49 protein-coding genes (2 of these 49 cut by a window edge) are annotated in these 57671 nt (G+C 53.3%); 22 read left to right on the top strand and 27 right to left on the bottom strand.

Going from position 1 to position 57671, the window contains the following annotated elements:
• From BLP45_RS02855 to BLP45_RS02830, 6 genes are all read right to left on the bottom strand, one after another.
• Window positions 1-1201 carry the 5' portion of an alginate export family protein gene (locus tag BLP45_RS02855; protein ID WP_090369610.1) on the bottom strand. Its footprint begins 215 nt before the window's first position, so the window shows 1201 of its 1416 coding nt (coding positions 1-1201); its start codon is at window positions 1199-1201; its stop codon lies beyond the left edge, outside the window.
• Window positions 1202-3073, bottom strand: coding sequence for an amidohydrolase (locus tag BLP45_RS02850; RefSeq protein ID WP_090369608.1), 1872 nt, complete (start codon window positions 3071-3073; stop codon window positions 1202-1204).
• A gap of 94 nt (window positions 3074-3167) precedes the next feature.
• Window positions 3168-3797 carry an isochorismate family cysteine hydrolase YcaC gene (ycaC, locus tag BLP45_RS02845; RefSeq protein WP_090369606.1) on the bottom strand — a complete coding sequence of 210 codons (630 nt, stop codon included), beginning with the start codon at window positions 3795-3797 and terminating at the stop codon, window positions 3168-3170.
• A gap of 85 nt (window positions 3798-3882) precedes the next feature.
• Window positions 3883-4515: an isochorismatase family protein gene (locus BLP45_RS02840; protein WP_090369604.1), complete on the bottom strand. Its 633-nt coding sequence runs from the start codon at window positions 4513-4515 to the stop codon at window positions 3883-3885.
• 85 nt (window positions 4516-4600) lie between these two features.
• On the bottom strand, window positions 4601-5503 hold the full coding sequence (locus BLP45_RS02835; protein WP_090369603.1) for a pirin family protein: 903 nt from the start codon (window positions 5501-5503) through the stop codon (window positions 4601-4603).
• Between the two features lie 61 nt (window positions 5504-5564).
• On the bottom strand, window positions 5565-6140 hold the full coding sequence (locus BLP45_RS02830) for a TMEM175 family protein (RefSeq protein WP_090369601.1): 576 nt from the start codon (window positions 6138-6140) through the stop codon (window positions 5565-5567).
• Window positions 6141-6405: 265 nt separating this feature from the next.
• Between BLP45_RS02830 and BLP45_RS02825 the strand changes: the two genes are divergently transcribed.
• From BLP45_RS02825 to BLP45_RS02815, 3 genes are all read left to right on the top strand, one after another.
• Window positions 6406-7335, top strand: a complete 930-nt coding sequence (locus BLP45_RS02825) for a LysR family transcriptional regulator (protein WP_090369599.1) — start codon at window positions 6406-6408, stop codon at window positions 7333-7335.
• Window positions 7336-7488: 153 nt separating this feature from the next.
• Window positions 7489-8058 (top strand): NADPH-dependent FMN reductase, encoded by a 570-nt coding sequence (locus BLP45_RS02820; protein ID WP_090369597.1) that lies wholly within the window; start codon window positions 7489-7491, stop codon window positions 8056-8058.
• Between the two features lie 490 nt (window positions 8059-8548).
• Complete coding sequence (locus BLP45_RS02815) at window positions 8549-10441, top strand: pyruvate kinase (RefSeq protein WP_090369596.1); 1893 nt, start codon at window positions 8549-8551, stop codon at window positions 10439-10441.
• A 51-nt stretch (window positions 10442-10492) separates the two neighbouring features.
• Here BLP45_RS02815 and BLP45_RS02810 read toward each other — a convergent pair whose 3' ends face one another.
• From BLP45_RS02810 to BLP45_RS02800, 3 genes are all read right to left on the bottom strand, one after another.
• A complete protein-coding gene (locus tag BLP45_RS02810) occupies window positions 10493-11635 on the bottom strand; it encodes a PepSY-associated TM helix domain-containing protein (protein WP_090370019.1) in 1143 nt (380 codons plus the stop codon).
• An 85-nt stretch (window positions 11636-11720) separates the two neighbouring features.
• Entirely contained in the window at window positions 11721-13904 is a 2184-nt protein-coding gene (locus tag BLP45_RS02805; protein WP_090370017.1) for a TonB-dependent siderophore receptor, read from the bottom strand.
• A 366-nt stretch (window positions 13905-14270) separates the two neighbouring features.
• On the bottom strand, window positions 14271-15677 hold the full coding sequence (locus BLP45_RS02800; protein WP_090369594.1) for an alkaline phosphatase PhoX: 1407 nt from the start codon (window positions 15675-15677) through the stop codon (window positions 14271-14273).
• 579 nt (window positions 15678-16256) lie between these two features.
• Between BLP45_RS02800 and BLP45_RS02790 the strand changes: the two genes are divergently transcribed.
• Window positions 16257-16649: a hypothetical protein gene (locus BLP45_RS02790; RefSeq protein WP_090369591.1), complete on the top strand. Its 393-nt coding sequence runs from the start codon at window positions 16257-16259 to the stop codon at window positions 16647-16649.
• Between the two features lie 174 nt (window positions 16650-16823).
• On the opposite strand, the gene alkB is transcribed toward BLP45_RS02790, so the two are convergent.
• From alkB to BLP45_RS02770, 4 genes are all read right to left on the bottom strand, one after another.
• On the bottom strand, window positions 16824-17471 hold the full coding sequence (gene alkB, locus BLP45_RS02785; protein ID WP_256327671.1) for a DNA oxidative demethylase AlkB: 648 nt from the start codon (window positions 17469-17471) through the stop codon (window positions 16824-16826).
• Between the two features lie 22 nt (window positions 17472-17493).
• A complete protein-coding gene (locus tag BLP45_RS02780; RefSeq protein ID WP_090370014.1) occupies window positions 17494-18249 on the bottom strand; it encodes a 2OG-Fe(II) oxygenase in 756 nt (251 codons plus the stop codon).
• Complete coding sequence (gene ada, locus BLP45_RS02775; RefSeq protein WP_256327670.1) at window positions 18227-19339, bottom strand: bifunctional DNA-binding transcriptional regulator/O6-methylguanine-DNA methyltransferase Ada; 1113 nt, start codon at window positions 19337-19339, stop codon at window positions 18227-18229. The genes BLP45_RS02780 and ada overlap by 23 nt, the downstream gene beginning before the upstream one ends.
• A gap of 142 nt (window positions 19340-19481) precedes the next feature.
• A complete protein-coding gene (locus tag BLP45_RS02770; RefSeq protein WP_090369588.1) occupies window positions 19482-20492 on the bottom strand; it encodes an NADPH-dependent aldehyde reductase Ahr in 1011 nt (336 codons plus the stop codon).
• A gap of 732 nt (window positions 20493-21224) precedes the next feature.
• Between BLP45_RS02770 and BLP45_RS02765 the strand changes: the two genes are divergently transcribed.
• The 7 genes from BLP45_RS02765 (at window position 21225) to BLP45_RS02735 (ending at window position 30939) form a co-directional block, all read left to right on the top strand.
• Window positions 21225-21878, top strand: coding sequence for a DNA-3-methyladenine glycosylase family protein (locus BLP45_RS02765; RefSeq protein WP_090370012.1), 654 nt, complete (start codon window positions 21225-21227; stop codon window positions 21876-21878).
• A gap of 25 nt (window positions 21879-21903) precedes the next feature.
• Complete coding sequence (locus tag BLP45_RS02760) at window positions 21904-23370, top strand: amino acid permease (protein ID WP_256327646.1); 1467 nt, start codon at window positions 21904-21906, stop codon at window positions 23368-23370.
• A gap of 292 nt (window positions 23371-23662) precedes the next feature.
• On the top strand, window positions 23663-25750 hold the full coding sequence (locus BLP45_RS02755; protein ID WP_090369583.1) for a putative bifunctional diguanylate cyclase/phosphodiesterase: 2088 nt from the start codon (window positions 23663-23665) through the stop codon (window positions 25748-25750).
• A 347-nt stretch (window positions 25751-26097) separates the two neighbouring features.
• Entirely contained in the window at window positions 26098-26622 is a 525-nt protein-coding gene (locus BLP45_RS02750) for a DUF4142 domain-containing protein (RefSeq protein ID WP_090369581.1), read from the top strand.
• Window positions 26623-26795: 173 nt separating this feature from the next.
• Window positions 26796-27026 (top strand): hypothetical protein, encoded by a 231-nt coding sequence (locus BLP45_RS02745; RefSeq protein WP_090369579.1) that lies wholly within the window; start codon window positions 26796-26798, stop codon window positions 27024-27026.
• A 592-nt stretch (window positions 27027-27618) separates the two neighbouring features.
• Window positions 27619-30243, top strand: a complete 2625-nt coding sequence (locus tag BLP45_RS02740) for a putative bifunctional diguanylate cyclase/phosphodiesterase (protein WP_176754639.1) — start codon at window positions 27619-27621, stop codon at window positions 30241-30243.
• A gap of 198 nt (window positions 30244-30441) precedes the next feature.
• On the top strand, window positions 30442-30939 hold the full coding sequence (locus tag BLP45_RS02735) for a hypothetical protein (RefSeq protein ID WP_090369576.1): 498 nt from the start codon (window positions 30442-30444) through the stop codon (window positions 30937-30939).
• Between the two features lie 36 nt (window positions 30940-30975).
• On the opposite strand, the gene BLP45_RS02730 is transcribed toward BLP45_RS02735, so the two are convergent.
• From BLP45_RS02730 to BLP45_RS02715, 4 genes are all read right to left on the bottom strand, one after another.
• Window positions 30976-31272, bottom strand: a complete 297-nt coding sequence (locus BLP45_RS02730; protein ID WP_090369574.1) for a hypothetical protein — start codon at window positions 31270-31272, stop codon at window positions 30976-30978.
• 201 nt (window positions 31273-31473) lie between these two features.
• Window positions 31474-32424, bottom strand: coding sequence for a metal ABC transporter permease (locus tag BLP45_RS02725; protein ID WP_090369572.1), 951 nt, complete (start codon window positions 32422-32424; stop codon window positions 31474-31476).
• Window positions 32425-33213 (bottom strand): metal ABC transporter ATP-binding protein, encoded by a 789-nt coding sequence (locus BLP45_RS02720; RefSeq protein WP_256327645.1) that lies wholly within the window; start codon window positions 33211-33213, stop codon window positions 32425-32427.
• A gap of 18 nt (window positions 33214-33231) precedes the next feature.
• On the bottom strand, window positions 33232-34197 hold the full coding sequence (locus BLP45_RS02715; protein ID WP_090369569.1) for a metal ABC transporter substrate-binding protein: 966 nt from the start codon (window positions 34195-34197) through the stop codon (window positions 33232-33234).
• 923 nt (window positions 34198-35120) lie between these two features.
• On the opposite strand from BLP45_RS02715, the gene BLP45_RS02710 reads away from it, so the two are divergent.
• The 8 genes from BLP45_RS02710 to BLP45_RS02675 all read left to right on the top strand — a co-directional run bounded on the left by BLP45_RS02710 (window position 35121) and on the right by BLP45_RS02675 (window position 44979).
• Window positions 35121-36734, top strand: a complete 1614-nt coding sequence (locus BLP45_RS02710; protein ID WP_176754638.1) for an ABC transporter substrate-binding protein — start codon at window positions 35121-35123, stop codon at window positions 36732-36734.
• A 1-nt stretch (window position 36735) separates the two neighbouring features.
• Window positions 36736-37704, top strand: coding sequence for an ABC transporter permease (locus BLP45_RS02705; protein ID WP_090369565.1), 969 nt, complete (start codon window positions 36736-36738; stop codon window positions 37702-37704).
• The gene (locus BLP45_RS02700; protein ID WP_090369563.1) at window positions 37691-38590 is read left to right on the top strand and encodes an ABC transporter permease; all 900 of its coding nucleotides are present in this window, start codon (window positions 37691-37693) and stop codon (window positions 38588-38590) included. Before BLP45_RS02705 ends, BLP45_RS02700 begins: the two co-directional genes overlap by 14 nt.
• Window positions 38591-38592: 2 nt before the next feature.
• Complete coding sequence (locus BLP45_RS02695; protein WP_090369561.1) at window positions 38593-39606, top strand: ABC transporter ATP-binding protein; 1014 nt, start codon at window positions 38593-38595, stop codon at window positions 39604-39606.
• Entirely contained in the window at window positions 39603-40583 is a 981-nt protein-coding gene (locus BLP45_RS02690; protein ID WP_090369559.1) for an oligopeptide/dipeptide ABC transporter ATP-binding protein, read from the top strand. Before BLP45_RS02695 ends, BLP45_RS02690 begins: the two co-directional genes overlap by 4 nt.
• Before the next feature lie 414 nt (window positions 40584-40997).
• Window positions 40998-41459 carry a nickel-responsive transcriptional regulator NikR gene (gene nikR / locus BLP45_RS02685; protein ID WP_090369557.1) on the top strand — a complete coding sequence of 154 codons (462 nt, stop codon included), beginning with the start codon at window positions 40998-41000 and terminating at the stop codon, window positions 41457-41459.
• A gap of 29 nt (window positions 41460-41488) precedes the next feature.
• Window positions 41489-42241, top strand: a complete 753-nt coding sequence (locus BLP45_RS02680; protein ID WP_090369555.1) for a carbonic anhydrase — start codon at window positions 41489-41491, stop codon at window positions 42239-42241.
• 527 nt (window positions 42242-42768) lie between these two features.
• Entirely contained in the window at window positions 42769-44979 is a 2211-nt protein-coding gene (locus BLP45_RS02675; protein ID WP_090369553.1) for a TonB-dependent receptor, read from the top strand.
• Between the two features lie 236 nt (window positions 44980-45215).
• Here BLP45_RS02675 and yut read toward each other — a convergent pair whose 3' ends face one another.
• The 9 genes from yut to BLP45_RS02630 form a co-directional block, all read right to left on the bottom strand.
• Window positions 45216-46175 carry an urea transporter gene (gene yut / locus BLP45_RS02670; RefSeq protein ID WP_090369550.1) on the bottom strand — a complete coding sequence of 320 codons (960 nt, stop codon included), beginning with the start codon at window positions 46173-46175 and terminating at the stop codon, window positions 45216-45218.
• Between the two features lie 95 nt (window positions 46176-46270).
• Window positions 46271-46900, bottom strand: a complete 630-nt coding sequence (ureG, locus tag BLP45_RS02665; RefSeq protein WP_090369548.1) for an urease accessory protein UreG — start codon at window positions 46898-46900, stop codon at window positions 46271-46273.
• Window positions 46901-46938: 38 nt separating this feature from the next.
• Window positions 46939-47619, bottom strand: a complete 681-nt coding sequence (locus BLP45_RS02660; protein WP_256327644.1) for an urease accessory protein UreF — start codon at window positions 47617-47619, stop codon at window positions 46939-46941.
• 14 nt (window positions 47620-47633) lie between these two features.
• Window positions 47634-48164, bottom strand: coding sequence for an urease accessory protein UreE (ureE, locus tag BLP45_RS02655; RefSeq protein ID WP_090369546.1), 531 nt, complete (start codon window positions 48162-48164; stop codon window positions 47634-47636).
• A gap of 7 nt (window positions 48165-48171) precedes the next feature.
• Window positions 48172-49878, bottom strand: a complete 1707-nt coding sequence (ureC, locus tag BLP45_RS02650) for an urease subunit alpha (protein WP_090369545.1) — start codon at window positions 49876-49878, stop codon at window positions 48172-48174.
• Window positions 49879-49918: 40 nt separating this feature from the next.
• A complete protein-coding gene (locus tag BLP45_RS02645) occupies window positions 49919-50242 on the bottom strand; it encodes an urease subunit beta (RefSeq protein WP_090369543.1) in 324 nt (107 codons plus the stop codon).
• A 16-nt stretch (window positions 50243-50258) separates the two neighbouring features.
• A complete protein-coding gene (gene ureA, locus BLP45_RS02640) occupies window positions 50259-50561 on the bottom strand; it encodes an urease subunit gamma (protein WP_090369541.1) in 303 nt (100 codons plus the stop codon).
• Window positions 50562-50676: 115 nt separating this feature from the next.
• Complete coding sequence (locus tag BLP45_RS02635; RefSeq protein WP_256327643.1) at window positions 50677-51513, bottom strand: urease accessory protein UreD; 837 nt, start codon at window positions 51511-51513, stop codon at window positions 50677-50679.
• Window positions 51514-51915: 402 nt separating this feature from the next.
• The gene (locus tag BLP45_RS02630) at window positions 51916-53286 is read right to left on the bottom strand and encodes a hypothetical protein (RefSeq protein ID WP_256327642.1); all 1371 of its coding nucleotides are present in this window, start codon (window positions 53284-53286) and stop codon (window positions 51916-51918) included.
• A gap of 412 nt (window positions 53287-53698) precedes the next feature.
• On the opposite strand from BLP45_RS02630, the gene BLP45_RS02625 reads away from it, so the two are divergent.
• Both BLP45_RS02625 and BLP45_RS02620 read left to right on the top strand, forming a co-directional pair.
• Window positions 53699-55672 (top strand): ATP-binding protein, encoded by a 1974-nt coding sequence (locus BLP45_RS02625; protein WP_090369537.1) that lies wholly within the window; start codon window positions 53699-53701, stop codon window positions 55670-55672.
• A gap of 93 nt (window positions 55673-55765) precedes the next feature.
• Complete coding sequence (locus BLP45_RS02620) at window positions 55766-56401, top strand: response regulator (protein ID WP_090369535.1); 636 nt, start codon at window positions 55766-55768, stop codon at window positions 56399-56401.
• A gap of 63 nt (window positions 56402-56464) precedes the next feature.
• Here BLP45_RS02620 and nikR (BLP45_RS02615) read toward each other — a convergent pair whose 3' ends face one another.
• On the bottom strand, window positions 56465-56926 hold the full coding sequence (gene nikR, locus BLP45_RS02615; RefSeq protein ID WP_090369533.1) for a nickel-responsive transcriptional regulator NikR: 462 nt from the start codon (window positions 56924-56926) through the stop codon (window positions 56465-56467).
• A gap of 443 nt (window positions 56927-57369) precedes the next feature.
• Between nikR (BLP45_RS02615) and BLP45_RS02610 the strand changes: the two genes are divergently transcribed.
• On the top strand, window positions 57370-57671 hold the 5' portion of the coding sequence (locus tag BLP45_RS02610; RefSeq protein WP_090369531.1) for a YaeQ family protein. Its footprint extends 250 nt past the window's final position; only the first 302 of its 552 coding nucleotides appear in the window; it begins with the start codon at window positions 57370-57372; its stop codon lies off the right edge, out of view.

The following is a 57671-nucleotide window of genomic DNA, read 5'->3' as shown; positions in this document are numbered from 1 at the left end:
CCGCATCCTCTTTGTGATGTTTCCATAGAAAATCCCAGCCCAGAACAAGTTTCAGCGAGGGTATCGGTTTGACCGTCAAGGCTGGGTTCAGGTCCATGATATTGCCCGGTGCCAGCAGCGCTGCCTCGCTGAGGTAGGTGGGGTTGGGATAGAGTGCGTTAAAGGTACCAAGCCGCCCATCGTTGGGATTTTTATCACCGCTGGCAATATCCGCTTTCAGGTTGAGGCGCGGCGACCAAGGCACGTTGGTGAAAGTAAAACCGGTATCGGAGGAAACCGTCCAGGCGTGAATGGTTTGATCACCAACATGGCCGCTCTGAAATACCGCTTCATAGTTCCAGTCCCAGCCCTTTGCGGAACCAAAAAGCCGTGTACCGAAAGAATGCCTGTGTTCGCGCCCCTGCGCTGCCGCAAAGCTGCCCTGATCCCGTTCGTAGCCAAGCCAGTAGAGATCGACCTTGAGGGGAGCAATACGTTCCGGCGCAAGGGTGGCATACAAGCCATAGAACGCTTGCGACTTATTGGCACTGTCATCGAAGGCGCCCGGCCGGTTGAGAACCGGGCGAAAAGCAAACCCATCAATGCGATGCGATCCGCGACTCCAGCTGGCGCGTACGCCATCGAAAGCGAGGCGAATATTAGGTCCTTCTCGCACCGAGACCAGGCGCGAGGTGCCAAGCGTCATTTCCTGCCGGCCCACACGGAGGGAAAACATGTCTCCGTTCCATGCCAGGAAGCCCTGCTGCAGCTCGGGCCTGCTTTGATCCGTGCTGACCGGTCCGCCAGCGCGTCCGGTTTCGTCATATGCCCCGAGTTGCACGAATGCCTGCACGTGCTTCCCGACACGCAGGTCGCCATGCATGAGACCTCGAAACAGCGTGAAGTTATCACTGCCGGGACTACCGATACCGAAATCAAGGGGCCGGAGATATTCGGTGCGCACGCGCGCGTCAGCGCCGAATATTAGCGTGGCAGCCTCGCCGATGCGCCAGCATTTGGGCGCAATTTTGTTACAGCTTGCTCGCCAATCCTCCTCGAATCGCAAGGGTTTGTACTCGGATGCAGTCACAGGCATGGCCATCGCCAGTACCATAGCGGCTAGACCCGAGCTCCTGGACTTTGCCGCCTGCTGGCGCATGGAAACAAAACTCATCCAGGAAAGCCCGGCCGGTTTGTCGAAAAGATGGGCGGTAGTAAACACTCATACTGCCCAGCACGAGCAGCCGAGTGCACCCCAGAAACCAAGCTGGTCACTCGTGTCCACAGCATCCTGGTATGCCCGCCCATGCGCATGGCCATGCACGGAGCAACTGGTATCACAACCACAGGTTGCCTGAGCACGTTGGTGCATAGTAGGCGCGTCTACCGGGGGTTTGAAGTAGCCGCCGAAATGTTTCACTGGCGACCAGTCCGGCATGGCCGGGAGTAAAGGTGGCGCAAGCTTGCCGAACTCGTCATCGCCGTGGACGATGCGTCCGCCGACAACTGTGAGCACCGAAACAAGATTTCGAATTTCGTCTTCCGGGACCTTGAAGTAGTCGTCGGACAGCACGGCAAGATCGGCATATTGGCCGAGTTTGATCTGGCCTTTTACATCTTCCTCATTCGAGAACCAGGTGTTCGCCTGGGTGTAAAGGCGTAGCGCCGTCGCGCGATCCACGAGATTCGCCGCCGGATACAGCGAGAGACCGCCCAAGGTCTTGCCAGTAGTCAGCCAGTAGAGCGCATTCCATGGATCATAGCTGGCTACGCGAGTGGCATCGGTGCCGGCACCGACATTTACGCCCATTTCCAGCATGCGTTTATAGGGGGGTGTACGCTCCGCGGCTTTGCGACCGTAGCGCTGCACGAAAAACTCGCCCTGATAGGCCATGCGGTGCTGAATGGCGATTCCACCGCCAAGTTTGGCAATACGTTCGAGGTTGACGTCAGTCACGGTTTCGGCGTGATCGAAAAACCAGTGTATGCCGTCGAAGGGAATATCCCGGTTTACCTTCTCGAAGACGTCCAACGCCCGCGAGATGGTTTCGTTGTAGGTCGCGTGCAGGCGGAACGGCCAATGATTGCTTGCGAGGATGCGCACCACGGCTTCCAGATCGTTCTCCATTTTAGGTGCCATATCAGGACGGGGCATGCGGAAGTCCTCGAAGTCCGACGCGGAAAAGACCAGCATCTCACCCGCGCCGTTGTGCCGGTAGTAGTCATCACCGTCACCCGGCTTCCCCATTTTTGTCCATTTGGAGAAATCCGAAACCTCTTCCCCGGCTTTCTGGGTAAACAGGTTATAGGCAATGCGCAAGGTCAACTCGCCAGCCTTATGCAGATCCTCGATAACCTTGTAGTCATCCGGATAGTTCTGAAAGCCGCCGCCGGCATCGATCACGCCGGTTATGCCCAGGCGATTCATTTCCCGCATGAAGTGCCGCGTGGAGTTGAGCTGATACTCGTAAGGCAGCTTGGGGCCTTTGGCCAGTGCCGCATACAGGATCATGGCATTTGGCTCCGCCAGCAGCAGGCCGATCGGCTCTCCACTGGAATCCTTGGCAATCAGACCGCCCGTTGGATTGGGGGTATCGCGATCGTAGCCGCAGGCGCGCAGTGCTGCACGGTTCAATAGTGCGCGGTCATAGAGGTGCAGGATGAAGACCGGCGTATCCGGCGCGACCGCGTTGATTTCGTCGAGTGTCGGCAATCGTTTTTCGGCGAACTGCATTTCAGTAAAGCCGCCGACGATACGCACCCATTGCGGTGCGGGTGTGCGTGCGACCTGTTCCTTCAGACGACGCATCGCATCAGCCAGCGAGGGGAGTCCGTCCCAGCGCAATTCCATGTTGTAATTGAGCCCGCCGCGGATGAAATGCAGGTGCGAATCGATAAGGCCAGGGATGACACGGCGGTGATTCAGATCCACCACCCTTGTATCGCTGTCGGCGAAGCTCATCACCTGGTCGTCATCCCCTACTGCGGTAAAACGTCCGTCAGAGATCGCGACAGCTGCCGCCTGCGGATTCTGGAGATCCAGGGTTGTGAATTGGCCGTTGCGGAGAATCAGTTGGGCTTTAGGGCTATTCATCGTTTTCTCCTTCAGAAGTGATCAGTGCACCGGTTTTCAGAAATATGAGGACGCGGTGACTCGATCACTATCCGTCGCCGCATTCCACGCCACCTTACTTCCTGGTGATGGCAAAGTAACTCGTCATAAGATTCCGGTAGTTCGGAAGGTGATTGGAGAACAAGGCACCCAGGCCTTCGATGTCGTTGCGCCAGTCGCGGTGCAATTCGCAGGCCACGCCGAACCAGCTCATCATCTGCACGCCGGCTGCCTGCATCCGCATCCAGGCAGCGTCGCGGGTCACCGCATTGAAAGTGCCCGAGGCATCGCTGACTACGAATACCTCGTAGCCTGCCTCAATGGCGGACAGCGCCGGAAAGGCCACGCAGACTTCAGTCACCACGCCGGCAATGATGAGCTGCTTGCGGCCGGTCTTTTTCACCGCATTGACGAAATCCTCGTTGTCCCATGCGTTGATGTTGCCGGGGCGCGCGATGTAAGACGCATCCGGGAACGTTTCCTTGAGTTCAGGCACGATCGGCCCGTTCGGGCCATCCTCGAAACTTGTTGTGAGGATGGTCGGCAGCTTGAAATACTTGCCACAGTCCGCCAGGGCGAGCACGTTGTTCTTGAACTCACCGGGAGAGAAGTCCTGCACCAGGGAAATCAAGCCCGCCTGGTGGTCCACCATTAGTAGAGCCGCGTTATCTTTGGAAAGCCGGTTGTATTTAAAAGTGTTGTCCATTTCCTACTCCTTGTGGTTGTCAATCGGATTAGATGTCTAATAAAAAGTAACCGCAACTTACTTTAGGCTGTAAACGAAGCCAGTCTTACTTCTTCGCCTTCTGCACCGCCTGCGCCTTGTCATAGCTCTCGATTAGCAGCCGATAATGGGGCATGGGACCGTCAGCATAGAGATTGGCGAACTCCATCGCCTCCGGTCGATTCCAGGTTTCCTGCAGCTCCGAAATAACCGCAACGGTGTCGATCGGAATCACACCGGCTTGCACGATGCGGGCAATGGTCAGATCGGTAGCCATCGTGCTCCAGTTGCCCGAAGCGTCCACCACGGCGTAGACCTTATAACCGGCGGCCACCGCGCTGATGGAGGGGAAGGCCATGCACACGCTAGTGAGCGTGCCAGCTAAAATTAACGTTTTGCGGCCGGTCGCTTCGACAGCCTTGACGAAATCAGGACTATCCCAGACATTGATCTCACCGCGGCGCGCCACATACTGGGCATGCGGGGCAGCCTGGTGGATTTCAGGAATCAATGGGCCGTTCGGGCCGTCGGGAACCGAAGCGGAGGTAATGACCGGCATCTTGAGCAGGGTGGCGACCTTGGCCAGTGAAATCGCGTTACGGCGCAGATCCGGCACCGGGATGTCCTTGACCAATTGGAACAGACTACTCTGGTGGTCGATGAGAAGCATGAGGGTCTCTTCGGGATTGATGTGGCTCATAATGTCCTCCTTGGGTTTGGGTTCAATAAAAAGGCTTCGCAGTCCAACGGCAGAACTGACGTCGGGGCAATTTATTCGGAAGCGTTCATGCCGGCATATGCCCCATCTTGCCACTCTGATAATCGACCATTGCCTGGCGAATCTCCTCGTCATTGTTCATAACGAAAGGACCCCTGCCAACGATCGGTTCGTCAATCGGTTCGCCGGCGAGCAACAATACTGTTGCGTTCTGCGCGCTTTCGATATGGATATGGTCACCTGCCCGGTCAAACAGGCCAACTTCCGCGGCATCGATCGTTTCCGCACCACCGATGTGTACTGACCCCCTGAGCACCACCAGCAATGTGGTATAGCCCTCGGGCACAGCAAGGTTAACCGGTTGTTCGCTCGCCAGGCGCAGATCCCATACATGGATTGGCGTAAACGTCCGGGCTGGCCCCGCAAGCCCGTCGAACTCGCCCGCAATGACGCGTACGCTTCCCTGGCCATCAGGGAGATTCATAGTAGGAATCTGGCTATTCAGGATATTTTGATAGCGTGGCGGCGACATTTTGTCCTTGGCAGGCAGGTTGACCCACAACTGCACCATTTCAAACATCCCACCGCGCTGTGCAAACTCGCTGCCATGAAATTCTTCATGAACCAGGCCGGATGCCGCAGTCATCCACTGGACATCGCCGGGGCCGATCTTGCCGCCACCGCCGGAGCTGTCACGATGCTCGACCTCGCCGCTATAAACAATGGTCACCGTCTCAAACCCGCGATGCGGATGCTCCCCGACACCGAGGCGTTTTCTTGTCGGGGGAAATTCCGCAGGGCCAGCGTAATCAAGTAGCAGGAAAGGGCTGATTGCCGCCCCCAGATTCGAATAGCCGAGAAGTGTCCGCACCGGAAAACCATCACCCACCCAATGGCGCTCTGTACTCCGTTGGATGCGCTGCAATTTCTTGGCCGTCTTGACCGATATCCCAGGTTTTATTGCTTGCATGAGCTGTCTCCTTTCTAATTTTTAACGGATTAGGCAAAAATGATATTTTCAACAAAAATTTCTAGTGACTAAGCTTTTTTTCGATGCGGCGATCCGGGACCACCCACATTACAGCCACCGCCACATACAGGCTGAAAGCGATCCACCGGCTAACGAACGAGAGTGGAATAGCTGCGGCATAGATAACCAAGGATATTTTTTCCTTGTAATCACGACCGACAGCCTTAGCCAGTTCTGAATCCTTTCCCTGAAGCCTGACGAGTGCAAGCTCCAGGATTGAGTAAGCGATGGCAGCCATCAACAGAACCATGCCGTATACTGCAACCGGCCAAGTGGAAAAGTGATTTTCGCCCATCCAGCCGGTGACAAATGGGAGAAGAGAAAGCCAGAACAGCAGGTGCAGATTGGCCCAAAGGATGGGTCCATTTATCCTTTGTACGGCATGGAGCAGATGGTGGTGATTGTTCCAATAAATGCCAACGTAGACAAAGCTGAGCACATAGCTGATGAATACCGGAATCAAGGAGTACAGTGCGGCAAGATCATCTCCATGCGGCACCTTCATTTCCAGTACCATGATGGTGATGATGATAGCAATGACACCGTCGCTGAATGCTTCCAGCCGATTTTTTCCCATCAGTAATTTACCCTGGAATGTTGCCTGAATGCGAAACCTTCTACAATTCGAGATGAATATTTCTAATATGACGTACTGCATCACTGGAGACAACCCTGGTCGCTCGCTACACGATTGATCGCAAGTTTTTGCTCCTCTAGGCTCCGTTACCCGTTAACTGCGTCATCGCTACATGCCCTAATTCAATATAGTCTATAAATTACTCTTTCCCAGGTTGCTCCGGAACCAGTCTTTTTTCGAAATCAGCGTTCGAAAATATAGAACAATGCATTATCGACTCGATGATATTTTGGCCTTTCTGCAGGCAATGGAAACCGGCAGCATCAGCACGGCAGCCCAGCGCATGGGCTTGGCGAAGTCGGTTGTCAGTAAACGTATCAGTGATCTGGAGGCTGTATTAAAGGTCGAGTTGCTGCATCGCTCGACGCGTGGGGTGGTACCGACAGACAAGGGGACGGCGTTCTATCAACGCGCGCGCTCAATCATGCAGCAGCTTGACCAGGCCGCGGAGGAACTCATCGAGCAGGGCGATGAGTTGTGCGGGTCGCTGCGAATCGCTGCTCCAATGACCTTTGGGACCACTTACCTTGGGCCGATCCTGTTCTCTTTCCTCAGCCACCACCCGCGCTTGGGGCTTGCGCTGGACCTTGATGACCGGATTACCGATCTACCCGGCGAAGGCTACGATCTGGGAGTCCGTATCGGGCGGCTGCGTGATTCATCTCTTGTGGCCCGCAAATTGGCAGTGAGCCGCCGCGTGGTCTGTTGCAGCCCCGCATACGCCCAACGTGCCGGCCTCCCGGCAACGATTGAAGAACTGGCCGACCACGCATGCGTCGGCTATGTCAATGTCTCCCCTGGCCAAATCTGGCAGTTCGAGCCAGCAGAACCCGGCGGTGCGCCCCGGTCGCTGGTGGTGCGTAGCCGCATCATTGCCAACAACGGTGAATCGATGCGCGATGCGGCCATCGCGGGGCTCGGTATCTCCGTCCTCCCGGTCTTCATCGTCGCCAAGGCGCTGGCGAGCGGTCAGCTTATCAACGCTCTGCCTGACGTGTGCCCGGTTGCGGATGCGATCTACGCCGTCTATCCGCGCAACCGTCATCTTCCAAAGAAAGTCCGTGCCGTCATTGACCACTTGATTGCGGTGTTCGAGGGAGAGCCGCCCTGGGAGCGGGAATTGAACCGGGCATAATTTCTCGATTTCTGCTGATGAAGCAACGCGGGGAAGTAATCCATGGGTATCTTGTACTTTACGAAACGTATCAGGTGCGCTCAGCACATTTGCGCTATGCAGCACCGCTGCGAATAACTATTTTCAGATTTCTCAACACAACGGAAAGCCACCATGATAAAAATCATCGGAATTACAGGAAGCCTGCGTAGCGGTTCATTCAATACCGCGCTGTTGCACGTGGCTGCAGGACTGATGCCGAACGGAGCCGTGTTGGAGATTGCGACGCTCAAGGGCATCCCACTCTATGACGGAGACATCGAGACCGACGAAGGCATTCCTCAGGCAGTGATTGCGCTGCAAGAGCAAATTGCCGCTGCTGACGGATTATTGCTGGCTACCCCGGAATACAATAATTCCATACCAGGCGTGTTCAAGAATGCGATCGACTGGCTATCGCGTCCACCGAGAGACATTGTGCGGGTTTTTGGTGGCCGTCCGGTTGCTGTGATGGGAGCGTCACCTGGCGGATTCGGCACAGTCCTATCCCAAAACGCCTGGCTACCCGTGCTGCGCACATTAGGCACGCGCCCGTGGTTCGGTGGAAGGCTACTGGTATCACGGGCGAATCATGTCTTTAACGAATCGGGCGAGATGGTGGATGAGGCGGCACGGAGCCAACTTCGGAATTTTCTCGCCGGGTTTGCCGAGTTCGTCCAAGCCGGGCGGAAGCCGGGGGGTTAAATGATCAAGCTCTGAAAATAACGGCAAATATACGGATAGGGGGAACCGTATTGAGAATTGTGCCGTTGAGAAAGGATTTCTTCCTCGCAACGCAACGTCCCTGCACTATTTGGAAATAACGATTGGAGGAAAAAAAATTGGCTGGCTTGCCCGAAAATGGGCTGGCGGGCTAAAAGGCCGCTGGAGTAGGAGAACCCAGCGGCAACGGATAAATTTTACATTTGGCTTTGCAGCAGTCCTCAATATCGTCTTTTTGCATCACTTCAGGCAGGCTCTCAGTCAGCGCAATATGTTTCGTCGTCGTGGCGGATGTGTTATCGCCGTTAGTAACCGAACTCTCCTGGCGCGTGCAGTAATTTCTGTAATTAATAATGATAACGATTCTTATTATAATTAATAATAATAAAAAAGCAAGACTTTTTTATTATGGTTGTCACATCCGCGTAACAATATGCAGTCAACGTTTCATATATGAACAACCACGGCCATTATGAACTCGTCTCGCAAAAGCATTAAGACCGCTTTACCCAGGTGCAGCAAAAGAAAAGCTTACGCTGCGTTGTTAAAGGAATTGGTCGCGTTGCATCAGGAATTGATGACAATGGAAAGCGAGTCCACCGAAATATTCCACAAGGTGGACGCGCGTCATCGAGCCAGCGCAGCCAATCTGATTCATTATCTCGGCTTGCGGCGGCGTGATGTACGGCCCTTGCAGGAGAAGCTTGCAGCGGCCGGATTATCCTCCATGGGACGTGCCGAGTCGCACGTCCTGAGCAATCTGGACGCCATGATTGCCCTGTTGCGGTGCGCGCTGGAAAAGCAGCCCCGGCAAGCGTCTCCCTCCCTTATCGACTCTTCCGCACCGGGTCCGGTATTATTGGAGACCAACACCAATAACCTTCTCGGAAAAACCCCGCCGCACAGACGCGGCCGTATTCTGGTCACGTTGCAGAGCGAAGCCGCCGACGACTATTCACTGATCAAGGAAATGCTTCTGCAGGGTATGGATTGCGCCCGCATCAATTGCGCGCATGATGATACCGCCGTCTGGATGCGAATGATCAAGCAAGTCAAGCGCGCCCGCCGTGAAACCGGCCGCCCCTGCCGCATTCTGATGGATCTGGGAGGACCCAGGCTACGTACCGGAGAACTCGCGCCTGGTCCTGCGGTGTTCAAATGGCAGCCGAGACGCAACGCCTACGGCAAGGTGACGGATCCCGTCCGCATCTGGGTATATCCGGAGGATGATGCATCGTCCTGCCCGGCACATGCCCACGTCTGTCTTCCGGTTAAAGGAGATTGGCTGGCGCAGGCGACAGCGCAAGACAGGATCGAATTCAACGATGCCAGGGGAGCATTGCGCAGCCTGCAACTGGTTGGCCAGGTCGGGACCGGCTACTGGGCCGAATCCGGTCAAACCGCTTATGTCAAGCCAGGCTTGAAGCTCTACCTGTTGCGAGTACCCGTTTCCGGGCATGCCCGCGGGGCCGGATATGCGGGCGAGGTAGGTGCCCTGCCTCAGCTGCCGGAAACGATCCGGTTGTTTAAGGGGGATAGGCTGATCGTAACGCGCGCGCCGATTCCCGGACATCCCGCCCAGTTCGACGAGGGCGGACGGTTGCTGCGCGCGGCCAGCATTGCCTGTTCATTGCCGGAGGTCTTTGCCGGGGTTCATTCCGGCGAACGCATCCTGATCGATGACGGCCGCATCGGCGGAGTGATCCGGAGCGCCAATACCGGTGAAATCGTGGTGGAGATCACGCAGGCGCGGGATAGCGGGGAAAAATTACTGCCTGACAAGGGCATCAATTTGCCGGATAGCCAACTCGATCTGGACGGGCTGACAGCTCTCGACATCACGCATCTTGAATTCGTCGCCCGTCATGCGGATATGGTTGGGCTTTCCTTTGTGCGGAGGCCCGCTGATATCGAATTGCTGCAACAGCATCTGGCGCGCCTCAAGGCCGATAAGCTGGGTATTGTGATCAAAATCGAGACCCGTGCCGCTTTCGAGCAGTTGCCGGCGCTGATGTTTACCCTGCTACGTTCACCAATAGTTGGGGTCATGATCGCGCGTGGCGATCTGGCCGTGGAATGCGGTTATGAACGATTGGCGGAATTGCAGGAAGAAATTTTGTGGTTGGCCGAAGCAGCGCATCTTCCGGTAATCTGGGCTACCCAGGTGCTGGAGGGGTTGGCCAAGACCGGTAAGCCGAGCCGTGCCGAAGTCACCGATGCCGCCATGGGCGAGCGGGCCGAATGCGTTATGCTCAACAAGGGCCCGCACATTATCCAGGCTATCCGGATGCTGGACAATATTCTGCAACGCATGCAGGGACACCAGCGGAAAAAGCGTTCGTTATTGCGTCGCCTGCATTGGTAAAAAATAGGCGATAAACATATCGTAAGCCGGAATTTTGCCTGCCCTGCAATTCTACTTATCCGGCCGCAGCACGCCTGAGTTTGAGGTCCAATTTTTGGAACCGCTTTGATATGCTTTCGCCCTCCTTCGGTTTCTCCACATGATATAGCCGGTAGCAAATAGAATAAGGGGTGAAAAACCAATGATCGCTTGTAAGATACGGGTTGGCAATCCACCCATTATCCCGATATGTAAAGGATAAAAAGTATTATAAATGCGGGTTCCTGAAGGAGCCATCAAGGCATTCTCGATAAGCAATATGTCGCCTGTATACTGATCGAAATAGATAAAACTTCGCCCGTTGGGATGAGATTCTTCCGGCATTTTCTTGCGCACGACCAACGGCGCCTGCGGCGTTTGCGGAAAACTGATCCATGTGGTGGGACCTGGCAGCATGCGGTCGGCATGATTCAACAGCTCGTCAAGTGAAAGTCCCGTGCTCCCTGCCACCGGTAAACCGGAAAGAGGCGGTGCCGGTCTTGATGGACTGCCTGTCAGAAAGTTGGTAAGCCCTGCCATAGTATTGTTGAAAACCAGAGAAAGCCCGGTGAAAGCAATAATCAGAAGAAAAAATGCGGTATAGATGCCCAATGCACGATGCATATCAAAGATCAATTTCTTCCATGGCGCGTGCCAATCGATTTTGAAGCCTCGAGAAATCTTTCTTATTCCATTGCGCGGCCACCACAGAAAGAGCCCTGTGACAATCATGCAGATCAATAGCAAAGCGCTAGCGCCAAGGATGTTTTTACCGCGCTCGCCGATCAGAAGTTCGGTATGCAGGAGGGCGATCCATCCCATGAAAGTATCCTCCTGGCGAACTGCGCCAAGCAGTTCGCCACTGTAGGGATCCGCATAAACGAATAAGCCATGTGCGTCATTCATTTTCAGCAGATAGGTCTGCTGCGGGGTGCGCGGCATGCGCACAGAAAGAAGCCTGTCCTGGGGATATGTATGCCTGACCGCATTCAATACCGTCTGTACAGGAGTACGTTCACCATGTCCCGCTGTTTCCATTAATTCGGGATGCGCCAGCGTTTCGATCTCTTCCCGGAAAACGATCATGCTGCCGGTCAATCCGCTAAGCACCAGAAACAGCCCGGCCGCCAGACCGATATAAAGGTGAAAATTGAAGATGACTCTTCGTATTTTCATGAAAATACCCTGGAATAGGCGCTGCATAGCCGGGAAACCCTTCCTGGCCGGAAATTCAAACCCAACTGAACGTTCCACGCTGTAATCAGAATTCGACCCGAGCAAAGACTTTCCCCAGGACAGGCGCGCCAACGCCCAGCAGGCCGTTGCCTGCGGTACTCCAGTAGTTGCTGTTGGTCGCGTTGTCCACTACCGCCTGGATCGTGGTGCGTTTGCCGGCAATGCGAGTCGCATGGCGCGCCCCGAAGGACAGTATCACGTAGTCATCGACGAAGGCCTGGTTTGCACTGTTGACCGGACGTCTGCCCACGTAATACACGCCGCTGCTAAGTGCCAGCCCCGGTATGCTTTGCAGGCGATATTCGGCAAACAGGCTGGCGGTGCGTTCCGGCGTGTTATCGGGTATCTTGTCGAAAGTGTCCGCATTACCCTTATTCAGCTGCCTGGCCTCCATGAACAGGGCTGATGCAATAAGCGACAATTGCTTCGTCACCTCGCCGGAAGCTGCCACTTCCACTCCCCGGTATTGCGCCATGCCATTCAGAACGAATCGATTGGCGGAGTCCACTGTCGTGGATGCGCGTTTAATATCAAAGGCGGCTACCTGCAGCAGTATTCCTTGCGCGAGCATCGCTTTGATACCGATTTCCTTCTGTTTTGACAATGCCGGCGCCAATATCTCGCCATTATTGGCACGGTTGGCCGGCGCCTGCCCACTTTCCTCAACCCCTTCGATATAACTGCCATAGATCGATACGTTGGGAATAGGCTTATACATCAGCGACACCGACGGATTGACGTTATCTGCCTTATAGTGCGTGGTAGCCGCGACACTCTCGTAGAAGCTGCCGCGTACTCCCAGCATGGCTTGCCATTTATCGCCGATCAAAATCCGGTCGGATAAATAGATTCCCATGTCCGTTATCTTCGATGGATTTGGACGGAATGGAACCATGGGAGATTGTCGCGCGATGTCAACCGGGTTGTACAAATTCTGCGACGCATCGAACGTGGATGAGGTACGAGGATCCTGGCTGCGAGAATTGCCCGTGAAGCCCAGTGACACCTCGTGGGTGATCCACTTGCCCGGCAAGCGGCCGAACACCTCGGCGCGAATGTTCTCGTTGTCCCACACCTGGCCGCGGTTGAAGAAAGTGCGCAATGTACCTTGACCTGTAGCGAGATCGTAATTCTGGAACTGGGAGAAGTTGCGGTCCCGTCTGGTTTGTGCCTTGCCGACCTCGAATAACAGCGCCCAATTGTCACTGATTGCGTAATCGGCACGTAACAGCAGATTGGTAGCCTCGGCGTCATATTTCTGCCACTCCCCAGCGAGATTGAGGCGATTGTCCGGCACCTGGGGCAGAGTGATAACGCCATTGACTGCTGCCGGTGCCTGAATCGCCGCCTGCTCGGAGACTTCTTTGCGGTAATGCTCTACATCGAACTTCAAGGAAAGCTTGTCTGTGACCCGCCAGTCGAAAGCCCCCGAGGTAAGCGCACGGTAACCGGAGAAATTGTGAATCCCAATATCTTCGTGGCCGGCGAGTAAATTAATGCGCGCGCCGAATTCCTGCTGGCTGCCGAAGCGCCGGCCGAGATCGATATGCACATTCGTGCCGCCGTAGCTGTTAGCCAATAACGAAAGGTTGGTTATGGGATCCTTGCCGGCGCGTTTGGTTACCAGGTTTACGATTCCGGAGGGCGGCACGAAGCCATAGTATAGTGATGAGGCGCCTTTGAGCACTTCGACACGTTCCTTGTTTTCCATTGGAATATCGATCAGGTTGATAATCGGCAACGATCCGTTAAGCCGGTAATTGCTGCGATTCTCCACCAGAATGCCGCGAATCGAAATATTGTCGTAAGTCGAACCGCTCAATTGAGAACGCGTGACGCCGGCTGTATTACGCAGAGCGCCGAACAGGCCGGTTGTAGCCTGGGCGTCGAGAACCTCCCGTGTCACCACATTACTGGTCTGCGGCACGTCGAGCGGCGCCATATCACGGAATGTCCCGACCTGAACGAAATCGGACTTAAAGCTCCCTGTGCGCTCCCCTGTCACGGTCATGGTGGGGAGTTTTTTACCTGCCTCCGTCTGGCCGAGCGTCTGGGCATCTGACTGAGGAATCCAGGACGCCAGCGAGAGTGCGACAAGCACCGAGTGTAAATTCGTTTTCGTGATGCCTTGCCATACCTGCGGGAGCCAGTCAATCTCACGTTCATAGGGACGCTGCCAAGATTCCACCAAATCAAAGTAATGTTGCATCAGAGCCAAGATGTGTGTGCGTATCCAGGTTGTTGGAAATCGCAGGATATGTAGACCCTTGAGGCGGATGCCCGGCAGAGTGCGGATAAATTCGAATGGGGCGGCGAATCTGGCTGGCTTGCCCAGGATGGGCTGGCGTGCTGACGGTCGATATTTTTCTTCGTCCGGGCGCCTTTCACTTATCACTGAACAGGGATTGCACTATTCAGTGATAATGATTCTTATTATATTTAATCGTGGCGGAAAAGCAAGACCCCCTAGGTGCATTCACGTAGCCAAGCAGGTAACAATAATACCGTGATACTGTGCCATAAATGCCTTAAAGCAAGCCACGGAATGACTCGTAATAGACCGGCAGAAGACTTGTTAGGCAGCGGAGACGATTCTGCGTCGAACCACCGCTGCCATCGTGCCCAGACCTGCCAGCATCATGGTATAGGTCTTTGCTTCAGAAGCCACGGAAATCTGGATCGGATGATCCACATAAATCCGTATCATGCGATCCATATCACTTCCGGTGTGCTGGACGTTTACATAGGCGACATTTGGATTGAACTTGTCGAAATATAAACCCGTCGGCTCGGCATCGATCGTAGCCATTGAAGCCCAACGGCCTATCGATTCAGCGACGCCATCGCGGTTCTCATCCTTTGCAAGCCAGATATCAGCCGAGCCGCCAGGCTGATCTTCAACAATATAGATATTCCCGGCTGCATCGATCGCAATATTGTCTGGCGATTTGAACGCTTCGCCAACAGGGTGACCGGTGGCCTCATCAACAGATGCTGGCGATACGAAGAGTTTTGCGGTGTTGTTATCCAGATTGAAGGAATAGACTTCGTTAGTTTCAGTGGTTGCGACATAAAGGATTTGATTACCGTTGGGAAGTGTCTGAATTTCAATATCCTCCGGCCGCTGATATCCCGTTACAGAAGCGTTCTTGGCGGACGCACGGCCGTCAATCGTGCCATCGGCGTTAAGGACCGAGATATTGGCAAGTGCAGCCCCATTAATGTCCGTAATCGGCGCCCAGGTGATCACACCAGTCGCATTGGCGTTACCGCCGCCGTTAACCCGCATCACAAAGGTCTGGCCGGCGGCGAAGTAGCTGTCTCCGTCCGATGCGTTCGGATTGGCAGAGATATATTTGTAAATACTGCCGCCATTGAACTCATCGATAAAATACAGGTTGTTATTTCTGTCAAACGCCAGGCCTTCGTGAGCCACATGCGGAATAATGGCGCGTTGCACAAAATTCGAGGTTGCCGGACCGCTCGTTGTAATTGGATTGGTGAGTTCGAACAGGCGGCCTTTAGTGCTCCCCGCGCCCCAGGATTCTTCCGCGGTCACGTAGCTTCCCCAAGGGGTCCAGCGCGAGGCGTCGCCCGAGACAAAGTCCAGGGCACCCTCAGCGACGATGGTCACCGAGGCGTTAGTCCGCAAGTCGAAGCGCTTCACGCCGGCGGTAGCCGTTTCAAAAGGACTGAACAGATAACGGCCGGCATCGACGCCCGTTTCGTTGGCGGTAATCATATCCCAGTTATCCCCGCGGCGACGCCCCCTGGTTGGGGTATTGGCATCGAGTGTGAATTGCCTGAACAGCGGACTGGACAGCTGGAATGGTCTTGCTTCCGGCAGCGAACCCGCTGCGACGCTATTGGGCAAGGCGTTGTAATTGTCAAAGTCGGTGCTCGCTCCGGTAGCTTGCGTCGCACTCGCCACGACAAGAAGCGAACTGCAAACTAGGGAGTGCAGGTTTATCTGCGTGGACATCCGTTGCTCCTAAAAATAGGTTTAGCAAGAATGGCGTGCGGAATACCGGTAAACCGGGCCTGGTCACAAATGTCTACCATGGCGAATTGCGAATGCTCTCGGGCGGGATTCACCGCGCGTGATCTTGCAGCACGAGTGAAATATAAGGTGCAAATATGACGCGCCCGTTGCGGGCCGTTTAATTATTTGTGACGCGATTTTAATTTCATCAACGCTAAGGGCCTCTGAATAAGACCTCTCTTGGAGCCAACTCGGGGCCCTTGCTCAGCGCTTGCTGAACGCCTGTGCGCGCAAGGATGGAAAGGAACTGCGGGACTGAAAACCTCACCGGCCATCGTGGTAGACTTTCTTTCATAATCTCCCCCTTACTATTCCTTGCTTTTTCAACTCCGTCATCTATAGTTAATTCCGGTTCACCAGCTTTTTCGCTCTTTATGCGTAACATGCCTTTTAATTGACGTCCGCCGTGTGACGATTTTTTCTGCGAAAGAGCATCCAAATAACCAGAGAAAGACAGGAATAACTGTCCGGATGGTCGGGGTACTTAAATATTTTGGGAAATGATAGGGAGGATTAGTTATGGAAGGATTTACACAAGCTAACCTGTTTGAACTTAGCCAAGGCGCCATCCAGGTAACTTATTCCAGCACAAGTATTTTAGGAGGCCCGATTTTCAGCTATCGCGATGGGCAACTCAGCCGTTCCTTCAGAGGTGAAGAAGTTCGCCTTCTGGATACTGAAATCGGTCAGTTGATCACGGTAACGCTGGAAACAATTCCAGACCTTCGGACTGTCACTTTTTCTTTGGTTCTGCCTATTGTTACGGTGATACCTCAGTCTAGCGGCACTTGTATCAAGGTTCCCGGAATCACGACCACTGCCCCAACTACGATTGCAGGGCCGCCGCCAGGCCCGCAGCAACTTTATTCCATTGTCAATCTCAGTGGAACGGCACAGTTTATCGTGTCCTGAGGAGCCTGAAAAACAGGGACTTGCGGCATTGTAACCTGTCATTGCCCCCTGGCGTTGCGACAAGGGTAGTAGGCCGGCGCATTCATGTTCCGGCGCAACGCGCACCTGTCAGCGTGAGGCGCCGCCGTTTCACCAGCTCCGCGATTGACGACATTGGGATAAAATGAGATATGACTACACCGCTTTGCGAAAGGTCAGGTTAATCCGATGCGTACCTGTTAACGGATGATGACCTTCCTTGAGCGGCAAAACGCCATGATAGTGCAGCCTCGACGGCCCGCCCCATACCATGACGTCGCCATGCATCAGTTGCACTCGCACCGGCTTGTCCTCCCGACGCAACGCGCCCCACAGAAAAACAGCCGGAATCCCGAGTGAAACCGAAACGATAGGCGCGCTGAAGCCACGCTCATTTTTATCCTGGTGCAACGACAGCCGTGTGCCTGGATCATACCGGTTAACGAGGCACGCATTGGGCTTGAAATCCTCGAAACCTGCAGTTGCCGCGGCGTCCTGCGCCAATTTCAGGAAAACGTCGGGCATGGAAGGCCAGAGCTTGCCGCTTTTCGGATCTATCGCATCATATCGATACCCTGTGCGATCCGCTACCCAGCCATAAGAACCGCAATTTGTCATTGCCACAGACATGCGGAAACCACCCGGCGTAACCAGGTGGCGGAGCGGAGCGGCGCTTAAAATGGGGCCAAGCGCCGCGAAAATAGCGGTTTCGTCCGGTACGGCAAAACCCCGCAACACGAACGCGCCAGGGGACAACTGCTCCTGCCGTGCCTGGCATTGCGCTGTGTCTTCGAATAGATTCAATGTCATCATTGTCCATCCACTCTCACGTTGCATCATGAAAAATAATACCTGCCGTGTAGCGATGTCCCGAGCGCAGACGGCTTACGCCGTGTCGAAGATTAGCACGATACACTCCCCGCGTGCCTTGCACCGGTCGATGGCGTACCGCAAACGCAACGGCGTCTCCCTGCCTAAGCGGAACGACTTCCGGCCGTGACTGCATGCGTGGCCGTTGCTCGATCAATACGAATTCGCCGCCCGTGAAATCCCGTCCCGGCTTGGAGAGCAGGATTGTGACTTGAATCGGAAATATATGCTCGCCGTACAGATCTTGGTGCAAGCAATTGTAGTCGCCGGATTCATATCGTAATAGCAGAGGAGTCGGGCGAAGCTGGCCGGCTTCATGGCAGCGCGCAATGAAATCGGCGTGCTTCGCAGGATAGCGGACGTCGATATTCATTGCCGCACTCCAGCGATTGGCAATTGGCGCCAAATGCGGATACATCGATGTCCGCAGCCTGGAAATGATGCCGGGAAGCGGGTAGCTGAAATATTTGTACTCGCCACGGCCGAAGCCGTGGCGGCCCATCACGACCCGGCTGCGGAAAATATGGTCCTCGACGTATAGTCCGGCCACTGCGTCGCATTCGTTGGGCGTAATAAGACGCTCGATTACCGCGCTTCCTTGCGCATCCAGATCATTGGATATCCGCTCCCAATCCACTGCTCTTACCCGATGGGCAACGTCCTTGACGGCGACCATCGCTGGAGCTTCTTTAACCAGTGGCCTCATGGGCATGTCTTCCTTCTTCTTTTTGCAGCAGGGCGCGCTTGCGTTCCACGCCCCAACGATACCCGGATAGTGCACCGTCGTTGCGCACCACCCGATGGCAGGGAATAGCAACCGCCAGCGCGTTTGCGGCACATGCCTGTGCCACCGCCCGCACCGCCTTTGGTGAACCGATACGCTTCGCAATGTCAATATAGCTTGCGGTCTGACCCACCGGAATTTCGCGCAAGGCCTGCCATACACGCTGCTGAAACGCGGTGCCGCGTACGTCCAGCGGCAGGTCCAGGCCGATACCCGGCGCTTCGATAAAGCCGACTACCTTGGCAACCAGCAGTTCGAAATCCTCATCGCCACCGATCAGGTTGGCGCGGGGAAAACTATCCTGCAGATCTCGTGCCAGCTGGTCGGGATCGCCGCCCAGAAGAATGGCGCAAATGCCTCGCTGGCTCTGAGCGACAAGGATTGATCCCAGGGAAGATTCGCCAATGGCAAAGCGGATTTCGGTATCGGTACCGCCGGCGCGATAATTGCTCGGCGTCATGCCCAGAACCTTGTTCGACTTTTCGTAGAAACGGCTGTTGGAGTTGTAGCCGGCGTCAAAAATGGCATCGGCCACGGTACCGCCGGCGCCGCTGTAGCCAAGTTCATTACGCACCCGCCTCTCACGCTGTGCTGCCGCATATTGTCGAGGGGTGAGGCCGGTGACTTGCTTGAAGACCCGATGGAAATGATAAGGACTTACACCCACCCGCTTTGCCAGGTCTTCCAGCACTGGAACCGTCTCCGCTTCTTCGATAATACGGCAGGCCTGCGTAACTTTGACTGCGTGTTGTTCAGCCAGAGAGGGTCGGTCCGGCTGGCAGCGTTTGCAGGGTCTGAAGCCAGCCTTTTCGGCTTCTTCGCGTGTCGGGTAAAAATTGATATTCTCCGCTCGTGCCAGGCGCGCTGGGCAAGAGGGGCGACAGTACACACCCGTGGTTCTCACCGAGTAATAAAAGCTTCCGTCAGCTTCCGTGTTACGCATAGCCATCAAGGACCAGCGGGGATCATTGATCGTATTGGCTGCCAATTGTGCTTTTTTTGTTAATGTTTTCACGATGCGCTCCTTTATAGTCAGCATGATGGTGGGATGGCTTCTAATTTACCCACGTCAGCAAACTATCGCACTCCGAGTCTTGCTTTCAAATTCGATTGTTTATTAGGTTATTGTGGCGTCAGCATAAATAATGCTGACGCCTTCTTCATGCCACATCCAGAACAATCCGATAGCGTGCCTTGCCGGCGGCGAGATGCTCAATCGCGTCATTCACCTTGCTCAAGGGAAAGTGCTCGACCTGCGGCGCAATATTATGGCGCGCGGCAAAATCTAGCATGGCCGAGATTGCCTGGGGTCCGCCCGTTGGCGATCCTGAAATGCTTTTCTGTCCCATAATCAGGTCGAAAGCAGAAATTGGCATTGGTTCAAGGACTGCCCCGACAACATGCATACGCCCATTTGGTTTCAGCGTCTTGAGCAGCGCAGTCCAGTCGAGCGGCGTATTGACGGTAACAAGCAGGAAATCAAGCGAATTGGCCGCCGCGAGAATTTCAGCACTGTTGCGGCTTGACACAACACGGTGAGCCCCCAATCTCCGCAACTCCTCGGCCTTCGACATATTGGATGTGAAGGCCGTCACCTCGCAACCCCAGGCATTGGAGAATTTAAGGGCGAGGTGGCCCAAGCCGCCGATGCCCACAACTCCAACGCGTTCTGTCGGCTTCACTCCCAACCTGAACAGGGGGGCAAACACCGTAATGCCGCCACAAAGCAGCGGACCTGCGGAGGAAATATCGAGCGCATCGGGCAAGGGAATCGCCCATGCCCAATGTGCCCTCAGCCTGTCGGCGAAACCGCCGTAATGTCCGATAATAGTCGCTTCTACATCCGGGCAAAGATTGTGATTACCCGTCATGCACTGAGGACAGTGCATGCAGCTATCAACGCTCCAACCAACACCGACGCGCTGGCCGATCTGCAATCCCTTGACGTTATCGCCTGCCGCAACGACCTGCCCTACCGCCTCATGTCCCGGGACGACAGGATATTGGGACAAACCCCAATCATTGTTAAGAATCGAAAGATCGGAATGGCAAAGGCCGCAATACTCGATGGCAATCTCCACCTCCTCCGAACCAAGCGGGCCTGGATCGTAGCTAAACGGCTCCAGCTTCTGTTTTGCGCCGGAAGCGGCCCATCCGTGAATTTTATTCATTTGCTCCTCCCATTCAGTAGGAAAAATTCGTCTTCGCTGTAACCATTACCGATATGAACATACCCTGCCCTTTGACTAGCAAGAAAATATCCGCTTGCATGTATCGCAGTAGCGATTGATATTTATAGCCATCTTACATCCTACTCTTTCCGCATTACGTCAGGTTGTATGCGGCAACAGGCATTCATCAAGAGCTTTGCCGAACAATACGCAATTCCGCTTCTCGCCTGAGTAACTCTCAGGTCGCGCGTTGCAAACATTCGCTTACTTTTTGCGCCGAAGCGGGTTGAGCAAAAGTCTTGCTCTGACACGGCCCCGAGTATGTAGAGCGGCGAGCCGCAGTCCATTTCTCCAATTGACGAAGAATAACCGTGCTTTTATGCCTGCCGCTCCGTACCTTGCTTTTCATATTTGAAAACGTAGATACCGGACGGCTTCAATAGAATTGCCGAGCGGACCAGTGATATCATTCACCGCTGTCCATCCTGGCCTTGCCTCGCTGGTTTCCGCTTCTGCACATTCTCCTGCCGTGCTGCGGTGCAGTTGGGTACGCCCATTGGAATACTAAAAAAATAAATATGCCTCTATACGGTTTTATCAGGATGGGCGGAGTGAAGCGCAACCCATTCTTTGATTATTTCCACACCTCGGCAAACCGCACCGGCATCCGAATCCTGGTTCGATGTGTCGTTTTGCATCGGGCATAGATCCAAGAATAAAGAAAAACGTTTTATGACAGATACAAAAGCGCAGGCTAACATATATCAATCCGCCATGGACCATCTCTCGCTGATCGACGAGGACTGGGCACGGCTGATAGCGCTTGTAGGATCTTGCACGCACCGGCCGGCGCCAGCGCGCGCGCCTTACGAGGCGTTGATCAGAGCTGTTGCCTACCAGCAACTCCACGCACGCGCGGCTGATGCGATTATTGCCAGGTTCCTGCGCATGTATCCCCTGCACCACTTTCCGGATCCGAATCAAATATTGACCACGGCGTTCGATGATTTCCGCGCCTGCGGCTTTTCTGCACGCAAGATCGACACAATCAGAAGCATTGCGGAAGGCGCGTTGAGCGGTCTTGTGCCGCCGCGGGATATCGCGAATAGAATGCCGGACGATGAACTGATTGCCCGGCTTATCGAGCTGCCTGGCGTTGGCCGCTGGACGGTCGAAATGCTGCTCATCTATACGCTCGAACGCATCGACGTTATGCCAGCTGACGATTTTGGCGTACGTGAAGGATACCGCTTCCTGAAATCCTTGAATGCTGTCCCCGGCCGTAAAGAGCTGGAAAATGTGGGCCTGCTTTGCAGCCCTTATCGAACAGTAGCCGCCTGGTATTTATGGAGAGTTCCATCGTTGCCCGGCTACACGAAGAAGTAACAGGTTTTTTTTGTGGCGATCTTTTTTGACTGGAGAAAGCAAGGTGCTGTTTGACCGTGTCAAATCCCTGGATCACATACTTGAGTCAGCCAGGGCGAAAGGGCTCAAGCGTCAACTCGGGGCATTTGACCTGACCATGCTTGGCATCGGAGCCATTATCGGCACCGGGATTTTCGTACTGACATCGGTTGCCGCCGAGAAGGCCGGACCAGGCATGATGTATTCTTTTGTCATTGCCGGTTTTGTTTGCGCCCTGGCGGCGCTGGTGTATTCCGAAATTGCCGCAATCGTCCCGGTGGCGGGATCCGCCTATACCTATTCGTACGCGGTATTTGGTGAACTGATCGCCTGGATGGTGGGCTGGGCGCTTATCCTGGAGTATGCCGTCGCAGCCGCCGCGGTGGCCGTCGGCTGGTCCGGCTACATTAATGGTTTCCTGCATGAGATCGGCTACGGCCTGCCCCTTGCGTTGACTGCGGGTCCACGCGACACAATCGTCCTGCCGGATGGCACAACGTCCGCGGGAGGCTTCAACCTATTGGCGTTCCTGGTTTCGCTCTTCGTCACTTTTCTGCTGATCATAGGCACCTCGAAAAGCGCCAGATTCACCGCACTTCTGGTCATCGTTAAAATCGTCGCGCTTTCGGTATTCATCGTTCTCGTCCTACCCACCGTCAACGCGGTCAATTTTGAACCCATGCTGCCCAATGGCTGGGGTACGCCCACCTCGGGGATTGGGGTATTAGGCGCGGCCGCCTCCATCTTTTTTGCCTATATTGGGTTCGATGCAGTCTCGACGGCTGCCGAAGAAACCAGAAACCCCAACCGGAATGTACCGATTGGCCTGATAGGCTCATTGGGAATCTGCACAATTTTCTACCTGATCGTCGCCTATGCCGCGGTCGGCGCTGTTGGCGCCCAACCCGGAGGGGAGCTATCGCAATCCAAAGAGCCGCTCGCTTTTGTGCTGCGCGCGGTCGGGTACCCTGCTATCGGCAATTGGGTAGCTTCCGCCGCGATCATCGCCCTCCCCTCCGTGGTTTTAATGATGATTTACGGGCAAACCCGCGTCTTGTTCACCATGTCGCGCGATGGCCTCCTGCCGAAATCCCTATCGCACATACATGTCCGTTTTCACACGCCATACGTGGTCACCTTGATCACGGGTCTTGCCGTGGCCTTATTCGCCGCGATGTTCCCGGTCGCGATGCTGGCAGATGTTTCCAACTCCGGCACATTGTTTGCATTCTTCATGGTGGCTCTGAGCGTAATGGTTTTGCGCCGCCGTGAGCCCGCGCGGCATCGCCCTTTCAGGACGCCCATGCTCTGGATGGTGGGCCCGCTGGCAATGGCAGGTTGCGCCCTGCTGTTCATCAGCCTGGGGTGGGACACAATTCGGTTGTTTCTGTACTGGGCGATAATCGGCCTGGTTGTTTATTTTGGTTATGCTCGCAAGCATAGCCTGGTCGGAAAAGAACTCGCGGGTGATTGATTCAGGTACTACAAATCCCCGCAGCCCGCGGTATCTGGCCTTCTGCAATACCTGATAAACCTTCTCCCCGGCTCCGAAGCTATTTGCAATGCTTGATCAATAGTTGGGCGCCAGGACGCGTCCACTACGCGCCGCGCCGGCGACCGGTGCGGCCCTTACTACTCAATGCAGGATAGACCAGGCAGCATATCGAGAAACGAGTACGTAAGCTCCCACTCCCTCCCACTCCTAAAGAAAACACCCGTACTGCCGATAATAATTTATCCCTACTGAAATCTTTATCGGAATTCACATGCACAGCACCTACAACTTATGGCTCGTGTCGCTGTCGCTTGTGGTGGCTACGCTCGCCTCCTATACCGCGCTTGAACTGTCCGCCCATATTTCCGTATTGACCCGGGACAAGCTTCGCCACGCATGGCTCGCAGGGGGCGCAACAGCAATGGGCATCGGCATCTGGTCGATGCATTTCATCGGAATGCTCGCCTTCTCGCTACCGATCCCGCTCGGCTACGATTTGTCCACTACCGGCTACTCACTCGTGATCGCCATACTGCTCTCCTATTTTGTGCTGTATATCGTCACGCGCGCAAAACTGACACTTCCGCATATCATCGCGGGAGGTACCCTGATGGGTTTTGGCATCGCCGGTATGCATTACGTCGGCATGGCAGCCATGCGGATACATCCCGGCATTCACTATGACCCTGCACTGTTCGTCATTTCGATTGTCATCGCCGTCGCCGCGGCGATTGCCGCACTGTGGATTGCGCAAATGCTCTGTGATGAAAAGCAGAAGCGTGTGATCGCCAAGCGCATCGGCGCCGCTTTCGTGATGGGTATCGCGATTACCGGTATGCACTATACCGGGATGGCCGCCGCGCATTTCCCGTTGGGCTCGGTAAGCGGCGCAGCCAACGCCATCAATTCGGATTGGCTCGCGACCGCAATCATCCTGCTCACGTTCGCGATCCTGATCGTTACGCTCATGTTGTCGCGCTCCGATGCGGTATCTCAACTCAACGGCCAGATTTTGCGCTTGGCGGCGTTCGACACGTTAACGGATCTGCCGAACCGCTGGACCCTTATGGAACAGATCGAACGCGCGATTCACGCACCCAGGCACCACCCAAACATATTTGCCGTTCTGTTCATGGATCTCGACGGGTTCAAGGTCATCAATGACTCACTTGGGCATTCGGCCGGTGATGAAGTCCTGAAAGCATTCGCGCTCAGATTGCTGCATTGCGTGCGTAGTGGCGACATGGTAGCGCGGTTGGGTGGCGACGAATTCGTCGTATTGCTCGAAAATCTTGCGTCGGCCAACGACGCCGCGAAAATGGCGGAAAGCGTACTCAATCGCATGCGCCAGGGCGAATGGGCCGATAGCCAACCACTGCAAGTGATGCCGAGCATCGGTATTTCCCTTTTCCCTCAAGACGGCGATACGGTCGAAGTGCTGCTTAAGCACGCGGACGCTGCAATGTATGAAGCAAAACGCCGGGGACGCGGCACGTACCGCTTTTTCGAGGCGAGCATGAATGAGGCGGCTATCCGCACTTTACAGATTCAACAGGCCTTGCACGAAGCACTCGGAGCCGACTATTTTTCCGTGTATTTCCAACCAAAATTCCGTGGCGATAATGGCAGACTGGCTGGTGCCGAGGCACTGCTCCGCCTGAGCCATCCACAATTCGGATCCTTCCCGCCGATGGAGTTCATCCCTATCGCCGAACGCTCCGGACAGATTGTTCAGATAGGGTACTGGGCCGTGCGCGAAACATGCAGGCAAATGCGCCGCTGGCATGAAAGTGGTCTGCCAGCGATCAAGGTGGCGATCAATTTATCTCCCCGGCAATTAGCGCAACCGGATCTCGTCCCGACAATATTGGAGATCGTCCAATCCGAACACATCCCGTGCGAACACATCATGTTCGAAATTACCGAGACTGTGGCGATGCAAGACGCACCAAAAACGACCAAGATGATCCGCGAGTTCCAGGAAAGCAACTTCGAAATCGCAATCGACGACTTCGGGACCGGCTATTCAAGTCTTGCCTACTTGCAGCGCTTTCGTGCCAGGCAATTGAAGATAGACCGGTTCTTCACCAATGGCCTGGATGAATATGGTCGCGAAGGCAGCGCCATCGTCTCTGCGATTATTAAACTCGCGCATTCCCTGGAGATGGACGTAGTGGCTGAAGGCGTCGAAACCGATTCGCAACTCGCCAAATTGAAAAACATGATGTGTGACGAGATGCAGGGGTTCCTGCTCGGAAAACCTATGACGTCAGATGCGTTTGGCGAGTTGCTGCAGCGCACCCTGTCCCATGACAAACGGGCCCCGAAGATCAGGACTGTTGCCTCGCAACCGAGGTAAGCTTGGGATGAATACTCTGGCATAGAAACGATTTTATGTTCTTAGCATTGATCCGCTGAGTCAGATCAAACGGCTCTGGAATCCGTCAATTCAGTTATAACCATATTAAATGTAAGGAATAATGGGAAACTTACTTCTTTAGAAATATAACATCGGCATTGAACTCATGTATATAATTAATAGTCGTATGATTCTTGAGATTGTAAAGCCGCTTTGGTGAAGCTGTTCTACGGCTTCACCAAAGCGGCGGCATCCAACCCCTGGTTGGATGCCGCCAATAAGCGAGGTAGCACAATCTTGAGAGAGTACTTTTTTTATCTATTCGACTAACTTTTATGGAGGGATTTATGAAAAATAGCACGCTCATGCTCGCGGTTGCCCTGGTTGCTCCCATGTTTGTAGCGGTGGCCCAGGCAGCCGCTCCCAGCGATGCGGAAATTGCCGCAATTGTCGTCGCCGCGAATCAGGTCGATATCGACGCCGGCAAACTCGCTGAGTCCAAGGCATCCAACGCGGACGTAAAAGCGTTCGCCCATCGCATGGTCACCGACCATGGCGACGTCAATAAACAGGCGGTGGAACTTGTGACCAAGCTGAAAGTAACGCCTAAGGATAACCCTACCAGTGAGAGCCTGAAGGGGGGCGGCGAGAAAAACATCGCCAATCTTAAGAAATTGAGTGGCGCCGAGTTTGATAAGGCCTATATCGACCATGAAGTAGTCTATCACGAGCAAGTGCTCGACGCGGTGGACAAAACACTTATCCCCAATGCTAAAAATGAAGAGTTGAAGGCTTTGCTGATCAAAGTACGGCCAGCGTTTGTCGCGCATACCGAGCATGCAAAACAAGTAAAAGCATCGCTCGGAAAATAGCACCTTTATCACGTTGCTTGACTAGCTCCCCTGAGCCCGGGCGGTTTTGGGGGGCTGCATGAACCTCTCGCCACCATCTTCCTGTATCTCTCAGATATCTTGTAAGAAATAGCCCCCATAAAAATTTAGGACAATAAGCACATCCCAATCATCTTTTCGCCAAGAGCCATTCTTTGAGTGTGGTTGTACCGGCTGATTTCTCAGAATCCGTTTCCTCCAGTAATCCTGACACGGAATGGTGGAGGAAAACCCCCGTTTATCAAATCTCTCTGCGCGCGTTCTATGACACAAACGGCGACGGCATCGGAGACATCAAAGGTATTATCGAAAAGGCGAAACTGCTGGCGCTGTTTCAGTTTGCATGCAGCGGCATGCCATTCACCGAAATTGGAATACCCGAGTAAGAATTCCGCTGAAGCAAAGAAAAGGCGCTATCGCGATTCAAAATAAATGGCTTCCGCAGTTTCTGGTTGACCGAAATATACAAAACCTCCTCATCCCAGTCCCTCCCAGTCACTTTTTAGGATTGATTCTTCAAGTCGGCTATTAGTCTGCCGTTATGAAGTACATATGAATCGCCCTGAAAAAGATAGCTCGCATAAAAATTTAACGCAATATCCCATCTCCCGTTCTTTTCACCCTCCACTGCCCCTCTGCCATGGCCGCATGCCAACATAATTATTCGAGCTCGGCAGGTAAAACCCTTTCTTCACGCTCCGTGGCTGCCAGCACTCATACTCTCAGTATAATTCGGTACAATCCATATCCTATCCATCGCCGAAAATCTCTCTATTTAGCCAGATGCCGGCCTATCCGGCACAAAGAAACCTGCGGGCCTTATCCATTTACAGTGATAAGTCCGGCCATTCAGGAAAGCCACCACCAAGCGCACCCGCGGGAATTATGTAACGTTGTTTCCTAGGGACCGGCAGCGTAAGGAGCCAACACTGAGACGGGCACAAAATCTTCATTTCTTAAATTAATGGCAAGGGTTCCATGAAAGTCAGTCTGTTTATCAAAGTGTTCACCGCTATTCTGATGCTGCTTCTCTTCGCAATTGGAATAATGGTTTTTCAGGCGTTCCGCATTCAGAATGACATTGCGATCAGCGAGGATCACCGCTATCGCTCCCTGCTGCTTGCCGGAGAATTATTGCAAAGCTCCGAAGACCTTACCCGTATGGCGCGTACATACGTGGCTACGCGGGACCCTGTTTATCAACGCCATTTTTTTGAAATACTCGATATCCGCGAAGGCAGAAAGCCCCGTCCGCAGAACTATACCGCTACGTATTGGCATCTTGTGGATGCGGGTAAGAATCCAGTAGTTGAGCAGGGCCGATCCATCTCTTTGCTGGAGATGATGCATAACGAAGGGTTTAGCGGGCAGGAGGCCATTCTGATGCGGGAAGCGAAAGTGAATTCCGATAGACTGACCCAACTGGAAAAACAAGCATTCGCCGCGGTAGACGGGTTATACGACGATGGTTCAGGCAATTTTATCGTTCGCGGGCCACCCGATCCGGAATTCGCCACAAACCTGTTGTTCGGCGAACGTTATGTCGACGAGAAAGCCAGAATTATGGAGCCGATTCGGCAATTTACAGAATTGCTTGATTTACGGACGCGAACACAGGTAAATGACGGGTTGGCGCGCCTCCAACGCCAGATCCAGTTAGTGATGACACTCATCGTAATCGCCCTGTTAGCTGTTGCGGCTGCCATTTTCTATACACGCCGCGCGATACTGCGACCGCTGGCGCAACTCCAAGACCAGGCGATTCATGTCACACAGGGTAATTATGCCGCCCGCTGCGATATTGATACGAAAAATGAATTGGCTGAACTCGGCATGACATTCAATTCCGTGGCACAGGCAATCGAGCAAGACATCGCTGCGCGTAAACTGGCTGAGGAATCCATGCAGCAGGCCGCCATGGTGTTCGAGAACAGCAGCGAGGCGATGATGGTAACCGATGCCAGCAATATCATCGTAAGCGTTAATCCGGCCTTTACCAACGTGACAGGTTACACGTCCGATGAAATCGTAGGGATGCATCCGGATATTCTCAGCACCGGCCTTCACGACGAGTTTTTTTTCCAAGCGATGCGAACTTCGCTCGAAACCACCGGCTATTGGGAGGGAGAGGTGACAGGCCGGCGCAAGAACAAGGAAATCTATGCCGAATGGCGCAAAGTGAATGCCATTCACAATGATGATGGTTCAGTGCATCGGTGGGTGATCCTGTTTTCTGACATCACCTCGAAAAAAAGATCCGATGAATTGATTTGGGAACAGGCCAATTTTGATTCCCTGACCGGGTTGCCCAACCGCTACATGTTTCATAACCGTCTGAAGCAGGAAATCACGAAAACCAATCGCTCCGGGTCGTCGATAGCCCTGATTCTTCTTGATCTGGACCATTTCAAGGAAGTCAATGACACCTATGGACATAACGTTGGAGATCTCCTGCTCAAGGAAGCGGCATGGCGCCTGAGCAGTTGCGTGCGCGGCGTTGACGTGGTGGCACGCCTGGGAGGCGACGAATTCACCGTAATTCTTGGCGGTCTGAACAATACCATCAGCATTAATCGGGTTGTCCGGGACATTCTTCACAGGATGGCCGAACCGTTCCAGTTAGGAGACAAAGTGGCTTACTTGTCGACCAGTATGGGCATCACGTTTTATCCGCAGGATGCCACAGAGGTGGAAGTGTTAGTGAGAAACTGCGATCAAGCGATGTACGCCGCCAAGAATCAGGGCCGGAACTGTTTCAGCTATTTTACCCGTACCCTGCAGGAAGCGGCGCAAATCCGGATGCGCCTCGCCAGTGACTTGCGCGGCGCTCTCGCCGGCAACCAGTTTCAAGTGCACTATCAGCCTATCGTGGAACTGGCGACCGGCGTTATTCATAAAGCGGAAGCATTGCTGCGCTGGCACCATCCGAAACTTGGCCTGGTGAGTCCCTCGGATTTTATTTCGATTGCCGAGGAGACCAGAATGATCGTCGATATCGGCGACTGGGTATTTCGGAAAGCAGTACAGCAAACGAAGATTTGGCGAACATCGCGTGGTGCTGAATTCCAGATCAGCATCAACACTTCTCCTGTGCAATTCCGCGGTGATGTCAATTTGCATAAAACATGGATCAGCTTCTTGCAGGAGCTGGAATTACCGGGGCAAAGTCTTGTCATCGAGATCACCGAGGGCCTGCTGATGGATGCCAGTCCCGCCGTTACGTCCAAGCTGCTTACCTTCCGGAATGCCGGCATCCAGGTTTCCCTGGACGATTTCGGCACCGGTTATTCCTCTTTGGCCTACCTCAAGAAATATGCCATTGACCTCCTGAAAATAGACCAGTCCTTCGTGCAGAGTCTGGCCCCTGATTCTAACGATTTGGCATTGTGTGAAGCGATCATTGTCATGGCACATAAACTCGGGATCAAAGTAATTGCCGAAGGGATAGAGACAAAAGAACAACAAGACCTGCTTGCCCTGGCCGGATGCGACTATGGGCAAGGCAATATTTTCTCGGAACCCGTGCCGCCGGATGACTTCGAAAGATTGCTGGATAAGCCTCCTGGTGAGATAGCTTACCAACCGCGGCTTCCACTGGAATAGGAAACCAATCCGCTAGTTGACCGCTTCTTTTTCTGATTTAGCAAATTCAATCGTCGAAGCCAGGCGAGAAAGCCGTTAAAATGCCGAAGCATTGCTTTCCGCGCCGCAAGCTAAAGCACCTCAAAATACACGCGGTGGATTTATCGTCAACGGCAAAAGAATTTTCCCAGGAACCGTTACATCACAAAGGAGCCAGCTATGCATATTCATGAACAATTACAGTATAAGTTTATTTCCGCCTTCCTCGCCATCGTCATACTTGCTCCAGAAGTTGCCTGGTCGGATCCAAAGAATGTACCGCTAAAGGTCAGCCTGGTAACCCAGGAACAGGTTGGGTATACGCCGACCTGTCCCTCCAAATTTGGTGGCACTCTTACCGGCACAGGCAAAAGCACGCACATGGGCAAGGTTACGCTCCTGGCTAATGATTGCATTACACCGATGGAGAACGGCTTTACCTTCAAAGGCACGTTCGAGCTCACTGCAGCCAATGGAGATAAACTTACCGGTGGCTACAGCGGCACTTTTACGCCGATCAATAGCGGACCGACGTATTCCCTTTCTGATGCAGAGCTACAGATAACAGGAGGAACGGGCCGCTTCTCCAAAGCGAGCGGGAGCGCGGAACTGGAAGGAACTCAAAACACTCTGACAGGTAAAGGAAAAATGGAAGCGAACGGAACCATTTCCTATTGATGATGCCGTCGCGAGTGATGCGGTGGCCGCTTATCGTTATATGTGACGCCCGTCTCCATTTACGCGCCTCAGCGCTGCCGTATCCTGTTTTCCATAATAAGCTTCCATCCATTTGCGCTTATCGTAGGCCGCACCCAAACCTTCATTCTCGCTTGAGGCAGTCGGTCGCCGGATATGTTTGTCCCATTCCCGCAATCGCTGCAATACCGTGCGCAACTGGAAATACAACTGACGCAGCAGCTCCGCCTGGCACCTTGATCCCGTCAAGGTGATGAGCGCGTGTCCACGATTATTCAAAAATAAAAGCATACGTGACAGTATTTTTCCGATCATCTGGCAATACGTTCCTTAAAAGCGGAGCCACAATTCGGGTCGTCCAGCCAGAGCATATGTTACCGGCTTTGTTAATTGTTTCTATTGGACTCAGGTACTATGCAGCGCAGGATGCGTTGCCATGGCGAGCTATCGGTGAGTCCGATCTGTCTGGAAGACAGGAAAAAGCTTTCGCTGAAAAGAGGTCGATGCATGAGTCGGTCATTCGGCTTTTGACTGGGGGATTTTTGATTCAGCAGGGTCATTTCCAGGCTTCCAATCCTGCTTGGCATGCCGACGGTCATGTGGATGGGAATGAATCAAGTTACCATGGCGGTGTACGTTGAGGCGCAGCATCAGTTTTTCCCGAGTACGCTTTATCAATGCAGACACGCAGAACAATAACGCGCCAAATAATACGATGGTTGCTCCCGAGGCGGCATTGAATATGTAGCTCAGGTACATGCCCGCAACGCCGGTTATCGCGCCTATGATAGAAGCATAGATCAGCATACGACTGAAGCTATCGGTCATCATGCGGGCTGTCACGGCAGGCGTAATAAGGGTAGCAGCGATCATGGTAACTCCGACGACATTCATGGAAGCGATAATGGACAGCGTAAGGAGAAATGAAAATAGCAACTGTACGATTTCCGTCCGGATACCGAATACCCGCGCCGCCTCATTATCAAAGGTTGAAAAGAGCATTGGTCTATACATGAGAAATATGGCAACCATGGTGGCAACGGTAACCAGGCCGATCACCAGCAAATCCTTATCGGTAATTCCCAGAATGTTGCCGAACAGGGCCGCCTCGAAACTTTGGGTAAAGGTGCGTACCTGGCTGATGATGACTACACCGAGGGCGAACATGGCTGTGGTGACGATCCCGATGGCGGCATCTGATTTAACCTTGCCATTTTTTGTGATCCGGTTGATCAATAGCGCCGCAAGCAAACCCATGGCGCCCGCACCGGCATAAAAATTAAAATTGAGTGTAAAACCTACCACTGCGCCGCCAAAGGCAGCGTGGGACAATCCATGCCCGACATAACTCATGCCACGCAGTATGACGTATACGCCAATCAGACCGCATAAAGAACCCACCATCAATGCTGCCAGCAGCCCGTGCCGAAAAAACTCATACCGCAGAGGTTCGAAAAAGAATTCCATTTATGAATGGTTATTCATGAGATGCAGAGGGGTGCTGTTGGCAATCAGAAAATGTCCGTCGTGTTTGACTATGACGATGTCACCTCCATAGGTTCGGGTCAGGATTTCGTTGGTAAAAATATCACGTGGCTGACCCTGCGCTACCACGCCATTATTGAAGCAGATTACCCACGGCAAATGGGAAGCGACGGCATTAAGATCATGCGTGGTGAGCAGAATGGTAATGCCTTCACTGTTGATATCGCCTAATAGATGCAATACCTCGTGCTGGGTTTTGATATCGACACCAGAGGTCGGCTCGTCCAGCACCAGAAGTTTTGGATTGCTAATCAGCGCTCGCGCAAGAAACGCGCGCTGGCGCTGCCCACCGGACGTATGCACAATGTGGTGATGCAGGCAGTCATAAATGCCGAGCCGGTGCGCGAGATTATGAACTCGCTCACGTTCCTCCTTACTTGCCCAAGGCCAGATTCGGCTGTTGGTGTAAAGGCCCATCATGATCACTTCTTCCACCGTGACCGGAAAACTCCAATCTACACTTCCTAATTGCGGTACATAACCAATAGCACCGGGCCGCCCGTTACCTGCGGGACGTCCGTTCAAAAGTACATCGCCCGCAAAAATAGGGTGAGTGCCCAAAATGGTTTTAAGCAGCGTGGTCTTGCCGCACCCTGTGGGCCCAACGATGCCTGCGAATTGCCCAGTGGCGATTTCCAGCGATAGGCCGGCGAATATCACATTGTGCTCATAGCCAGCAGTAACCTTGCGTAAGCTAACCGCGGAATTCATTCCGCAACCATCCATGGGTCAGGGTGTGGCATTGCTGGTGTCGACGTTTGCCACGCAAGCGGGATTACCGCCCAGCGCCTCGGTCATGACAGCCATGTTATTGGCCATCATGCCAATAAAGGAGTTATTGGGCGGGACCGGCAACTCGTCATCCGAAAGCTGATCAATGAACTTGACCCCGGTTTCACGGGCAATCTGTTCCGTCGCCTTGCTTGGAAAAACTTCGGAACCAAAAATAGCGGGCACTCTTTCTTTATTGATCTGCTTAATGATACGGATCACCTCTCGCGGACCGGGCTCGGAAAAATTCGCGGGCTGAATAGCCGCGATAACCTTCATGCCATAACGCGGGGCAAAATAGGCGAAGGAGTCATGATACGTGACCAGCTTTCGGCTCTTCTCAGGAATGCTCTTGACGCAATCGAAGATGGCGGTGTCCAGTTCTCGCAGCTTGGCCAGATAAGCTTCCGTATTCGCAATGTAGCCTTCCTTGTGCGAGGGATCGAGCCCAACCAGGCTGTCCCGGGTGATTTCGGCATAACGCATCGCCAGCGCGATGTTGGGCCATAGATGCGGATTAGGATGACCATGCTCACGGGGAAAGCTGAAATCATACCGCCAATCTTCCTTTCGCAACGTACGGTTACCGAGCCGAAGAATTGGAGTTTTTGCCTTTTTGACCTTTTCCGCCAGCTTTACGGTGGGCAGCTCAAGATCGAGGCCATTTACGATAATGATATCCGCGGCGGCCAGTATTTTCGCGTCTGTTGGAATCGGTTCAAAGGTATGGGAATCAGTGCCATCAGGGACGATGCCGGTGACGTTGATGTAACCTGCACCGACGTTCTGCACAATATTCGTGATGGGAGCGACGGTCGTAACGACCTTAACCCGTCTGTCCGTATCTGTGGAATACGCGGTATTGGAAGAAGATAAAATTATCAGAAATGATAAAGATGTGATAGCAAATCTGCTTGATTTCATTGCCGTTCCTTAAATATTGGCGCTTTAGCGAAGCGTAAGCCAAACCTTACCCTCGCTCGAACATGCGTGAGCCGGCACTAACGTGACCGATATGACGATAAAATATTCTTATTTTTCTCTTACCCATTTATAAATTACGCTATCTCTCAAAACTATTTTCCCACAATACGTATGATTAATTTAGAATATTTCATACCCCACGAAAGAAAACAGAAATCCGGCTTCCAGGGATTCCCAAGTTCACGCCAGCCGATCCAGCTACGTTCTTACCCGCTCTCAATAAACCTGAAGAGAAACGTTCTCGACCATTTCTGATAGATGCAAATTTCTCGTCGACATTGCAAATCCTTTTCGGTCGGCAAATCACACCCACAAACTCTTTTTTAACCCCTCAAACAACAAATATCTTAAGTATTACTATTTCTTAATATTTCCTACTACTGCATAATATTACACCTGAAGGATTTAATTTAGCTTTCACAATAACGATAAGATAATCCTAAAAACAATAATTAGATTAATGGCAAAAGTTATTTCTACACGGTTTTTCGTACGGCTCACCGCACATCGGGGCACACGAATTACCCTCTTCCAGCCTTTACGCTGCTCGTAATCTTGCTGTATGCCGGGCTATTGCCCAACAGACCACGCACCATGCATAAAAATCTATCCCCCGCCAGTCGAAACAAAATCCAGGATTGTTGCGCGGGACACACCTGTTACCCTGCGACCATGACTTTTTTTGGTCGCACATCCTCTTTGATCACCATTACGCAGGATGCCGCGGCGGATTGATGGGTACATCTGTGCCCCCAATAGTAAGAGCTACATTTATCGTCCAGATCCCGCTGTAATCCGGCTTCGCAAGACTACGGGATATGAAAGCTCATTCGATAACCGGTCATTTCCCGCTGGAGCGCACAATGAGAAGCAAGATGTTTGGTTTGTCACTGGCGATACTTGGGCTTGCCGCCTGCGGCAAAACACCCCCTGAGCCCGCTAGCCAGACGAGCGAGACGAGCGAGACGAGCCAGCAAAAAAAGATAACGCACGATACCCGTCCGCGTACGCTTATCGTAGCCCGAGCCAGCGAACCCGAATGGCTTAACCCGGTGGCAGGGCATCAGCATGCCGATTCAGACTTGGCGATGTTCAGAGGATTATTCAAGGTTAATGCCAGGAACGAGTTGGTGAGCGATATGGCACGCGACTGGCAAGTTACTCCCGACGGCAGGATATATACGATAGGATTGCGTTCCGGCATCAAATGGCATGATGGTCAGCCGTTCACGTCCCAGGATGTAAAATTCACCCTCGAAACCATCCAGCATCCAAAGAATCACAGCGGGTTCCGTAAAAACCTGAGTGCGATCCGCGAAGTCGAAGCTATTGATGCATTGACCGTGAAAATCCACCTGGACAAACCGTTTGCGCCGTTACTTAGCAAACTCAGGATGGGGCTGATTCCGAAGCATGTGCTGGAAGGGAAAGATTTCAATACCGACAAGTTCAACAGCACCAGTCCAGTCGGTACGGGTCCGTTTAAACTTAAGGAATGGAAGCGAGGCGAGTATTTGATCCTGGAAGCCAATCCCGATTTTTATGATGGCCGCCCCAAGTTGGATCAAGTGATATACAAATTCCTGCCCGACCCCAATGTCAGACTGGTGCAGCTCAAGAAAGGCGAAGTGGATGTCGCGGAAATAAAGCCCAGGCAAATTGCCGCCATTAAACCAGGGGACAACATCCATCTTGAAATCGTGGACACGGCGGATTACCGCGTAATGATGTTCAATCTAAGAGACCCCCTGTTTCGCGATATACGTGTCAGGCAGGCGATACAGTATGCCACCGACCGGAAAGCCCTGGTCCAGGGAGCGCTGCTCGGCCATGGATATCCGGCATATGGACCGCTGCAATACAACAAAATATCGGCACCTGAACTGACGGGCCCCGACGACGATCCGAAGAAATCAGAGGATTTATTGGCCACAGCGGGCTGGGTTCGCGGCATAGACGGTATTTTCGTCAAGAATGGACAAAAGCTGTCGTTTCCGCTCACGGTACCAGCCAATGATCCGGTAAGACAGGATTTGGCGGCATTGCTGGCAGACCAATTGCATCGTGCCGGGATAGAAGTCAGGATACAAGTGCGCGATATGTCGGGCATAAAAATACCCACGCTTCCGGCTTATGTTCTGGGCGGAGGCATCCCTGGAGAACCGGATGAAGACGTGTACGCCTATTTCTCCAGCAGCAATGGAGAGCGCGGCAGCAACTACAGCGGTTACCACAACCCGAGAGTGGATGATCTGTTGGAACGGGGCCGTATCACGCTTGATCCCGAAGCCCGCAAGGCAATTTATCAGCAACTCCAGACAGCCCTCATCGAAGATCCTCCTTACAATTATCTTGTTTACCTGAAGCATATCTATGGTGTCCGCAAAGGTGTAAGCGGATTCAGTCCCAGGGTTTTTGGCCACGGCACCTCGCCTTTGTGGAACATTGAGCAATGGGACGTGGAGCGTAACCCCTAGCATGTGGCGCTATACATTACAGCGCATCGCCGGTGTGCTATCGCAATTGTTGCTTATCAGCTTATGCGCGTTTGTAATCATGAAAGCGGCGCCGGGAGACCCGGTTGCCAGCCTGGTTGGCGGACGTGAATTCATGACCGAGGACGACCACAAGCGGGTTTCGCACAATCTTGGCCTCGATCAGCCGCTTGTTGCGCAATATGGCATATGGTTAGGCAGGCTGCTTAATGGAGATTGGGGGCGTTCAATACGCGATGGACGCGATGTCGGAGGTGTCGTGTGGCACGGCCTGAAGGCAACACTCGTATTGACCGGCATCTCGGCAATAGCGATCGCCGTTATTGCAATCGTAGGGGGTTACTGGGCCGGGATACGCGCCCATACCAGGCTGGATTACGCCATCAGCGGTTTTGCCCTGATCAGCTTTGCGACACCGGCATTCTGGCTCGGCCTCGTTTTAATATTGCTGTTTTCGGTAACACTCGATCTATTACCTTCGTCTGGCCAGTCATCCCTGGGCCGGGACGAAAATCTGGTGGACTACCTGCAACATCTGTTTTTGCCGGTGACATGTATCGTTCTGACGCATGCCGGGCCATATATTCGCCTGGTACGCGGAAGTATCCGCGACGTACTCGCAACCGAATACTACCGTGCGGCGCGAGCACGCGGCTTGCCGGAGCGTATTCTCGTATGGCGCTATCTTTTACCCAATGCTCTCACACCTTTCGCAACATGGATGGGGCTCACGCTTCCCTTGTTAGTGGGCGGAACGTTTATAGTGGAATGGGTTTTCGGGTGGCCCGGGATAGGGCGCCTGTTTCTGCAGGCGGCTATCGCGCGCGACTATCCCATGTTGATGGCGTCTGTGCTGACAACGGGGGTTTTAGTCATAGCAGGCAATCTGCTGGCAGATATGCTTATCGCACGGCTTAATCCAAGGTTCCGGAGAACGAGTGCCGGCGAATAGCAAATGGGTAGCTGAGCCGGCAGCGACAAACGCATCGCCATCCTTGCGGATATGGTGGATAGGTGCTTTTTCAAGGCATCGTCTTGCGCGAATTGGGTTTGCCGGACTCGTTTTAATTGCCGTTTTGTCCTTGCTGGGGCCTATTTTGTCCGACCCCGATGTGCAACAAGTGAATCTCGGCAGGATGGATGAGGCCCCCTCTTCCGTACATCCACTCGGCACGGATCAATTGGGACGTGATTTACTATGGCGCGTCATGGAGGGAGGGCGTGTCTCTCTATGGATTGGGTTGATCGCCACCATACTCGCGACCGTAATTGGCTGCGGCTATGGCATGGTGAGCGCGATGTCGAAAAGTTGGCTGGATCGTATCATGATGCAGATACTCGATGCTGCACTAGCAATACCGATATTGCTCCTGGTAATCGTTTTTCAAGCTTTCGGCGATTCCGGTGTATTCAAGCTCATCCTCACAATCGGCCTTGTCAGCTGGATGGGCACGGCGCGCATGATGCGTAACGAGTGCCGGCGCCTATTGCACACCACCTTTATCCAATCCGCTATTACCGCGGGTGCGTCACCGTCTCGTATCGCATTGACACATTTGCTGCCTAACGCTCTCGGCCCTTTGATGGTCGTCGTGACAGTGGGTATCGGGCAAGCCATATTGCTGGAAACCACCCTAAGCTTTCTTAACCTGGGGGTGCCATCCACGCTTCCGAGTTGGGGAAACCTTCTTGGCAATGGTATGAGTGCCGCATTAGGTGGCGTATGGTGGGTAGTCGTCTTCCCCGGCTTCGCAATCGTTGCCACGGTGTCATGCATTAATCTGGTTGGTGACGGATTACGGGATATTGTAAATCCCAAGCAGCGGGAAAAAGACTAATTATGGCTGAGCCGCTGCTGTCAGTGCGCAATCTGAAATGTCACTACATGACGGGCCCCGGCGTGGTACGCGCGGTGGACGGCATAGACCTGGATGTGGGCGCAGGTGAGATTGTGGGTATTGTCGGAGAAAGCGGATCGGGCAAGAGTACGCTGGCGCTGTCGGTGCTGGGCCTGCTCGACAGGCCGGGACGCATTGTGGAAGGCACAATCAGTTTCAAGGGAAATGATTTACAGGCGCTGAGCGAAGATGGTTGGCGTCAAGTCCGGGGCCGGCGGATCAGCATGATTTTTCAATCACCTGAAGCATCATTCAGCCCGACTGCCACTATTGGACGTCAGATGACGGAAGTATTGCGGGTTCATCGCGGAATGAACGGGCATGCGGCTAAGGCGGCAGCTGAACATATGCTCACAAAGGTGGGGATGCCTCGTCCAGCGAAAATACTGGAGAGTTATCCGTTTGAATTGAGCGGAGGCATGTGCCAGCGCGCTGCATTGGCCTTGGCTATTTCGCTTCAGCCGGAATTGTTGCTGGCAGATGAACCGACAGTTTCTCTGGATCTGCTGGCACAGGCCGAGATAACCCAATTGCTGATGGACATGCGCCATCAATATCAATTGGCCATGATAATCATCAGCCATGATCTAGGCCTGGTTTCACGCATGGCAGATCGAGTAGTGATCATGTACGCGGGGCGGATCGTGGAATCGGGACCAGCCATCCGTGTGCTGCAATCACCCCGGCATCCCTACACTCAAGCTTTGCTGGCCTCGATCCCCCAATTGGAAGCGCAGCCTCGCGCAATCTCCGCATTACCGGGACGTACTCCCGACATGACCGCACCAGTAACCGGCTGCACTTTTTTTCCTCGCTGCGATAAGGCAGGCGAACGTTGCAGCCGTGCACAGCCGCCGCTCGTCGCGGTGGAAGTCGATCAGCTTGCGGCATGCTGGATGCAGGGCTCGGGCGTTTCCGTAAATGGCGATCAGCCGAGGACGAGGAACCATAAGTGACTGCGGACGTGCTTATGCTGGAAAATGTTAGCAAATCATATCGCACAGTGGGAAAGTGGCAATATGGTCATCATCATGAGGTATTGGCAGTCCGGAACGTGAGTTTATGCGTGCAGTACGGCGAGATTTATGGCTTGATAGGCGAGAGCGGATCCGGCAAGAGCACATTGGCGCGCCTCATCGTTGCGCTGGAACAACCGACCTCAGGAAGTGTACTGATTGATGGCGTGAATATAGCCGAAATGAAGCCGATTGCCGTGAGAAGCATGCGGCGTGAAATGCAAATCGTCTTCCAGGACCCATATAGCGCGCTGGATCCATCGCAAACGGTAGAAGCCGCAATCGAAGAGCCGCTGCTCAACCTCACTGCTGATAGCAAGGCGCGCCGCATGCAGCGCATCCTTGAATTACTGCACGAAGTGGGATTGCCGGAGCGGCTTGCGCGCGCCTATCCCCACCAGCTCAGCGGCGGGGAACGGCAGAGAGTATGCATCGCGCGTGCACTGGCACCTCACCCAAGACTGCTGGTATGCGACGAACCGGTGTCGGCCCTCGATAAATCGATACAGGCGCAAATCCTCAACCTGTTGCGGGATTTGCAGCGGGATCAGGGGCTTGCTTACTTGTTCATCTCTCATGACCTTGCGGTCATCAATCATCTTTGCACTCGCGTCGCTGTGATGTTGCGCGGCAGAATCGTTGAGGAAGGCGACCGGTTGCAAGTATTGCTGCATGGCGCCCATCCCTACACACGCTGTCTGATAGAGGCTGCCGCCTATTTCGCGGGAAATGGCGTTTTGCCCAGGCTAACTCCCTCTGCAAGCAAGGCCCCGGAAAACGGTTGTATATTTCATGACCGTTGTTTGCATGCACAGGCGCGTTGCAGGCGGGAAACGCCTTCATTGAGGGAATTGATGCCAGGCCATCGGGTAGCCTGTCATTTTCCATTATCGGACGTCCGGGATGGTAGCTCATAAGCCAGAGGCCTAACACGTTAAACAGCCAAGGGCCGTGGCGGGAAATGAACGGCTGGCTTTTCCATCCTTGGTCGTTACCGTCTTCAGCGTTGTCTGTCGAGCCTCTTAATCGGAGACGGCAATAATCACGATTGGAGTGCGAAAATCAAAACAGAAAGCTTAAGCCGCGGAATATACCTCGCTATCCGGATCACTCTGCCATTAGCATATAACCAGCATATAACCGCAAACTTTCGAATATTCGAAATAACTATTTTTGCTCTACGTTTATCATAACTTATGATACACTCATTATCACGCTCCACCTCCGATCCACAGGGATTAATGCCTGAAACGGAATGCACATAATTAATCGGAACAAAATTCAGTATTGTTCTCGAATTCTGCTCATTACAACCTATCGAGTGTGATTGAATGGAGCGTCTCACCATCTCTTTAGATAATCAGCTGTCTAAACAGTTTGATGATTTAATGCACGAACGCGGCTATACCAATCGATCCGAAGCCATGCGCGACCTGATACGTGAACAGCTGGAAACCTCTCGCCTGGAAAAAGAGAATGCGGGTTATTGCGTCGCCACGCTCAGCTATATCTATAACCATCATGAAAGCGACCTGGCCAGCCGAGTCACGTCGGTTCAGCACGATCACCACCATCTTACGTTATCCAGTATGCATGTGCATATGGATCACGATAACTGCCTCGAAGTGGTCATTCTGCGCGGCCCGATTCAGAACGTTAAAGATTTTGCCAATCTTGTCACGGCTACACGCGGTGTCCGGCATGGCAAGTTGCATATGGTGCCGGTAGAGATCAAGCAAGAGCAACATTCCTCCGGCTCCGTTCCACATACACATAGCAATCCGCTTACATAACGCCGATCGGCCGAAGATATATTTTTAATATGTGCGACACATATAATAAGAAAAATATCAATCTTCGGCAAAACGCAAGCAAGCGCCTGTTCCTGAAATCAGCCGCCGCCTCCGCGCTCGGCCTGGGAATGTCTGGAATAACAGGAAGAGTAGCGTACGCCGCCGATGTCGGAGCGCCGCCCTTGCCGGAAAATGTCATGACGCCTGACGAAGCGTTGGAACGGCTGATGGCGGGTAACGCGCGTTACGTTGCCGGGCAATCGACCCCTCTGAATTTCGAGGATGATCGAGCGGCCTTGGTTATCGGGCAGAATCCATATGCCAGTATTTTAAGTTGCTCCGATTCAAGGGTAAGCCCCGAATTCTGCTTTGACGAACAACGGGGCGACCTGTTTGTGGCTCGCGTAGCCGGCAATTATTTAACCACGGATTTTGTGGCTACCCTTGAGTATGCGGCTGCCATATTGCATGCACCGCTGATCATGGTGCTGGGTCATGAAAGCTGTGGGGCCGTGGGCGCCGCGATTGGTGCCGTCGATAAAAACAGGCAATTCCCCGGACACATTCAATCCATGGCAAGCGCGTTGGCGCCGGCTGTCAGAGCAGCAAAAAATATGCCGGGCGAACGCTTCGCCAATGTCGTTAAAATGAATGTTATCCGAAATGTTGAGAAACTAAAAAAACAACCTCCAGTTTTGAGTAAATTGGTCGCAAACAAGAAGCTTCTTGTGGTGGGCGGGGTTTACAGCCTGAAAACGGGGAGGGTTGACTTAGTTGCCTGACCAGAACTGCTTAATCAGCGTAGCCATCGTTCACAGGCACCGACATGGATGCAGGGAATACCTGCAACAAAGTTCGTTCTATTCTTACATCATGCTTCAAATTCCCTGACAAAATATTTCCCGTTACCTGTACGGCTATGGGTAGCTGATGCAGGCTCCCCGCCGCCCATGACGCCGTCAGGACAAACGATCTGGTAATCAGCGGGGCAAATAACACGATAGGATATTCTTAACCGTGTTATTGGCTAATTGCCACGCCGCCAAGAAGGGGCAATCTTCCAGCCATGAGGACCGGCTTCATATACTTGGTTAGTTCGTTTTCAGGGACTGCCATAAATCCAATCAGAAACATGTAGGGAATGCCTGACAGGGCATTCATCTGTCCCGACCTCATATCGCGATATTGCCTGACAGACATGCTTGGCGTGCGTGTTATCGTTCATAAGTATGAGGTAATAGTAATACTGCTTAATTAGCGTAAAAATAATAATAGCCGGCCTCGTCAGCCGGAAAACAAGGGCGAGTTCATGAAGTCAACTTTGCACGTGTACGTGTTTGGGTTCCTGCTCATGCCCATCCTGACCGCTCAAGCGCAACAGCCTCCCCAGCCTGGAATTGTAGACAAGGATGGGAGGAAAACCGCAAAGACGGATGAGGAAACGCCGGTTCCCGCCAAAGTAGCTATCGCCGATCAGTTTAGAAAGGAAAAAGTCGTCAGGCTTGAGCCTCTTGTCATAAAAGGCCAGACACTCACAGTCAGCAAAAATCAGCCCTTTAGCGTGCATGTATTCGATCAGCATTTCATCGCCCAACGCCAGGTTTCCAACCTGGAGCAGCTTTTCCGTGAAACCGCCGGCATGGAAGTGCGCAGCCTCGGTTACGGGAGCGTTGCCAGTTCCATTAATCTGCGCGGCTTTTCGGGTGGCGGCCACGGTGGCGATATCGGCTTCGTGGTCGATGGCATTCCATTGAACGAAGCCTCAAGCCATGCCGATGGCTATGCCGACCTGAGCGTAATCGTTCCGCTCGAAATCAAAGCTATGAGAATTTTCAAGGGGCCCGTATCAGCCTTGTATGGAAACTTCAACCGGGCCGGCATAGTGGCGCTGGAGACCCGCAGGTCTGGCAAATACGGGGAGCTTGACGTGCGCGGCGGTTCATTCGGCACTGTAGACGTGCAGGCAGCAGGCGGGGGCAATCTATACGGGGTCGATTTGAACGTAGCCGTGCAAAGTTACCGCAGCGACGGCTTTCGTCCTCAATCGGAGAACGAGCGTCATACCGGCTCCCTCAGCGCCGGCTACAATTTCACGGACAAGACGCGATTTACCATTGCAGGCCGGGCGCACGTCGGGGAAGCGAACACAGCATCGGTCATCTCCCAGGAGCAATACGACAATCGAAGTAACCGCAGCCATTTCTTTGCAAAGAACCCTAATGTTCAAAACGACGGCACCGACAAGGATTTTTATACCATACGCGGCGACCTTTCTCATGCTATTACGCCGCAGATAAAAGCCGCGCTTTTTGGCTACGCCACCACGCAGACGTTCCGCCGTTCATTCACCCGGCTGACCAACGCCACTACCTGGCAGCAGCGGGAAGAAAACTATGACCGCAACGTGCTGGGATTCGGACTCAATCTCAACGGAAAACATGATTTTCTGTCAAAGCCCTTAACCTGGGTTCTAGGAGCGGAACGCTACGAAGAACAGACCTTGTATAGATATGCCGATGCATTGAATAACGGCCAGTTCACCGCCACGACCTTGACCGGGGGAATCAATGGCAGCAGCGGAACACTCAACCGCAATCTGAAAACCAATTACGTTTCATTGTTTGCCCAGACCGAATGGGTGCTTAGTCCTTATTTTCGGCCTTCCTTCGGGATTCGGAAAGACCTTATCGACGGGGGTTGCGAAACACGTGGCCTTGAAACCCGCACCGGTGCCAGCGCCCAGTGCGGCAAAATGCAGAATTTTGATATCACCACGCCCAAATTCGGGATCCGCTCCACGTTGTGGCCGAATCTCCTCGAAGCACGTGTCAGCGTCGCCGACGGCTTTGCGCTGCCGAGTGATGCCGCAAAATTTACGCCCGGCATCGGTGTCAAGCCAACCACGTTCAGGCAGCTCGAACTGGGCTTCACGCTCACCCCAGGTTCGATGTGGATGTTCGATCTCGCGCATTATCAGATAGAGAGCAAAAACGAAGTGGCGCTGCCCAATCCGCTCCTGCTGGATTATGTCAATGTCGGGGAAACCAGGCGAATCGGTACGGAAGCCGAAGTCCGGTTCATGCCGGTAGACTGGTTTGAAGCCACGGCAGCGGTTTCCCGTTTCAACTCAAGGATTACGGAGGCCCTGCCCACACAACCGTTTCTGCTCGGTGCCGATGTCATTGGCGTGCCTAAATTCATGTCTACATTTACCGGCACGCTTCGGCCCATGCCCGGCATGTCGATTACCGCAATAGGAAGGATCTTCGGCCGTTATGCGATCAACCTGCCTTCGGCGACGCAAGCCCAGGCATATTATGATGGATATGAGACGGTTGATCTGATAGCGAGTTACGAGCCGAAATCGCAGCCATGGAATATGCGGCAGCGCTACTTTATTCAGATATTCAACTTGGCAGACGAGCGCTATGCTTCTTCTGCCAGTATAACGAGCGGGGTACGGACCTACAACCCCGCAGCCCCTTTTACGGTTCTGGGAGGTATTTCATTCAAGTTTTGACTTTTACAAGTGCACAAGTCTTCATTTCTCGCGTCAATTCCTTACGAAAATGACAAACAGGCCTACTACATCACGCCCATGAAACAACCCCCGGAAGCGGGCTTCACCCGTCCCGGAAAAGCCGATCATCATCAGCCAAAAAGACCTTGATTATCATGCTCACGGAAGACAATCCACCGAACTTGGTAAGCGGACCTGATAGCAAGACCGCTTGGGACATCAAGTCCAAATTACCTTTATTCCGCTGCCGGCTCCGCCCAGTACTTTGACATTCCCGCCGCGAACAGGAACATCCACATCGTGAGAACAAACGGAAACGTAAGCGTGGGCAGCCCGATTGGCGCCAGGAAACTGGCAAGACCGGCTTGGCACACCACGGTCAAGAATCCCGCGAGAATCGCCAGGAGGGCGCTTTTGCCGCTAGGCTTGAGAAAGACCCATCCCACCGCCATCATTGTCAGAACCGGATTGAACGAGTATAGCCCCATCTCGATCATGCCTAGATTCGCCCCCAGGAGTATGGGGAAAATCACGCCAATGGCAGTACCTCCAATCGCCATTAGCGCACCCCGCAAGGAAACGATGGCGATGCCAGTTAGAAAAAGAATGCCGACAATAACGCTGTCCGCAAACATGACTTCGGCAACGCCTTTTGTGAGGGCAGTAAACCACATCTCGGCCGGCATTATCGCCACATCCGTCACCACGGCGGGAATCCCGGGGGGCGGTAATATGGGACCGCGGGTGAAGCTGTCGAAAGCATACACTGCCACCAGAAACATCCAGCAGGTCAGAACGAACGGCGAAGTGGAAGCCGGAATCTTGTAAGGAGCGAGAATTCTCATCAAGGCGGCCAGCACGATGCTCGACAATACTGAAGCAAGTATCACATACAACCAAAGTTGTGGAGAGTGCTCAAGAAACAAAAATAGGCAAGGCCCGACCAGTGTCCCGTTAAATCCGTACAATCCGGCATCGATATCATCCTCGGAGAAGCCGAGAAGGTAAGCCGCGGCAGTGCTGGATATTACCCCAACAGTTGCGGCGGCCCCCGCTATCGGACCACCGATGAAAAGCGCCACCAGGAAAATCAACCCTGTCACTGCGTTGCAACAAAAGAATACTTGCCCGACGCCTCTCAGAATCACACGCACAGGCCGAGGCATTGCCCTATCTATTGCTAATGACCATTCCATTATCCATCTCCAGAGTTTTTCTTATGTCGTAGCGAGATATTTTGTTGCTGCAGCTATGCGGAAAGCGTGGTCATCACATGCCGCATCCCCCGGCACTAATGAGCTTTAACTTCATCCAGCAGCCCCTGTTTTACGATGAAATCGACAACCTGGTCCACTCCCTCGCCTGTATGCAGATTGGTAAAAATAAATGGCCGTTCCCCCCGCATCTTCTTCGCGTCGCGCGCCATCACGCCAAGGTCTGCTCCGACATACGGCGCAAGGTCGATCTTGTTGATCACCAGCAAGGCGGAACGCGTGATACCGGGCCCGCCCTTGCGTGGTATTTTCTCGCCGGCAGCGACATCGATTACGTAAATGGTCAAGTCGGAAAGCTCGGGACTGAAAGTCGAAGCCAGATTGTCACCGCCGGATTCGACCAGAATGAGATCAAGATCAGGAAAGTCCGCCGTCATGCGCGCAATGGCTTCCAGATTGATCGACGCATCCTCTCTGATAGCCGTATGCGGGCAGCCGCCGGTTTCGACTCCCATCAGGCGCTCAGCGGGAAGCGCATCGGCGCGCAGCAGTATCTCCATGTCTTCCTTGGTATAGATATCGTTGGTGATAACGGCCATTTCATAGCGGTCGCGCATCTTTTTACTCAGCACTTCACACAAGGCCGTCTTTCCGGAGCCGACGGGGCCGCCTATACCGACACGTAAGGGGTTGGATGTATTTTTCATTCAATTTTCCATCAATAATTTATATCCGGCAAAGCCGTTCAGGATCGGTAGATCCGGCTGTATTGCACTTCATGCTGCATCGATAATAGCGACAGCCCCGGCGCCCAATTGGACAATTCGTCGTCCTCAAGCGTCTGGGCACGGCTTGCAGCGGCTTCAATCACACCATGCAGGGAAAGCAGCAGCCGCTGACCTGAAACCTGGCCAAGCGGAACTGATTTCACACAAACCAGCACCTGGTTCTCAACCATGGAAAACAACATGCCAAGCAACGCGGCTTCACGCGGTACGGCCAGCGCTTCCGCTGCATACGCAAATGCCGTGGGCAGGGGGATTTCGGGTTGATCGGCCATTATCTCCAGCAGCGAGTCGTCCGCAAGCTTCAGCTCCGCCACCAACCTGTTCAACGAATATCCCATCTGGATGGTTTCTGCCCGAAATTCGGCGGTGTCGCGCGCCGCAATAAAGCACTCGCTCCAATTAGCAACCGCTGCCCCGTCCCGCGTCGAAAATGCCTGCAACAACCGCCAGAGGACCGGTGCTTCAAAGTCCGCAACCACGTCCAGCGCCTCGGCGATCCACGCGCGGGCCGAACCTTCGTCCCGGACCGCGCCCCCCTCGATGGCCGCTTCCAGGCCCTGCGAATAGGTATATGCGCCGACGGGAAGCGACGGACTTGCCAGTTGCAGCAAGCGTAACAAGGAGGTTGCCTGCATCATGGTCGCCTGGTCTCCTACCGTTTGTCCGATGGACGGTGAATCTTCTGGTGCACCGGAATCGGCGCGAGCGGGCCACGCCCGTGGGAATGGCCATGGCCATTCCCATCATGATGGTGATGGCCGCCTCCGCTGTAGGCCCCCGTTTCCGGTTCGAACTGCGCACTTTCTTCCACCACTGTCGCACCCAACCCCTCCAGCATCTCTTTCAGCACGCTGTCCTGGCAAATACGCAGAAAACCCTCTCCCACCTGTGTCTGCGTGTGGCGGTTCCCAAGGTGAAACGCGCAGCGCAACAGATTATGGGGAGTACGACAGGTAATCCGGTAGGTAGGCTCCTCCGCCGCAATGATCTGCACTACCCGGTCGTCATCACCCTGGAGCAAATCACCATTACGCAGTACCGTGCCTCGCGCAGTGAAAATGGCGACCTCTTCCCCCGATGCAAGTGCGGTGCGCAGGCGACTGTTTTCGCGCAGCTCATAAGGCAGGACAAGCTGCGCGAAAATCGATTCCGCATGCTCTATCTTAACGTTCAAAGTAAGCATTTAGATCTCAGAACAGAAAGTAGCGCTGCGCCATCGGCAAGACATCCTCAGCGCCGCATGTCAACAATTGTCCGTCTGCCCGAACCTCATAGGTTTCCGGATCAATTTCCATTTTGGGCGTCGCGCCGTTATGAATCATGTCCTTCTTGCGCAGATTGCGCGTGTCCTTGACCGCGATCAGGTTCTTATCCAGTTTCAGTTGTTCCACCAAGCCTGCATCAAGCGCCGCTTGCGAGGTGAAGGTGAAGCAGGAGGTTTTGAGAGCGCTGCCGTATGCGCCGAACATGTACCGGTAGTGCACCGGCTGCGGCGTCGGAATCGATGCGTTGGGATCGCCCATCAGGGCTGCCGTTATCATTCCGCCTTTCAGGATCATGGATGGCTTGACGCCGAAGAACGCGGGCCGCCATAGGACGAGATCGGCATACTTGCCTACCTCCACCGAACCGATCGCGTGTGAAACACCATGCGTAATGGCCGGATTGATGGTGTACTTGGCAACATAGCGCTTCACGCGGAAGTTATCGCTCCTGGAGGTGTCTTCCTGCAGTGCGCCGCGCTGTATCTTCATCTTGTGCGCGGTTTGCCAGGTGCGCATGACGACTTCGCCGATGCGTCCCATTGCCTGCGAATCCGATGACATCATCGAGATGGCGCCCATGTCATGCAGGATGTCCTCGGCGGCGATCGTTTCCTTGCGAATGCGCGATTCGGCAAAAGCAAGATCCTCGGCGATGTTCGCATGCAGGTGATGGCATACCATCAGCATATCGAGGTGTTCATCCAGCGTGTTGACGGTATAGGGACGGGTGGGGTTGGTGGAGGAAGGCAGGACGTTTTCCAGGCCCACAACCGTCATGATGTCCGGCGCATGGCCGCCGCCCGCGCCTTCGGTGTGGAATGTATGGATGGTCCGATCCTTCATCGCGGCAATGGTATTTTGCACATACCCGCCCTCATTGATGGTGTCGGTATGAATTGCCACCTGTATATCATACTTGTCCGCAACGTTCAGGCAATTGTCGATGGCCGCATAGGTGGTGCCCCAGTCTTCATGCAGCTTCAGGCCGCATGCCCCAGCCAGAATCTGCTCTTCGTTCGGGGTCGGCAAACTGACATTGCCTTTCCCGAAGAAACCGGTGTTCATCACCATTCCATCCGATGCTCTCAGCATGGACTGAATGTGCCAGGGACCGGGCGTACAGGTGGTGGCGGCCGTGCCCACCGCAGGACCGGTGCCGCCGCCCAGCATGGTGGTGATGCCGTTCATCATGGCGTCTTCCTCCTGCTGAGGGCAGATGAAGTGAATGTGGCTGTCAATACCGCCCGCGGTGAGAATCGATCCTTCGCCGGCGATAATTTCGGTGGCCGCACCGATCGCCATCGTGACATTCGGCTGAATATCAGGGTTTCCCGCCTTGCCGATCCCGGCAATCTTGCCGTCTTTCAAACCAACGTCCGCCTTGACGATGCCCCAGTGGTCAATAATGACAGCATTCGTGATGACGGTATCCATTACGTCCGCATGGTTACGCTGGGATTGGCCCATACCGTCGCGAATCACCTTGCCACCACCGAATTTCACTTCTTCACCATAGGTGGTGAAATCTTTTTCGATTTCAATAAAAAGTTCCGTGTCTGCCAGCCGGACACGATCGCCGGTAGTGGGTCCCATCATTTCGACGTAAGTCTGACGGGAAATTTTAAAAGTCATTTTCTGCTCCTCTTTAGGGTTATTGGCTTGGCGGTCGCTGTTATTTCAGCTTGCCCATCACTTTCTGGTTAAATCCGTACACTGTCCGTTCTCCGGCGAGTTCGACCAGCTCTACCGTGCGTTCCTGGCCGGGTTCGAAGCGTACAGCCGTGCCTGCCATAATATTCAGGCGCATGCCGTAGGCCGCTTCGCGGTCGAAATTCATCGCGGAATTGACTTCGTAAAAATGAAAGTGGGAGCCAATCTGTATTGGCCGGTCGCCACCATTGGAAACCTTCAAAGTTTTGGTTTCCCTGCCGACATTCAGCTCGATATCCCCAGGGCGCACAAATATTTCTCCTGGAATTAGCGGTACTCTAGCCATCGTAATCTCCTGATTTTTACGGAATTGGATTGTGAACGGTCACCAGTTTGGTGCCGTCCGGGAAGGTCGCCTCGATCTGAATATCGGGTATCATTTCCGGCACCCCTTCCATGACATCGGCGCGGGTCAGTATGCGGGTGCCTTCCGCCATCAGTTCGGCGACGGTATGCCCGTCGCGCGCGCTTTCCATCATTGCACAGGTGATCAGCGCAACCGCTTCCGGATAGTTGAGCTGCAGGCCGCGCGCCTTGCGCCGTTCCGCCACCAATCCGGCGGTGAATATCTGCAGCTTGTCTTTCTCTCTTGGTGTAAGGTCCATTGTTTCCTCCTCAATAAAATTAATAACTGTTTCGCTTCTTCAACACTCGCCTGCGGCAAATCTGATGCTTATCTCTATTCGAAGACTAAAAATAGTACCCCTCAGGGAAGGGGCGCTATGTATTCCACATGCGCGGCACCATTGCCTCGCGGTCTAGCATTGCCGGACGAAGCAGTCCCCAGACATGCAACATTATCCGCCGTGCCGTCTCGCTCGAATCCCCCAGGTAGCGTGCGGTTATTACCGGTTTTAGCTGCGAAATACCCACTTGGCCGATCCCGTTTGCGATATCGCCCATTCCCTCGCGCGCGGTCTCCAGCACGACGGCGGGCACGGCCTTTCCTACCGCGATCAACGTTGCGCAGACAGTGCTGCCGGCGAGTACCAGTGGACTTTTCATCGCTGCGCCGCCTCCGGCCAGCCGAAGCTGTTCGAACCAGATCAGTTTATCCTCGCGGTAAATGCGGGTGCGTTGCCTGATGCGGCCGCCGGTGAACGCCTCGCCAGAAGCGGTGCGACCAAAACAAAGAATCTCGCAACCAATATAGCTTGCATTTTTTTCCAGCATGACGCGATGCTCAAGCTGCAAATCGGTGTTATCGAAAAAGATGCTTTCCTGCGGCACCCACTCAAGCGATCCCCCGGCATTTACCTCGAGCCTGATATTCTGGCGCGAGACATGACCGTTAGCCTTGTACCACTTGGCTGCGCCGGGCGTGGTGATTTGCGCGTTTGCCGACGTGCCAACCTTGGCGGCAATCTCCAGCTGATCACCTCCCACCACACCGCCCGGCGGATGAATGACGACTACCTGGCAAACCTTCCGCCCTTCGGGATAAAGCGGCTTTTGCACCAGCAGCGGACCAAAATGGCTCCGGTCCACCAACCGTGTAACGCCGCCATCGTCCGCGAAACCGAGAGACAACCGTGCCTGCAATGGCGTATAAGGCAAGCTAACCACCGAATTTGATGAATGCTGGGCGGGGTACAGGCGATGGACCGAAGCTGCAGCGTCTCGTCTAATTACAGGATCTTCCGTATGAATGGTTGGGTACATTTCTTTGTTTGTTATTCACTATTTCATGTGTGATGCTTCCGCAGACCGGCAGCACTCACCTCCATTTGTTGAGTACGTTACTACGCAATGTTGCATGCTGCAAATAGCAGAGGACCGCACTCAGATTCTCAACCATTGAAAAACATGGACACCTATAATCTTTTCTTATGCAAGTGCCCTGATAATCGAAGAGTAGAACTCGTTACGCCATGAAGTTATATGAATTCCGTACCTCTCCCGGCTCCAACAGTTCACCCTATGCCCTATTCCACGTTATGAATCACACGCATGCAGACCTTACATTTGCAACTGGAACGATAATTTGAAGACATCGGCCTTCTCGCCCATGACGCCCGGCGCATAGTTCATGCCCTTGGTGACCAGATCGCCGTGCTGGTAGTACGCCGAAATGCGCGCATTGAATCCGTCGATGATGTAGTTCACGCCGCCCTCGATCTCCTCGCGCTTGCTGCTGTGATTAGGTTGAACGCTGGTAAATCTTCCGTAAGGCTGGAATTGCCCGATCCCTACCTTGACTGGTATCAGGTAAAGCCCTGTAGCCGTCCATGATTTTCCATCGAATACGCAAAAACAGCCCGGATCGGCAAAAGCAACAGGGGAATAATTGGCGTAGAACTGCTTGTATTCTCCATTGAAGGTAAATACGCCCATATTTTTGGGCATAACCTTTTCAAACAGGACGTCGCCGACAAGACCCAGGAAATCACTTCGATGGTCGAATGAGCCAGCACCGTTCTTTTGATAAGATGTGCCGAACGCGAGCGCCAGAATATCTCCGGCTTTGCCAAAGTAGGTGCTGCTGGTGTAATAGCCAGGATTCTTTTCGGGGTTCAGGAAGTTATAGGTGACACGTCCGGCCACCTGCACGCTATCGCCCTGGTTAGGCCCCAGGCTGTTGGACGACTGGAGCCCTCTGTACACGCCCATGGCGTAGCCGAGCGTGCCTTTGATGAAACCTGGCTCAAGGCTGCCCCAGAACGTGCCGCCGTCGTCACGGCCGTAGCGCCCCGCGCCGCCGCTGCCAAATTTGATGCTGAAATCCTGCGGAAAAAACGGTGTCTTGAAGGCATCGTGCGTAGCCTGGAAGAAAGGACCGCTCAATTCGCCCCGCTCCGTGGGGACTAGCATGCGCCCGCCCCAGACATTGAAATACCGGTTAATCTCGACCTTCCCTATCGCGTCCAGAATGTTGTAGGACATCTTGGGATTATCCGTCCCACTGGTGTTATTACAGAAAAAACATTCAGTGTTGATTTCGAATTTGACATATTTATGGACCTGCCCATTGAGATAGACACGCGCGTTGTCGATACTGAAATCATTCCTGAAACTGTCTGTTGCGCGATTTTCCGTCCATATGCCCGAGCCACGGAAACCTACGCCGAGAGTCATCCATTTGGTATCATCAATCGCCCATTTAGGTTTGCTCTCGGTTTTAGCCGGGGGTGCGGCCTCGATTTTATCGCCCGCCATGGCCCGGACCTCGGGCGGCGAAAACAGGAAAACCGCCGCTAATGCCACCAGCAGCGCGACTTGCGCAAAGAAATTTGCTCTTTGTTTCCAGATCCCATTGTCCGGTGAAGCGCTCTCAGCCAATGTTGCTGCTTGACTGACCCCTTTTTGTGCCCTCTTCTCAAAATTCTTCATCCCTGAAAAATTTCCTTTTTATGGTTAGTAGCCGACTTGATAATCATGCCGGGCTTTTAACTACTAGTCATTAGAAGATACCCACAAATCACAAATTTTGTGTAAGACGACTTTCTTTATAGTTGTTACGCATCGCAGGAGGCTACGAAGAAATAGACAATCAGAAGTGCAGTACCGGAGACTCCGCCCGTCTTTGTTATTCACTCAATTGATACACTTTTTAGGCGCCATTTGATACATTTTTACTCCGGTACTGAATCAATAGATAATAAAGCTGCGGGGTTGTTATACATTGGTAAACAACCCAGTGACGATATGAGCAAAATCTAAATCTGAATGAGAAGATAAGGTTACAAGCAAGACAAGCGGCTCTGATTTAACAAGCTAAAGGGTAAGGGAGTAAAGGGAAAACATGAGGATCGGTCTTTTCACCAATTTTTGTCTTATCTTCATCGTACTGGTACTCAGCCTGCTGATACTGCTTTCTTCCCAGGTGCTGGGCACCCTGGACCATATCACCGAAGCCGAGCGCCAAAAGCACCGGTCTCTGCAGCTTGCAAATGAGTTGTTCCAGAGTTCCGAAGACCTCACCAAGATGGCGCGCAGCTACGTAATGACTGGTGACTCGATCTACGAGCGCTTCTTTTTCGAGATCCTCGACATCCGTAACGGGAAACGGCCGCGTCCCCAGGATTACCCGATTACCTATTGGGGCGTAAACAAACCGGCTGTTCCGAGCGCGCTAGGTAATACAGTCTCCTTGATGGATTTGATGCGCCGTGAAGGTTTCAGTGAACGGGAACTTGACCTGCTGCAACAATCGCAGAAGAATTCCGACAACCTGGTTAATCTGGAAAAACAGGCTTTCGCCGCCATAAAAGGGTTATATGACGATGGATACGGAAATTTCACCGTATCTCGTCCAGCAGACCGCGATTTCGCTATCGAGCTGTTGTTTGGCGAGCGCTATAAGGCTGAGAAAGCCAGAATCATGGCGCCGATCAGCCAATTCATGCGGGAGCTGGATAACCGCACGCAAACCACGCTGAGCAATCTGCAGTCCGAATTCCAGCAGCAAATCCTGCTGATACTGGCAGTGCTGTGCAGCGCTCTGCTCGTCGTGGCTATCGCTACTTTCTACATGCGCCGTAATATCCTGCGTCCGCTCGATGATCTCAGCCGCCAGGCAAGCAGCATCGCCCAGGGCAGCTATGCCACCCGCTGCGACATCTCCACGCACAATGAAATCGCTGAGCTCGGCGCCGACTTCAATACCATGGCGGAAGCCATTGAACATGAAATCACCAAACTCAAACAGGTCGAGGAGTTCCTGCGCGAGCGATTAAAGGAAATCAACTGTTTCTATGCGATCCGGCGCGGCATGGAATCAGGGTCGCTGGAGGAAGTTTGCCGGACTATCTTTGTGCACCTGAGCGCGGCGATGCAATTCCCGCATACCACCAGCATCAGAATCGAACTCGACGGCAAGCAGTTTATTTCCGATCAATATGATGAGAACCATACCCGCGTATTGCGAAAGCAAGTCCTGGTCTACGGCAAGCCTCAAGGCTGGATGGAGGTATTTTACAGTGAGGACCAGCCTTTCTTGCTGCCAGAGGAACAGAACCTGATTGACGTCATCGGGGACGATCTCGGCAAGTGGCTGGAACACAAGCAGGCCGAGGCACGTATCCTGGTGGAGCGGGAGCTTCGGGTGCGGGATGCGGCAATACGGGAATTTGCGGCGCATGTGGAGCGGATGCGGGAAGAAGACCGTAAGTATATTGCCCGCGAGATCCACGATGAGCTGGGTCAGCTTCTGGCGGCATTGCGCCTGGAAATCTCGTTGCTGAAGAGTGGAGGAAATAATAGAAGCGAAAGAGTGGAGATCATCCGGCGTAACATGTCGGAGCTGGTGGACAACGCAGATCAGAGTGTGCGCAATGTTGCAGAACATCTGCGTCCGGCTTCACTGGGATTGGGAATCGTATCGGCCATTAAAAAACTGACTGATGAATTCAGGAAACATAGCGGCGTAAGCTGCATATTTCAGCCGGTGGAGGCTCCGATTGACCTGGACGAAGATCAGACTGTGGCAATATTCCGTATTGTGCAGGAATCCCTGACCAATGTGACACGGCACGCTGAAGCAAGCTGTGTCGAAATCACCCTGTCCCAGAGCGCGGATGATTTCATTGTCGAGGTGCGCGACAACGGCAAGGGATTTGATACGACGGGCGCCGCAAAGAAAAAGTCATTTGGCCTGCTTGGAATGCGCGAACGGGCAGCCGTACTGGGAGGTAATATTGATATTACCAGCGGGCGACAGCAAGGTACTGTCATTAGCGTGCATCTGCCAATGAAACAAAAGGAAGAGATTTCATGATCACTTTTGGCCTGCTTGCCTGTTGCTCCGGTATCAGCAATCGATCAAATCCTCCAGTATCAACCGATCTCAATCGACTAATGGTGAAGTAATATGATAGTCAAAGTATTTCTCGCTGATGATCACAGGCTTTTCCGGGACGGGCTAAAACGGATCCTTGCCGAAACAGCGGACATCGTAGTTGTCGGTGAAGCGACAGACGGACTTGAAGCCCTGGAAAAAATGCGCCAAGGTGGATGGGATGTGGCATTGCTGGATGTCAGCATGCCGGGTATGAATGGACTGGAAGTGCTAAAACGGATAATGACCGATGATGCAACGTATCAGGTGCTGATGTTGAGTACGTATCATGAGGATGAATATGCTGTCAGGACAATACGCGCAGGCGCGTCCGCCTATCTTACCAAGAACAGTCCGACCGATCTGCTGATATCTGTTATCCGGCGCTTGGCAAACGGAGGAAAATACATCGATCCGAAACTGGCGGAGAAACTGCTGTTCGACCTCGGCCCAACGTCGGCAATATTGCCGCATTCCACGCTTTCCGATCGGGAGCTCAATGTCCTCAAGCTTATCGCCGTCGGGATATCTCTAACGGAAATTGCGCAAAAACTGACATTAAGTGCTAAAACCGTGAGTACTTACCGTGCTCGCGTTCTGGAAAAAATGAATATGCGGAACAATGCGCAATTAGTCCGCTATGTAACCGAGCATAAGTTGCTGGAATAGCCGGTTGACGCTACTCCAATATTGGTTACCTCTCACGCCTTGGCCAATTGCCCATTTTATTAATCATGCAAGAGCGGTGCTGCGAACCTGCAGTAGAGGATCAGGAGAAAACAGCTCTTGTACAGGATCGACTGGCAAAAGATGCAGCTTGCCATGCCTTACTCCGCGTGTAGCAATAATATGATTGGCAAAATTCTTTACGTTCTTGATAGTCCCGCTTAGGATGATTACTTCCAGACAACTATCATGGTCCACATGGACATGCATGGTGGATAGCGTAAGGTCATGATGATCGTGTTGCACCGCGGCCAGCAACCTGGCCAATTCACTTTCGTGATGACTGTATATATAGCTGAGTGTGGCAATACAACGGCCTTCGACGTGCTCTTCTGAACGGACGGTATCCAACAGATCCCGTATCAGGTCCCGCATGGCTTCCGAACGATTGAAATAACCGCGCTTATGCATTACAGCATCAAATTGCTCGGCGAGTTGATCATTCAGCGATATGGTGAGGCGTTCCATTTTACCTGCTCCCAGATTTATTCGTTGGCGTAATCATTTCTTTTATTGATCAAGATCCGATTCGCGCATTTGTTATTTATTTTTAAGAGGCTGCGCCAGGATCTAAAAATTCCTGACCAAATGTAACCGAACTGAGCGGCTCCCCTTTTAGATCATTGTTGTATGACTTGCAATCCGGTTAAAACTACCATGCAGATACAGGAGTGTCTGTCAGGGAACGTTGAAACATGGTGTAAGAATAAATGAACAGCTTGTCAGGAATCCCCTACAAGGATTCTTGACGAGCTGTTTAAGCATGACGAAGAATCCGTTGGCCGATCAGGGTGAATTGAGTCACTGACAAGCATGCCGAGCGTACAATGCTGCACCGCCACGACTCAGCGGTTCTGCTGGTAAAACACCAGCAGATAGTTCCGACACCCCTACAACGACATGTACCAAATATGGCTCTTGGAGCAACCATTTTCAAAGCCGAGCTAAAGATCGCGGATTTGGATCGCAATTATTATCATGATCACGCGCTTACTCTCGCCCGCCACCCGTCGGAAACTGATGAACGTATGATGGTGCGATTATTGGCCTTCGCACTGCACGCCGACGAAGCATTGTTATTCGGAAACGGATTGAGCACATCTGACGAACCCGATCTCTGGCAAAAGGATTTAACCGGCGCTATCGATCTTTGGATAGACGTGGGTCTCCCGGATGAGAAACTGATCCGCAGGGCTTGCGGCCGCGCCCGGCA

The organism is Nitrosospira sp. Nl5, from assembly GCF_900102495.1.
Classification (GTDB): domain Bacteria; phylum Pseudomonadota; class Gammaproteobacteria; order Burkholderiales; family Nitrosomonadaceae; genus Nitrosospira.
This window is presented reverse-complemented; position numbering and strand designations above follow the sequence as displayed.

Bases quoted from the DNA above. Each gene is read 5' to 3' on its own strand.
- BLP45_RS02850 (WP_090369608.1), bottom strand. From the start codon at position 3,073: ATGAATAGCCCTAAAGCCCAACTGATTCTCCGCAACGGCCAATTCACA.
- ycaC (WP_090369606.1), bottom strand. From the start codon at position 3,797: ATGGACAACACTTTTAAATACAACCGGCTTTCCAAAGATAACGCGGCT.
- BLP45_RS02840 (WP_090369604.1), bottom strand. From the start codon at position 4,515: ATGAGCCACATCAATCCCGAAGAGACCCTCATGCTTCTCATCGACCAC.
- BLP45_RS02835 (WP_090369603.1), bottom strand. From the start codon at position 5,503: ATGCAAGCAATAAAACCTGGGATATCGGTCAAGACGGCCAAGAAATTG.
- BLP45_RS02830 (WP_090369601.1), bottom strand. From the start codon at position 6,140: ATGGGAAAAAATCGGCTGGAAGCATTCAGCGACGGTGTCATTGCTATC.
- BLP45_RS02825 (WP_090369599.1), top strand. From the start codon at position 6,406: ATGCATTATCGACTCGATGATATTTTGGCCTTTCTGCAGGCAATGGAA.
- BLP45_RS02820 (WP_090369597.1), top strand. From the start codon at position 7,489: ATGATAAAAATCATCGGAATTACAGGAAGCCTGCGTAGCGGTTCATTC.
- BLP45_RS02815 (WP_090369596.1), top strand. From the start codon at position 8,549: ATGAACTCGTCTCGCAAAAGCATTAAGACCGCTTTACCCAGGTGCAGC.
- BLP45_RS02810 (WP_090370019.1), bottom strand. From the start codon at position 11,635: ATGAAAATACGAAGAGTCATCTTCAATTTTCACCTTTATATCGGTCTG.
- BLP45_RS02805 (WP_090370017.1), bottom strand. From the start codon at position 13,904: ATGCAACATTACTTTGATTTGGTGGAATCTTGGCAGCGTCCCTATGAA.
- BLP45_RS02800 (WP_090369594.1), bottom strand. From the start codon at position 15,677: ATGTCCACGCAGATAAACCTGCACTCCCTAGTTTGCAGTTCGCTTCTT.
- BLP45_RS02790 (WP_090369591.1), top strand. From the start codon at position 16,257: ATGGAAGGATTTACACAAGCTAACCTGTTTGAACTTAGCCAAGGCGCC.
- BLP45_RS02780 (WP_090370014.1), bottom strand. From the start codon at position 18,249: ATGCCCATGAGGCCACTGGTTAAAGAAGCTCCAGCGATGGTCGCCGTC.
- BLP45_RS02770 (WP_090369588.1), bottom strand. From the start codon at position 20,492: ATGAATAAAATTCACGGATGGGCCGCTTCCGGCGCAAAACAGAAGCTG.
- BLP45_RS02765 (WP_090370012.1), top strand. From the start codon at position 21,225: ATGACAGATACAAAAGCGCAGGCTAACATATATCAATCCGCCATGGAC.
- BLP45_RS02755 (WP_090369583.1), top strand. From the start codon at position 23,663: ATGCACAGCACCTACAACTTATGGCTCGTGTCGCTGTCGCTTGTGGTG.
- BLP45_RS02750 (WP_090369581.1), top strand. From the start codon at position 26,098: ATGAAAAATAGCACGCTCATGCTCGCGGTTGCCCTGGTTGCTCCCATG.
- BLP45_RS02740 (WP_176754639.1), top strand. From the start codon at position 27,619: ATGAAAGTCAGTCTGTTTATCAAAGTGTTCACCGCTATTCTGATGCTG.
- BLP45_RS02735 (WP_090369576.1), top strand. From the start codon at position 30,442: ATGCATATTCATGAACAATTACAGTATAAGTTTATTTCCGCCTTCCTC.
- BLP45_RS02730 (WP_090369574.1), bottom strand. From the start codon at position 31,272: ATGATCGGAAAAATACTGTCACGTATGCTTTTATTTTTGAATAATCGT.
- BLP45_RS02725 (WP_090369572.1), bottom strand. From the start codon at position 32,424: ATGGAATTCTTTTTCGAACCTCTGCGGTATGAGTTTTTTCGGCACGGG.
- BLP45_RS02720 (WP_256327645.1), bottom strand. From the start codon at position 33,213: ATGAATTCCGCGGTTAGCTTACGCAAGGTTACTGCTGGCTATGAGCAC.
- BLP45_RS02715 (WP_090369569.1), bottom strand. From the start codon at position 34,197: ATGAAATCAAGCAGATTTGCTATCACATCTTTATCATTTCTGATAATT.
- BLP45_RS02710 (WP_176754638.1), top strand. From the start codon at position 35,121: ATGAGAAGCAAGATGTTTGGTTTGTCACTGGCGATACTTGGGCTTGCC.
- BLP45_RS02705 (WP_090369565.1), top strand. From the start codon at position 36,736: ATGTGGCGCTATACATTACAGCGCATCGCCGGTGTGCTATCGCAATTG.
- BLP45_RS02695 (WP_090369561.1), top strand. From the start codon at position 38,593: ATGGCTGAGCCGCTGCTGTCAGTGCGCAATCTGAAATGTCACTACATG.
- nikR (WP_090369557.1), top strand. From the start codon at position 40,998: ATGGAGCGTCTCACCATCTCTTTAGATAATCAGCTGTCTAAACAGTTT.
- BLP45_RS02680 (WP_090369555.1), top strand. From the start codon at position 41,489: ATGTGCGACACATATAATAAGAAAAATATCAATCTTCGGCAAAACGCA.
- BLP45_RS02675 (WP_090369553.1), top strand. From the start codon at position 42,769: ATGAAGTCAACTTTGCACGTGTACGTGTTTGGGTTCCTGCTCATGCCC.
- yut (WP_090369550.1), bottom strand. From the start codon at position 46,175: ATGGAATGGTCATTAGCAATAGATAGGGCAATGCCTCGGCCTGTGCGT.
- ureG (WP_090369548.1), bottom strand. From the start codon at position 46,900: ATGAAAAATACATCCAACCCCTTACGTGTCGGTATAGGCGGCCCCGTC.
- BLP45_RS02660 (WP_256327644.1), bottom strand. From the start codon at position 47,619: ATGATGCAGGCAACCTCCTTGTTACGCTTGCTGCAACTGGCAAGTCCG.
- ureE (WP_090369546.1), bottom strand. From the start codon at position 48,164: ATGCTTACTTTGAACGTTAAGATAGAGCATGCGGAATCGATTTTCGCG.
- ureC (WP_090369545.1), bottom strand. From the start codon at position 49,878: ATGACTTTTAAAATTTCCCGTCAGACTTACGTCGAAATGATGGGACCC.
- BLP45_RS02645 (WP_090369543.1), bottom strand. From the start codon at position 50,242: ATGGCTAGAGTACCGCTAATTCCAGGAGAAATATTTGTGCGCCCTGGG.
- ureA (WP_090369541.1), bottom strand. From the start codon at position 50,561: ATGGACCTTACACCAAGAGAGAAAGACAAGCTGCAGATATTCACCGCC.
- BLP45_RS02630 (WP_256327642.1), bottom strand. From the start codon at position 53,286: ATGAAGAATTTTGAGAAGAGGGCACAAAAAGGGGTCAGTCAAGCAGCA.
- BLP45_RS02625 (WP_090369537.1), top strand. From the start codon at position 53,699: ATGAGGATCGGTCTTTTCACCAATTTTTGTCTTATCTTCATCGTACTG.
- BLP45_RS02620 (WP_090369535.1), top strand. From the start codon at position 55,766: ATGATAGTCAAAGTATTTCTCGCTGATGATCACAGGCTTTTCCGGGAC.
- nikR (WP_090369533.1), bottom strand. From the start codon at position 56,926: ATGGAACGCCTCACCATATCGCTGAATGATCAACTCGCCGAGCAATTT.